A 43,547-nucleotide genomic window follows, 5' to 3' on the forward strand; every position below is an offset into this window, starting at 1 on the left:
CAGACGGCCATATCGCCGACGCGGGCGGCGGGCATGCCGCCGATAATCACATTGGTCGAACCCTGTACAATTGGGCCGCCCACATGGGGCACCGGGCCGGGTTCAACTTTGGGACAGACGTGCATATCGCCCAATCGGGCAGCGGGTTTACTCATGAAACATTCCTTGTCATTTGAAAGGGCAGGATTATACCGGAATTATCAGGCTGCGAGGCCATAACATTTTAATAGTGCGCTCATCGCGCATATTTCTGCCGACTAAACACTCATTTTTCTGCATGATATAGTTTTAACAAATAACCTAATGTATTACTATGACTAATTTTTCTAGAATTTTAAGTAAAGTTTAATAGAGCAATAATGCGCGCGTCGCTCATTTTCATGAATATATGCGCAAAGAACAGCTTAACCAATCAATTAACGACGATATTTAGCCACTTTCAATGACCGGTTATCGCTCTGAAGAGCCATGCGGATAATATTTAAATCATATAACTACAAAACGTTACTTCTCGGTCATTTTAGTTTAAACCGATTTACTCATAAACAGGCTATACGGATCTAGTTCATAATTCCCAAACGGTTCACACTCTTTAAAACCAAATTGGACGTAGAGCTTTTGTGCGGGCAAAAATGCCTCTGCTGTTCCAGTTTCTAAGCTTATTGTTTTGTAACCTCGCAGTGCTGCTTGCTTAATAATATGCGTGAGTAACTTAGCCGCCATGCCTTGGCATAAATAGTTACTTGAGGTACGCATTGATTTAATTTCGCCATGAGTTGTATTGAGCGCTTTTTAATGCACCTACACCCGCTAAATTATTATCAATCCATAAGCTATAAAATGTTATGTTGGGCTGAGTGAGTTTACTCACATCAAGTGCATGTACACTCTCAACAGGTGAGTGCTTTAGCATATCGTTATGATGCGCTTGTAGTAACTTTATAACGTGTGGGTTTGAAAGCTCGCCTGTTCTTATTTCCATTTTCAACTCATTTTTCCGTGTATTAATATTTAATATAAAGCGCTAATAACCTTATATTTAACTCATCATGACTAGAAGCTAAAACGCTACCGACTGATTTCGAGTGTTCTAAGCCCCCTATTCGCATCTCAAACTTTTGATTATCAAAACTATCAATAAAAATATGTACTTCTTTATCCTCATCATAAAATGATGCGAAGTTGTCTGTAATGAGCATATTAAATATCATAGTTTCTTCCTTGTAGATTAAACATAAGATAATGATTACCTAGGACAATTTAAAGTTACAAGGTTTATAACGAAAGGTTGTTATAAATTTTAAAATATTGATAAAAAATATTCTTTCTCGAAACCCCTTTAAGTGAAGAAATAAGAGGAAATAAGAACTCCTTACTATCTAGTATTTCTATTTTCCATTTAGTATCGCCAATAAAATGAAAAGTTAACGTGTTCGAGTTTTGAATATTATAATTTCGAAAAGATCCCGTTGAATACATACTACCAATCGTAGCTGAATCAACAATATCAAGGCGCTCATTCAAGAGATGGATATGAAGCATATCCTCGTAAGGAGTGTCATCAGTCATAAAGACAAGGAATTTACAACCTGCTTTAATACAAAGCTCCAAATAAGTACCATCAACAACTTTATCTGTTTGCGTATTATTTAAAAAGATAAAGCTCTGTTCTGAAGACTTAGGGATTGTCTTAAATACTTGGCTTTCAAGTATGATCATCTTTTTCACCTAGCTATTACTTTTGACAGGCCAATTCTCGCCCACCGTAGGCTATCGTGGTCCACACTAGCCGGTATTTATGCAGAGATCGTTTGGTTTGTACCTTTCACCTCGAACCTCGAACCTCGAATATAAAATTACATCAACTTCCAAACCACAAACGCCATAGCAAAACCAACCAAGTACACCAAGCCTAACCAGGTTAAGCCACGCAAAAGTAGACTGTGTTTAATCGCAGGCTCTGAGCGAACTAGGCTGAAGTTAAGCCATGCAAAAACCGGTGTGGTTACAAACGCAAGCGTCATGGCAAAGGTAAGCATGGGCCCAAGAGCTGATTTAAAAAATAAGATCACCGCCATACCGGCCAATGCTTGTAATATAAGCCACGTATTTAAGCTATGTTTTGATTGCTTAAAACCAAGAAGTTTATGCGATTCGTTAAGTGTGCGGGCGTAACCGTCAAGCACGGTGAGTGTGGTGCCAAACATACACAAAAACGCGATGGCAGATACCAAAGGCCTTGCCCACTCGCCAATAGTCAATGCGTACATATCAATCAGCTGTTTAGCAAAGGCTACACCGCCAAGCTCTATATTACTGCTTTGCCCATATTGCACTAACGCACCTAAACTAAAAAATACCAGCGCAAGCCCGGCGGTTAACCAATAACCTACATTAAAGTCGAATAAGCCTTGGCTTTTAGTCACACTTTGCTGAGCTTGTTTTTCTTTAAGCCACAACGAGCTCAGAGCCGAAATTTCAATAGGCGCTGGCATCCAGCCCATTAAGGCAACCATAAAGCCTAACATGGCAAGTTCATATGGTGAGGGGCCAACATAGTTTACAGGAGCTACAGGGCCGTTATTTATAGCAATAACTAATGCAGTTATGGTTGCTATAGTAAGTAGCCCCATAATAGCTTTTGCAACATTATCGAGTGCTTTAAAGTGCCCTAGTAATAATATAATTAAACACGCAGCCAATATTAACCAGCACAATAAGGTAACGGGAATACTAATCGGTAATGCGTAGTGTAATAAGCTCGCAGTAAGCAACAATACGCCCGCGGTATTTACCACCGCGGCAATAATATTCAATACAATAAAACTGTAAAAATAGCCAGGCCCTTGGTTTTTATACCCTTCGACTAAACTATTTTTAGTAGCGAGTGTGTATTCCATACCAAAACGAAAAAACGGGTACTTTAAAACGTTAACCACCACAATAAGCCAAAATAGCTGCCAGCCAAATAATGCGCCAGCTTGAGTCGATGCAACTAAGTGTGAGCCACCAATGGCAGCGGTAGCCATTAAAATACCTGGGCCGAGCGCTCCTAACCGAGACTTCCATGTGCTTTGTGTGTACTGCATTAACTTCTCAAATTTGGTGTGTTATGTGCTTTTATTATTAATTTTAATCATTAATAAACTGTGTGAATGCATAATTTACCTAATTTACAGACAATAAAAAAGAGCCCTTAGGCTCTTTTTAAAAATAACACATTGTTAGTTATTAATTTAAATCCATCTCTTGGATGATTTCATGTGCTATTTCAGGTGTGGTACTTACAGGCTTTTCATGTAAGTTCGCTTTTATTTGCCCTTTACGATGCTTTAGTGCGGCATCGAGTTTTTTAGCTGCGCTGGAAATGGCTGGGTACATAACCTCGTTTTCCCCTTTAACCGATATACGCGCACCTTCATAATTTGTGCTAATTTCTGCTTGGAACTTATGATGCTCTTTTGAAAGAATAATATCTAGAGATATCAATGATGGAAAATGGCTCGCGACTTTTGAGAACTTTTCGTTAATGTGTTCTTTAATAGAATCAGTAACGTCAACATGGTGACCAGAAAGATTAATTTTCATAGGGTATCCTTTTATTTGTTACCTCATAGTTAGTATTGGGGGCTAAACGAATTAACACAAGAGAAAAAATGAAAATTACGCAATTATTTATTACCCCACCTGATTTAGATCATTCATTTAGCATTAAGTATGCAAAAAGCCGCTTTAAAGCGGCCTTTAGAGGTGTTGAAAATTTAATCAACCAACAAATTAATCGGTGTATGAACAACAATAATCTGCAAAATCACTTACTTTTACATGAAAGCTCACATTAGCATCAACATTAAATGACTCGCCCGCATTAAATGTTTTCCACTGTGTTTCACCAGGTAGTAATACATCCCACTGCCCTGCTAACAACTCCATGCACTCTTTTTGGTTAGTATTAAACTCAAATTCACCGGGTTGCATAAAACCCAAGGTTTTCGCCTCACCGTTACCTAAAAGTACAGTACGGCTTGATACTTTGCCATCAAAATACACATTGGCTTTTTTAACCACACTAACGTTATCGAACTTTGGCATGTTAACTCCTGTTGTTAATTTATAATTTTGTTACCCCCACAGTGCCTGATACATAAAAACCTTGCAAGTTAAGTGCTGTGAAAATTACTCATTTAGAAGCCAAAAGATTAAAAATGAACGACTTTATAGAGAGATATGCTTCGAGCAATGGGCTGCGAGTTTCGAACAGATCTTTTAGTAATTTATGCATAAAGAGGGCGATGAGACGCTTCGCTTTAGAGGCAGTAATCAAACAGCTAAACTAATTTTTTAATTTGGTTTTTGTATTGCCTCATTTTCTTCTCATTCGCTTCTCTGTGTTCAAATAAATTTTTAATAATTTGTGCACAAAGAGGGCGATGAGACGCTATGCTTTAGAGGAAGTGATAAAAGTACAACTCATAAAAAAGCCCGCCCTGTTTTACGCAGGGTGGACTTTTTAACTTTTAAAAGCCATAAAAACGCTTCGATTACGTTAAGCATTCTTAGAATTATCAGTAATTAAATTATCGCGATCGGGGGGTAAATTACTGAGTTTAATTGATTCCATGATTCGCTGCTGTGATTCAAGCGCATGCTTAGCCCATTTTTTATGCTTATCAGAGCGATCAACACGGTGATTAAATTCAACCTCTAAAAATGCATGCTCGCTTAATGGTAAACAATAAAAGTCTTGGCGAGAATGCTTATTACTTTTCTTTATTTGATAAAACACCCATTGGCGATCATTAATAATTACTCCTTTAGCTGCCGGCAGTGGCGGATAACCATAAGATTCAACGCGCCCTAAAATTTCCTTTTTCAGTGCTTCGCCTTCCCATGGGTTTGCTCTTTTATTCGACTCTAGCTTAGTATCATTTTGAAGCTTAGTGTTATAACCATCTGACCCCCAATGATAATTATCATACTCATCAATTACAAAGCGTCTTAATTGCATAGTATCAAGAACATTGATTTTATTGGTTTGTTTAATACGCAGTTGGCAACTAAACATGCCATACTCACTGCTTAGTAAATAACTTACTGGAGGCAAATACATCCAGTTTTCAGTGAGCATATGCACGTATTCATGGTGTAAATAGTTTTTTTTATGCTGGTTAAACCAGCTGGTTGAATTATAAGGAAACGAGACATCAATGGTAGACGGCACTGCTGAGACGTTGCTATCAGGCACATCGAGTGTTATCAGCTTGTCTTCTAGAATAAGACGGTGGTGGATGCAATTTTCAAAATTAGGGCCTCCTACAAAACCACGGTAAAAAGCTTTGGTTAAATTAATCATTCTTAGAATTATCTGCAATCAAATTATCGTGATCTGGGGGTAAATCACTGAGTTTAATTGATTCCATAATTCGCTGTTGTGATTCAAGTGCATGCTTAGCCCATTTTTTATGCTTATCTGAGCGGTCAACACGATGATTAAACTTTACCTCTAAAAAAGCATGCTCACATAATGGCAAACAATAAAAGTCGTGGCGAGAAAGAACATTACCTCTGCACTCTTGGTAAAACACCCACTGGTAATTATTAATAATTACCTCTTTAGCCGCAGGCAATGGCGGCTGACCATAAACTTCAATACGACCTAAAATTTCTTCTTCTAAAGCTTCCCCCTGCCAAGGGTTTGCTCTTTTACTCGACTCTAAGGTAGTACTATTTTTAATTCTAGTGTTTTTTCCATCTGGGGCCCAATGAAAATCATCGTACTCATCAATTACAAAATGTTTTAATTGGCTGATATCAAGCACATTGATTTTATTGGTTTGTTTAATCCTTAGTTGGCAACTGAGCATGCCATACTCACTACTTGGTAAATAACTTATTGGTGGCAAATACATCCAGTTTTCAGTGAGCATATGCACGTATTCATGGTGTAAATAGTTTTTTTTATGTTGGTTAAACCAGCTAGTTGAATTATAGGAAAACGACACATCAATGGTAGATGGTACAGCTGCGACATTGCTATCCGGCACATCGAGAGTGAGTAGCTTATCTTCTAGAATAAGACGATGGTGGATGCAATTTTCAAAACTAGGCCCGCCAATAAAACCACGATAAAACGCCTTAGCTAAATTAATCACTCTTAGAATTATCAGTGATTAAATTATCGTGATCGGGAGGTAAATCACTGAGTTTAATTGATTCCATAATTCGCTGCTGTGATTCGAGCGCATGCTTAGCCCATTTTTTATGCTTATCTGAGCGGTCAACACGATGATTAAACTTTACTTCTAAAAAAGCATGCTCACTTAATGGTAAACAATAAAAATCGTGGCGAGAGAGGCTATTATTTCTTTTTACTTGGTAAAACACCCACTGGCGATTATTAAGTATAACTTCTTTGGCCGCTGGTAGTGGTGGATATCCTCGAGTCTCAATACGTCCTAAAATTTCTTCCTCTAACTCATCAGGCTCAAAAGGGACGGCCATTTTACTTGATTCTAATGTAGTATCTTTTTTAATTTCGGTATTTCTGCCATCAGGTCCCCAATGAAAGTCATCGTACTCATCAATTACAAAATGTTTTAATTGGCTGATATCAAGCACATTGATTTTATTGGTTTGTTTAATCCGTAATTGGCAACTGAGCATGCCATACTCACTACTGGGCAAATAACTAACTGGTGGCAAATACATCCAGTTTTCAGTGAGCATATGCACGTATTCATGATATAAATAATCTTCCTTATGCTGGTTGAACCAGCTGGTTGAATTATACGGAAATGAGATATCAATAGTAGACGGTACAGCTGCGACATTGCTATCTGGCACACCGAGAGTGAGTAGTTTGTCTTCTAAAATAAAGCGATAGTGGATGCAATTTTCAAAATTGGGCCCACCGACAAAGCCACGGTAATAAGCCTTGGCTAATTTAATCATTCTTAGAATTATCAGTAATTAAATTATCGTGATCGGGGGGTAAATTACTGAGTTTAATTGATTCCATGATTCGCTGCTGTGATTCAAGTGCATGTTTAGCCCATTTTTTATGCTTATCTGAGCGGTCAACACGATGATTAAATTCAACCTCTAAAAATGCATGCTCACTTAATGGTAAACAATAAAAATCTTGGCGAGAGCGTCTATTACTTTTTTTTACCTGGTAAAACACCCACTGGCGATTATTAATCACAACCTCTTTAGCGGCAGGTAATGGCGGCTTTCCATAAGATTCAATACGACCTAAAATTTCTTCTTCTAACTCATCTGGCTCAAAGGGGACGGCCATTTTACTTGATTCTAAAGTGGTATCATTTTTAATCTTAGTGTTTTTTCCATCAGGGGCCCAATGGAAGTTATCGTATGATTCAATTACAAAATGCTTGAGTTGCACGGTATCCAGTACATTGATTTCATTAGATTGTTTAATCCTTAGTTGGCAACTAAGCATGCCATACTCACTGCTTGGCAGATAACTTATTGGTGGCAAGTACATCCAATTTTCTGTAAGCATATGCACATATACGTGATGGAAATAATCTTCCTTGTGCTGATTAAACCAACTTTTTGAATTATAGGGAAACGACACGTCAATGGTAGACGGTACAGCAGCAACATTACTGCTAGGCATATCGAGAGTGAGTAGCTTTTCTTCTAGAATAAGACGGTGGTGAATACAGTTGTCGAAGCTGGGCCCGCCAATAAAACCACGGTAAAAAGTCTTGGCTAATTTGATCATAATCGCGCATCCGTTGGCGGTAGAGTTTTAATAAACTTTCTTACTATATCGGCCTTATCGTTATAGCCTAGCAGTTGCAATTGGTCTGCATAGGTTACTAGACCTAAAAATGGCAAAGTGTGTGGGCTTGCACCTGCATCGCCTCCTTTAACAAAACCTCTGAATTTCATCGAACGCACAAAACTACTTGAAGATAAGTCATTACACCCCGCTAGATTAGGCACTAAATCATAAGGGTTATTACGCACAGCAATAATTTTTAGCCCCGTACTTTGGGCAATGCGCTTTAAACGATCGACATTTGAGCCTGAACCATGCACGGCGAGTTGCTGGCCCTTAAGTGGCTTACCATAGTGAATACGATAATGCTCTAATGCAGCGCAAAAAATGATTGCCCCTTGACTGTGAGCTAGCCATTTTACTTGTTTACCTTGCTGATTATTTTGTGCCAGCACGGCTGCTAAATGCTGAGCATTGTGGGATTTAGTGCCCGAGCGTCTGTCAAAGGCGCACTCCACTAAATCCAATTTTGGCCTATCTGTTGGGTTATGAAATAACGTATAAGCCTTTATTCCGTCCCCCTCGTAAGCTCTGTCAAGATGGGTGCCCATTAACCATGTGGCTTTGGTAAGCTCATTTTGCATACCGTTAACCGCCGCATGCTGTGTGTTAATTCGTGTAGTAGGAGTAACATCTTCATCCCACGCTCCTTGTATTTTCCTTATCTCTTTTCTATCCATTGATTTATCGTAGCTATGGTTGCTAAGCCTTTGAACCTCATAAAGCATGGTGCGCTCAGCTGAAAAAACATCTTTAGTTCCTTGTAGCTGCTTATCAAATAATACATCTGTTATTGAGATGAAATTAGACTCCAAACTATAACGTATTAAAAAATGGTAATTACGGAACGGGTACTTTGTTCGCCACAAACGGCGCAGCGGGTTACGGCTATGCTTAATTGAGTTTGTGGCATTAGGGTTCGCGCATATTTGAATGATATCGGCACTGACCATTTTTAAATCATAGTCATTGAGCTGCGATAGCATAGCGAGAGCTTGGCAAGTAAATTTAACTTTATTAAATGGAAAATTAACGGGGAGATTAACACCAAAATCACGACAACTTAGCGCGTCAAGAGGGATTACAGAATGGGCATTAATGGTTTTATTGAGTTTAGACCAAGACATATTTCTTCCTTGTAAATGAGTCTGTGCCTGAAATGATACTGCAAACTAATTTTTAGAGCAAAAATAATTTTATGCTGTATTTGCCTTTATTTGGACATTTTTCGGTCTTAGTAAACATTTAAAATAGCTATTTATAGTAACAACTTGATTGTTTTAATGCTCTCCTAAAGTAGGACCTAAACTGCAGATTGCGGCACAAGTCCCCCCCATAGGGTTACGCTTTGCTCTAACCAACATACAAAAAAGCCCGCCCTGCTATACACAGGGCGGGCTTTTAAAACACTAAAGTAATTAATTAAAACAATGCGTTTGCTTTGTTAACTACATTTTCTACCGTAAAGCCGAAGAACTCAAATAGCTCGTTTGCCGGTGCCGACTCACCAAAGGTGGTCATACCGACTACGGCGCCATTTAGGCCTACATACTTGTACCAGTAATCAGCAATACCCGCTTCAATCGCTACGCGACGTGAAACGCTTGCTGGTAATACGCTTTCTTTGTACTCAGGCGATTGGTCTTCAAACGCATCAGTACATGGCATAGATACAACACGTACCTTTTTACCCTGCCCACGTAGCTCTTTCGCAGAGTCTTGCGCTAGCTGTACTTCAGAACCCGTTGCAATCAAAATAAGCTCTGGATTGCCGTCACAACTTAAGATGTAACCACCCTTTTTAACGTCGCTTAATTGCTGGGCATCACGAGCTTGTTGCTCTAAGCCTTGGCGAGTAAAGATTAATGATGTAGGACCGTCTTTACGTTCAATAGCTTGTTGCCATGCAATTGCCGACTCAACTTGGTCACATGGGCGCCAGTTGTAAAGGTTAGGCGTTAAACGCATGCTGGCAATTTGCTCTACTGGTTGGTGAGTTGGACCATCTTCACCTAAACCAATTGAATCGTGCGTGTATACAAAAATGCTTGGTTGCTTCATTAATGCAGCCATACGAACCGCGTTACGTGCGTATTCCATAAACATTAAGAACGTTGCACCGTAAGGGATAAAGCCTTTATGAAGTGCAATACCATTCATAATTGCCGACATACCAAACTCACGCACACCGTAGTAAACGTAGTTACCACTTGCATCGTCTGCCGTTAAGCCTTTAGAGCCATCCCAAATTGTTAAGTTTGAACCTGCTAAATCGGCAGAGCCACCCATAAACTCAGGTAGTAACGGACCAAACGCGTTTAATGCATTTTGCGACGCTTTACGTGATGCTGGGTTTGCTGGATTTGCTTGCAGCTCTTCAATGTACGCTTGTGATTTTTCAGCCCAGTCAGCTGGTAATTCTGAATGTGTACGGCGTTTGTATTCTGCTGCTAGCTCTGGGTATGCTTTTTCATATGCGGCAAATTTTTCGTCCCAGCTTGCTTCAAGCTGTTGGCCTTTTTCTTTGTTATCCCACTGTGCATAAATATCTTCAGGGATTTCAAATGCATCGCCCGTCCAACCTAAAAACTCGCGAGACGCTTTAATTTCGTCATCACCTAGTGGTGCACCGTGACAATCGTGGCTACCTGATTTATTAGGTGAGCCGTAACCAATAATAGTTTTACAACAAATGAGTGTTGGCTTATCAGTCACGCTTTTAGCTTCTGCAATTGCTGTACTTACTGCATCGCTATCATGGCCATCAACGTCACTAATTACATGCCAGCCGTATGCTTTAAAACGTGCTGGGGTATCATCACTAAACCAACCTTCAACTTCACCGTCGATTGAAATGCCGTTGTCATCCCAAAATGCCACTAATTTGCCTAGGCCTAATGTACCGGCTAGTGAGCATGCTTCATGAGAAATACCTTCCATTAAACAACCATCACCCATAAACGCATACGTGTGGTGATCAACAATGTCGTGGCCTTCACGGTTAAACTGCGCTGCTAATGCTTTTTCAGCAATCGCCATACCTACCGCATTTGTGATCCCTTGACCTAATGGGCCCGTAGTGGTCTCAATTCCTGGCGCGTATCCATATTCTGGATGGCCTGGTGTTTTAGAATGCATTTGGCGGAAGTTTTTAATTTCGTCCAGTGGCAAGTCGTAACCACTTAAATGCAGTAGAGAATAAATTAGCATTGAACCGTGACCATTTGAGAGTATAAATCGATCTCGGTCAGCCCACTCTGGATTTGTTGGGTTATGTTTTAGATAATCGCGCCATAATACTTCTGCGATATCAGCCATGCCCATAGGGGCTCCAGGGTGACCAGATTTGGCCTTTTGTACTGCGTCCATTGACAAGACGCGAATAGCATTTGCAAGTTCTTTGCGAGATGGCATGAATTCTCCTACCTTTATATGTATTTGCGCGGGTATTTATTTATCCCCATTCTTACTTATTGTGGGGGCTGTGTGCAATTAAAAACCCATAAAAATAGGGCATTATGAATATTTTTTAAGAACCATTTACTATTAGATATTTTATTTAGACGTCTAGGCGTAAAAAAACTATGCAAGTTCATTTGTTTTAGATAAAATACGCGCCTTAATTTTTTAGCGCTAATACCGACGTTTGTGAAGCGCAATATTTGTGAGCATAATTACAATGGCAAAACATTTATTTACTTCTGAATCTGTTTCTGAAGGTCATCCGGATAAAATCGCCGATCAAATTTCTGATGCGGTACTTGATGCTATCCTAGAGCAAGACTCTCATGCCCGTGTAGCGTGTGAAACTTACGTTAAAACCGGTATGGTTATGGTTGGTGGTGAAATCACGACTAGCGCATGGGTTGATATCGAAGAAATTACACGTAAAACAGTACGTGAAATTGGTTACACACACTCAGATATGGGCTTTGATGCCGATTCGTGTGCAATTTTAAACACGATTGGTAAACAGTCTCCTGACATTAACCAAGGTGTTGATCGTACAAGCCCTGAAGAGCAAGGCGCTGGCGACCAAGGCTTAATGTTTGGTTACGCATGTAACGAAACTGAAGTATTAATGCCTGCTCCAATTACTTATTCTCACCGTTTAGTACAACGCCAAGCACAAGTACGTAAAAGCGGCGAGCTTAACTGGTTACGTCCAGATGCAAAATCACAGGTTACGTTTGCATACGAAAATGGCAAGCCAGTAGGCATTGATGCCGTTGTACTTTCTACTCAGCACAGCGAAGATGTATCGCAAAGTGATTTAGTAGAAGCGGTAATGGAAACGATTATTAAGCCAGTACTTCCTGCTGAGCTTATTACTAGTGCCACTAAATTCTTTATTAACCCAACTGGCCGTTTTGTAATTGGTGGACCAATGGGTGACTGTGGTTTAACTGGTCGTAAAATCATTGTAGATACTTACGGTGGCATGGCTCGTCACGGTGGTGGTGCTTTCTCTGGTAAAGATCCATCAAAAGTTGACCGCTCAGCGGCTTATGCTGCACGTTATGTTGCTAAAAACATTGTTGCTGCTGGCCTTGCTGACAAGTGTGAACTTCAGGTGTCTTATGCTATTGGTGTTGCAGAGCCAACATCTATCAGTGTTGAAACATTTGGCACAGGTAAATTAGAAGAAGCGCGTTTAATCGAACTTATTCGTGAACACTTTGACTTACGCCCTTACGGCCTAATTCAAATGCTTGATCTTGAGCGCCCTATTTATCTTCCAACAGCGGCTTACGGCCACTTTGGCCGTGATGAATTCCCATGGGAACGCACAGATAAAGCAGACGCACTTCGCGCAGCAGCTGGCCTGTAAGCCACCTAGCTAATATTAAAACGGCCCTTTTTAGGGCCGTTTTGCTATGTGTATTAAGTTAGTCATAAAACAGTCTCGAACTGTTTAACATTTTAGGTATATACTCTGCTTATACAATAAAGCGTGTTAGGGATAAAAAATGGCCGACAATTTTCGTGTTATATTTGTAGGACTTGCAGAAGGCGCAGACAGCCAAGCAGTGACCAATGCACTGACAGAAAAACTAAAAACCTCACCTGAAAAGGTGGCGGCATTTTTTAATGGCAAGCCGCTGTTTGCTCCTAGCAACAAAGAGAAAGCCCTTAAGCAAGCTAAGTTACTTTCAACGCTGGGGATCAAAAGCAAACTTCAGCAAACAGCCCCTACACAAGCTACTTCTCAAAAAGCGCACGACAGCCAGCGAGATCAGCGCTTATTTGATGCCCTAGATTACATTACTAGTAGCTTAATTCGTCTTGAAGAAAAACTTGAGGATCTTGAGCAACGTCTCCCCGAGGTTGAGTTATCACTGCCTGATGAAAATGACGAACCATGGCAAGATGACGATTTAATGCTAGATGAGCCACTCTCTACAACACCCAAAAAACGCAGTAACCTTGTTTTATATTCACTGATTGCCACAGTTGTAATATTACTTATTGTGCTTGCTGTGTATTTAATGTTCCCGAACTTATTCTCTTTTTAATTATGGTTTAGTTATTTAATGAGCAATAATCGCGCACAAATAAGACTCGATATTCGTAAAGCACGGAATAATCTATCAAAAAACCAGCAAGAAATAGCGGCCCACTCGCTTAAAGTGAATTTTATTCAATATATAAAAAGCCAAAAAATAGCTAAAAAAAAACATATCGCCATTTATTTAAGCAATGATGGAGAGCTAGATACATCATTGTTAATTAAAGAATTATGGCTCAAAAAACAGCATGTTTACTTACCTATAATTCACCCTTTCAACGGGGCTAATTTACTATTTCAACGATATGAAAATAACTCACCCATGAGGGCAAACCGCTATGGTATCTTGGAGCCTAAGCTGAACTGCTCTCAAATATGCCCATTGCCAGCGCTTGATTATCTACTTATGCCACTTGTTGCATTTGATAAATTTGGTAATCGCCTTGGAATGGGGGGTGGGTTTTACGATAGAACCTTGGCACGTTTACACGAAGAAAACTGGCAGCAACCACAACTTATTGGCCTAGCACACGAATGCCAACAAGTGGATAAGCTCCCAATTGAATCGTGGGATGTGCCTCTTAAAACTATTATTACACCCAATAAAACCTACTGTTGGTAACAATTAATCTTGTAAACTAACAGTCTATTTTTGACATAAATGAGCACATAGCAATGACACAAGATGAATTAAAAAAAGCAGCTGCATGGGCTGCACTGGAGTTTGTAAAAGAAAACACCATAGTGGGTGTTGGTACAGGCTCAACCGTTAATCATTTTATTGATGCTTTAGGCACAGTAAAAGACACCATTGTTGGTGCAGCATCTAGTTCAGAAGCGTCTACAGCACGTTTAAAAGAACTTGGTATAGAAGTATTTGAGCTAAATGATGTTGATGCTCTGGATGTATACGTTGATGGCGCAGATGAAATTAACGCTCTAAACGAAATGATTAAAGGCGGTGGTGCAGCGCTCACCCGTGAAAAAATAGTAGCGGCAGTGGCTAAACAGTTTGTGTGTATTGTTGATGACACCAAACTAGTCGATACCTTAGGGGATTTCCCACTGCCAGTTGAAGTTATTCCGATGGCGCGCAGCTATGTTGCCCGCGAATTATTAAAACTTGGCGGTGATCCTGTGTATCGCCAAGGTGTTGTAACCGATAACGGCAACGTTATTTTAGATGTACATAATTTAAAAATTACCCATGCTAAACAGCTTGAAACACAAATAAATCAAATTGTTGGCGTAGTCACCAACGGCCTATTTGCAGAGCGCGGTGCTGATAAAGTGATTATCGGCACAAAAAATGGGCCACAAATTAAATAGGATATGGTTATGAGTAAGGTATCGTTAGCAAAAGACAAAATTAAAATTCTCTTGCTTGAAGGTGTTCATCAAAGCGCTGTTGAAACGCTAAAACGTAACGGTTATAGCAATATCGACTACGTTAAAACATCGCTACCTGAGGACGAGCTTATTGAGCGCATTAAAGATGTGCACTTTGTGGGGCTGCGTTCTCGTACTCATATTAATGAATCGGTATTAAATGCAGCTGGAAAACTGGTTGCTATCGGTTGTTTTTGTATTGGTACCAACCAAGTAGATTTAAACGCAGCACGTGAGCGCGGTATTGCAGCATTTAATGCCCCGTTTTCAAATACTCGCTCTGTAGCTGAGCTTGTACTAGGTGAAATACTGCTTTTATTACGTGGTATTCCACAGCGAAATGCCGCTGCGCACCGTGGTGGCTGGTTAAAAACAGCCAATGGTTCGTTTGAAGCGCGCGGTAAAACCTTAGGTATTATTGGCTACGGTCACATTGGTACTCAGTTGGGCATTATGGCTGAAAATATTGGTATGAACGTGGAGTATTACGACATTGAAGACAAACTGTCTTTAGGTAATGCGACACAAGTACATAACTTAACGCAGCTATTGCAACGCGCTGATATTATTAGCTTGCACGTACCTGAAACACCGCAAACTAAAAACCTGATTGGCACGGCTGAATTGGCGGTAATGAAGCAAGGCTCTATTTTAATTAACGCTTCACGTGGTACTGTCGTTGATATTGACGCCCTAGCAGAAGCGCTAACAGAGAAAAAACTCAGCGGCGCAGCAATTGACGTATTCCCAGTTGAACCTAAATCTAACGATGAAGAATTTATCTCGCCACTGCGTGAATTCGACAACGTTATTTTAACGCCGCATATAGGTGGTTCTACTCAAGAAGCACAAGAGAACATTGGTATTGAAGTAGCGGGTAAACTCGCTAAGTACTCAGATAACGGCTCAACTATTACTGCAGTTAACTTCCCTGAAGTATCATTGCCAGAGCTTGCTAATCGCAGCCGCTTGTTACACGTGCATCACAATCGCCCTGGCGTGCTAACGCAAATTAACCAAGCGTTTGCTCAGCACGGTATTAACATTGCCGCACAGTACTTACAAACCGATGAAGCAATTGGTTACGTGGTTATTGATGTAGACACAGATCACTCAGAAGTCGCACTTAAAGAGCTCAGTGCGGTTGAAGGTACAATTAGAGCGCGTATTCTTCACTAACTATCAGCTAAAATAATAAAAGCCGCACTTGAATAATCAAGTACGGCTTTTTTGTTTTAAATTGAATCCTGACGGCTTATAACTTACCGCTGTTATTTGCCTTTAACTTCTAAATTTATAAACTTAACCAGCTCTTCGGGTTGCCCTGCTAACATCATTAGTTGCTGATTCACTTCCATCATAGTTTTACCTTCAGGCAGTTTTGCTGACACACTAAACGAATTTAGTCCTTTAGCAAAATCAGTTAACGCCTTGGCTATTTCTTCGGTCACAGGTGCTTGTTGAAGCTGTTGTTCAAGCATTGTTTGCATTTGCTCTAACGTCATACCTTGCTTTGCCAACTCGCTTTCTAATAAGCCTTTAAGATCACCTTGGTTATTAACAACTAAGCTAACATTACGTGGCTCTAGCTTACTCATTGCTTGCATAATCATTGTTTGCTGTTGTAGCTCTTGCTCATAAGTAAGCGGTGTATTACCTGCAGCTTGCTGAGCTTTGCTTATTTCTAGTGAAGCATCCATAAGCGCTTTAGAATTAGCCAGCCCCATGTCCATATCAATACTAGCAATATCATTAGCTTGCAGCTTAACAACAATATCACTGTTACCTGATTGCTCGTCGTAATCTAATGAAGAGTGTAAATCATAACTGGCTGAGGCAAGTTGTGTATTTGTATCTGCAGGCAGTGTATCGACAAAGCTTTTATCAAATTGGAAGTTTTTTAACGTAAAAGCAGTATGTGGCGATATTTTATCGGTTTCGTAGCCTGTCACTTCAACATGCTCAACCGTGGCAATTTTATCGCCCTCAGGGCTAGTCACTTCAATATTACTAATGGCAACACTGTTTGAAATAACACTCGCCGATAGCTCTGCGTAGTTAAAACTAGCACCGGTTTGTTCGCTGACCAAGGCCAACTGTTTATCAACCTCAGCACGTACCTCTTGTGTTGCAACATAGTTTGCATAGCTCACGCCACCCACACCTGCAGCAATAATCGCGGCTGCAATCACTAATTTTTTCATGTCATTTCCTTATTAAACTCTTTATATAAGTGGCTTTAAGCAAGACTAACATTGAGAACATGCATCGTTAAGCACTTTTTGTTTGCTAGTTAATTAAACTCAGTAGCTCGTGCACTGTTTTAACTGGCGTTATTTTAGCACCCAGCCCTTCCATTGATTTATGGTAGTTACGAAATGGGATAAATATTTCAGTAAACCCATGTTGCGCCGCTTCTTTAACACGGGGTACACCACTGTCGATTGGACGCACATCACCGTTTAAACTTAGCTCCCCCATAATACAGGTGGTTCGAGGTACAACAAACTCGTTCAAACTACTTAAAAGTGCAGTAACAAGCGCTAAATCAATACAGGTTTCTGATTCATCAATTTTTAGACCACCCACAATATTAAAAAACGTATCGTGAAATATTTTAGTTTTAGTGTGTTTACGTAAAATACCAGTGAGCATTTTAATCCGGTTCATATTTAAACCAACACATACTCGCTGTGGAAATTCTGCTTCTGTTTCAGTGGTTAAACATTGAATTTCGAGTAGTAAATTACGATTACCTTTACGAATACAGGTAATCGTCGACCCCGGTGATTCAGTGGTTGAGCCCGATAAGAAAATTTCACTGGGGTTATCCACACTGAGCATACCGCGTTCACACATTTTAAAAATGCCGACAGTATCTATATCACCAAAGCGATTTTTATTAGCGCGCAGGGTGCGCACTTGACCATCGTTGGTATCAATATGTAACAGTGCATCAACTATGTGTACTAAGGTTTGCGGGCCGGCTATTTCATTATTCTTATTTACGTGAGCAATAATAAACATAGTCACGTCGTTTTGCTTACAATATTGAGTTAATGCTTGAGCGGCACTTTTTACCTGAGAAGGTGAACCTGGGCTGCCATTAGCGGTATCGGTGACAACGGCTTGAATAGAGTCGATAACGGCAAACTTAATTTTGTTTTTATCCAGCTCTTCAATAATGGTTTCAACACTGGTTTCTGACAGTAAATAGAGTTCATCTTCGTTGTAATTTAGTTTTAACCGATTAACCCTATTTTTAAACTGCGATAGAGACTCCTCCGCAGTACAGTAAAGTGATGGCATACGCTGAGACATTCTTGCCACTAAATCCGATAGTAGCGTGGTTTTACCCGCCCCCGGATCGCCAGAAATAATATTAACCGAGCCGGTGGTTACACCGCCGCTTAGTACACGGTCAAGCTCGCCAATTTCAGTAAGCTGTTTTTCTGCCTCTGAGGTTGCTACTTCATTAATTTTTTTAGAGCCACCGCCAATACCACCGGCGTAGCCACCGACACTTGCACGAGCTGCTACTTTTTTGCTTTGCCCTGCAGAAGGTTTAAACTCTGCTAATGTGTTCCACGCACCGCAGCGACACTGACCTTGCCAGCGTTGATAGTTCATGCCACATTCTGTACAAACAAACTCTACTTTTGCCGCTTTAGCCATTTAAAACCTTACCTACTATTCTTTATTTTGAAATATTGACTGTTAAGCGCTTATTTTGCCATTGCTGGCTTTACCTTAGCAACAACGCCTTGTGGAATAGCGCATTTAGTATCACACTTACACTATACTGATGTAGTTTCATTTAACCTGCTTTAGGGCATGCTTCTTGCTTTAAAAAGCTAATAAAAACATGCCAATTAATTGGCTCATAACGAATAACAATAAACACAAAGTATAGTTACGCATAATATCGTGGTCGCATTTAACTACTTTTCGATATTAGATTTATTTAATTCTCTAATAAATAATTGCAACAGTATACCTACTTTTTAAATTAGACGGTGATGATTTATAAATGGCTGATGACGTATTGCTTAAGCATGAAGCGCTTGTAAATGAATTAAAACAGTATTTGGGAAATGCTAAGTTTGATCTCATTTTCAAGTCAAAAACCGCCGAGTTAAGCAAACCCGAGCAGTTTTTAATAAAAATGGAAATGTCGCGTTTATCTCAGCCGATAGACCGCTTTATTGATCTGCGAGGCTCAGTAACCGGCCAAGTAAAACCATATGAGCATAACGGTAAACAACACTTTATGGATGACACCGCCATTGAAGTATTCGAAGCAGCAATAAAACAACATAAAGGCTACACCCTTGCCGTGTACGAAGCGGTGATGAATACCGAAAATAATTATCGTGTATTACAGCAAAAATCAACGACCACCCCAGCTAAAATAATTGAACCATTACCCGAACTATCCACCGATGTAATTAAGTTTGCGGCTTATGAAAGTCGTAGCGAAGAGCGAATGAATTACTCAATTAAAATTACTATTGAGTACGATGAGCAAACAAAAATTGAAGCAAGTACTTCTGATATTTCACTCAGTGGCTGTAAAATTAAGTTGGCATCCCGCTATAACTTAAAAAAAGGTCAGCTTATTGTTATGCACTTAGTTGGCCTTGAACAAGATTTTGAGCTTGGGTTAAAAAATGGGATTGAATACGAAGTGGTTGCGATAGAAAACACCTCGGATGAATTTAATCATATTCGCTTAAAACGCACATTTAAAGAAAACAACACCGCGTTTGATCATTTTTTAGAAAGCTTTATCCATGGAAATAAACGCCGCTACAAAGTGAACTTAGATAACACCCTCGATGCAGTTATTTCTAAAGGATACGAGCAATATTACATTCCTAGGGTCAATTCGCTATACGTTTTTATAAGTCAAAAAAACGGTGTTTATTATCCAAGCTTAAGTTTAACTACAGAAAACAGCCTGTTTATTCAGCGTTACTTTACCGATGAGCGCAAAGTATCTTGCCTATACAGTGTGTTAAACCATAAGCGTATTCGTAACTTGGCACTAAAACCTGTTGCTGTAAAAGAGGAATATTTATATACCTTTACCCATGTCTCTGCAGGAAAAATTTACTACTATTCAGCCACTCGTTCAGAGCTTGAGCAACATGCACAATTAAAAGCGTTATTTTTTGGTTTTGGTAGCCGAAGAGACAGTTGGCGCTGCTTTAAATTACAATTGATGCCAAGCCATACTGAAGATGCTTATATTCCTTTATCTTTACCTAACTCTTTGGGTAAGGATATTGAGAAACTTAATAAACCGCCTTCACCACGTGTTGAAGGCGCCATAAAAGACGTAAAATATTTAATGCTACTTACTCAAGTAGGTAATAAGCATGAACAACAGCATTATCAACAGTATGAATTTGATAAAGCCTTGGCCAATAAATTGAAATTGTTTGGCCACAGTAAGCATGCATCACCGCCGGAGCTAAATACCGTGCCGTTAGAGTACGTGAACCTTCGTTCTAATAAGCGTTACCTTTATAAAACCAGCGTCGTTATTAACACCCGTGACTCAGTACTGCATGGCCATACTCGGGACTTTTCAGTCTTTGGTTTACAGCTAGAGTGTAATCAAGAAGTAAACTTTAAAAAAGGCGATATCGTGTCGCTGTCATTCCCTGATTTACAAAAAATCACCAAAAGTTATTCATTAAGTCTTATTCAATATGAAGTGATGGCGGTGAGTAAATCGTTAACCACGATTAATTTAAAAGCACATGTAGAGAAAAAATTGCCTCATACTGGGGTCGATTTTTTTACTCTTTTAATTGACAGCAATAAACAAAAATTAAAAATAGCAGAGGAGTCACCTAAAGTACCTGGGCTTTCTACAGCACTTAGAAATATGGTAACCAAAACACTTTGCCAGTTCCCAATATACTTACATAAATCAATGGCTCACTTTGAAATTGGCGCCATGGGATTTGGTTTATATCCAAGCCCTCTGCATGTTATTTTACAAAATTTTTCACTGCTAAATACTAAAACAGACTTATCAAATATTATTACTAAAGCGCACATTGCTGATGTGATCACCCCGAATATTAAAGAGCGATCTCGCCAAGACTCGCCATTAGAATTTAGTTTGGTGATTAACTTCGATCCTAAAAAAGAAAATATAGCCGATGCAATTACCAGTCAGTGTATTTTAGGCACCGACTGCAGCGAGTTTAAACAGCAAGTAAGTAAAGGGCTGAAGTCTGAGCTGGTTTTTATAATGCGTTTATATATTTCACGTACTGGTCGACTCGATACTGACTACTTAGCAAATGAGCTAAAATACGTTAGCCAATACGCAATTCACAAGGCTAAAGACTTAGAGGATGCCTTGTGGTCAGTATCGGGAGTTGGCGATATTATTGATGTAAGTGACGAAGCCCTTGTACATTTATCGCTCAACCAACAACAGGTTGAGCAAATGTCTAGGCGAAAACTAATTTGGTTAAACCGTTTACGTTAACCCTGTGATGGATTTAGCGGAACCGCCAACATATACAGCAATTGTAATAACGAGCCTTGGCAAATAGCCGCTTGGGCTTGTTCAACTACTTTAGGTTTGCCATGCACAGCAACGCCTAATCCTGCTTGAGCCATCATTTTTAAATCATTTGCGCCATCACCAATGGCAACAGTTTGCGTTTTTTCAAGGCCTAGTTTTTGTTGGAGCGATTCTAAAATAACCGCTTTTTGCTCAGCATCAACAATGCCTCCTAACACCTTACCTGTTAGTTTATCGTCTTTAAATTCCAATACATTGGCATGCACTTCATCTAAATTAATTAACTCTTGTACACGCTCTGCAAACGGCACAAACCCGCCTGATGCAATGGCTAAATACCATTGGTGGTGCTTTAAAATTTGGCACAATGCTTTAATACCCGGCATTAAAGGCAGTGCACTTTTAAGATCATCAATTAAGCTTTTTTCAATCCCTTTTAGCTTGGCAACGCGTTGGTTTAAACTCTCACTAAAATCAAGCTTACCTGCCATTGCCTGCGCGGTTACGTTGGCAACCTCGTCGTATACATTCGCTAAGCGTGCAATTTCATCAATACACTCAATAGTAATGGCCGTTGAATCCATATCCATTACCAATAATCCTGGTTTTTTTAAATCAGGGGGGCTAGTTACTTGCACTAACTGACACGCCAAGGTATTTGCAAAAGTTTGAAGTTCAAGTGGGTTTATTGCGCGCTCTGCACTTTCTATATAAAAACATAATGCCGGAGATAACCCTAAATCTGGCTGGTATTGGCACATTGCTGTCACGTTTTGCTGGTGAATGGCAAAAAATTCAATCATGCTATTAATATGCGCCATACTAAAATCGCCTGCAAATGCGATACTAAAAAGCCCTCGCTCTCTACTTGGAATTGTATTTAAAGGTGCAAATACGCCCTTTTGATAGCTGAACCATTTATTTAAGGTAAGTTGTGATAATGGTTGCTCAGCGCTGTGCTGTGCCATGTTCGCGTTCGACATGGGATCTCCGTTTATATTTCCTGACATTTAGCGCATTGATGATAAGAATATAAGATACAAAATTCGCCATCAGGGTGGATTTAAGGTTATAGTGTAGTTGTAACATCAAATCAAAATGCTGTCAGCAGCATATACGGTGACTATGAAAAATAACCATCTTAAAAATCCACTTACAGCCTCGCAAAAAAAGCGTTTAGTCCGTTTGCTATTGGCCGCTGGCTGCTTTGTATTATTAAGCTGGGTGGGTATAAATAGTAGCTTTCAAAGTCATCAACTGCTTTACGATAATGCCAATAGCGCAGCTAAATCTCTCACTCAGTTTATGGCACTGAATGCTAAAAATCCGCTGATAGAAAAAAACAAATCGCAACTGACCACCTTATGCAACAATATCAGTAAAGATGAATTTGTACTCTCGGCCACTATTTATGACAAACAAGGTGTGGTACTTGCGAGCAGCGATAATTGGCAATCGCATCATGTGTATGGCTTATTACCTGACTCATCGCCGGGTATTAGTAAGTTAAAAACGCCTTTTGTTGAGCAAGTTATTTCAGACGACAACCGCCCTATTGGCTTTGTATCTATTACCTATTTAACCCGTGCTGCAGTATCGGCAAGCCATAATCATTTTCATGATTTAGGTCGCCAAGTGCTACTTATGTTAGTGATTGCCTGTATTTTTACTTGGCAATTAGGCCGAGGATTAAAGCGCTGGCAAGTAAATCGTTATATACAAAAAACGTCTGAGCATGAATCATAAAGCTGCTCAGCTAATTGAAATTTATCGCTATTTGGTTTTAAACCATAAAGCGCATCAAATACGTTAGGAATATGCAGTGGGGTATTTACCTCCCCTTGATAGCCACTTAGCGGCATTGAAGGTGAGTCAGTTTCAAGCACTAAATGCTGCGGCTCAAGCTTTGCTATAACCGCACGTGTTTTAGCTGCACGCTCGTAAGTTATAACCCCACCGACTCCAAGTTTAAAACCCTGCTTTATATAATAGTGCGCTTGTTGAATTGAGCCTGAAAAAGCATGGATCACACCGCCGTTTTTTGGCCTACAACGCTTAAACGATTGCGCTATTAAATCATGGCTTTGCCTGTGATGCACAATCAGCGGTAACTCAAGCTCATTAGCAAGCGCTATTTGATGCTCAAACAGAAAGGTTTGTTTTTCAAGATTTTCGATACTGCGATCTAGCCCGCACTCCCCAATAGCCACCAGCTGAGTTTTGTTTGTTTTAGCAAAGTTATACAGCGATTCTAAGTGCGATTGCTGATGTTGCGCTAAAAAATAAGGATGCAGCCCTGCCGCTATGCTGACTTGTGGGTAGGTTGCTTTAAACTCTAGTAGGTTTTGAGATTGCGCCAAGCTAATACCTGGCACAATAAATTGGCTAACGCCCTTTGCTACACAGGCATTAATAAGTGATTCGCGGTTTGCATCAAACTCACTAAAATCAAGATGGCAATGCGAGTCTATAAACTTCAAAAAACTAGCCCACTACGGATTTAAGCGCGTTATTTGCCAGCTATTATCGGCCTGACGCTGATACATAAAGCGATCATGTAGACGGTGAGCTCCGCCTTGCCAAAACTCGATTTTTTGCGGCACAACACAATATCCGCCCCAAAAATCAGGGAGTGGTATTTCACCTTTGGCAAACTTGTTTTTCATATTGGCAAAGGTTTCCATTAACACTTTGCGCGACGACACCGGGCGGCTTTGTTGCGACGCCCAAGCGGCTAATTGACTTTCTTTTGGACGTGATAAGAAGTACTTAGCCACGGCTGACGTTGGAAGCGGCTGCGCCTCACCATACACAATCACTTGGCGCTCCATGTGGTGCCACGGAAAGTGCAAGGAAATTTTATTATTGCCTTTAAGCTCTTGTGCTTTTCGTGAACCGGTATTAGTAAAAAACACAAAACCGTTATCATCTAAATGCTTTAGCAGCACAATACGCTGTGAAGGCTGACCGGTGTCATCAACCGTAGCGACCACCATTGCTGTAGGGTCGGGCAAGTTACTGGCAACAGCATGCTCAAGCCAGGTTTCAAACTGCTTAAACGGATCATCAAGCAAGTTGTCTTCACTGAGCGCATCTTGCAGGTATTCACGACGAATATCTTCGAGTTTCATATCAAATCCTTCTAAAGAGCTATCAGCTATCAGCTATCAGCTATCAGCTATCAGCTATCAGCTATCAGCTATCAGCTATCAGCTATCAGCTATCAGCTATCAGCTATCAGCTATCAGCTATCAGCTATCAGCTATCAGCTATCAGCTATCAGCTATCAGCTATCAGCTATCAGCTATCAGCTATCAGCTATCAGCTATCAGCTATCAGCTATCAGCTATCAGCTATCAGCTATCAGCTACAAAATTGGTGAACATACCGAACAGTGTCAATATAAATCTAACACCTAAACCTAAAATTATCTGTAAGTCTAGGAGTGCTAGCAAGGCGGTAAAACTATTTATGCATAGGAGCATACGGTTTGTATGTGACTTAGGCTAAATAGTTTTACCAACGCAGCTAAAACGAACTACACAACTCAGATATCTGCAAGTGTAGAAGTGCTGACAAGGCGAAGTGCTTTATTATGCCAAGGAGCATACATATAGTATGTGACTTAGGCTAAAAAAGCACGACAACGCAGTCAAAGCGAACTACACGTAGCAGATTACATTTGCTCCATGACTTCGATACCTAGTAAATCCAATCCTGTTTTCAGCGTATCTGCCACTAAATTACACAACACTAAACGACTATCACGAACACTTGGCTCTACGCCCTCTTTAAGTACTGGGCAAGCTTCATAAAATGTCATGTATAGACTAGCTAGTTCGTATAAGTAACCACATAATACGTGCGGTGTGGCTTCATTGATCATCAGATCAAGGACTTCTTCCAACTGCAATAATTTAAGCGCGAGTGTTTTCTCTTGCGGCTCAATAATACTTACATTGGCTTTTAAGCTTGCAGCATCAACGCCAGACTTACGGAAAATACTGCGAACACGCGTATAAGCATATTGTAAGTAAGGGGCTGTTGCGCCTTCAAAGCTTAGCATGCTGTCCCAGTTGAAGATGTAATCGCTGGTACGATGCTTAGAAAGGTCAGCATATTTAACTGCGCCAATACCCACTTTACGTGCAATTTCACTACGGTCTTCGTCAGATAAATCTGATTCACGCTCAGCGAGTTTAGCTGCTGCGCGAGTAATTGACTCTTCAAGCAAATCAGCTAATTTAACCGTGCCGCCTGTACGGGTTTTAAATGGTTTACCATCAGCGCCCATCATGGTGCCAAATGGACAAAACTCGTAACTAGTTTCATCACGTAATAAACCGGCTTTACGTGCAGTTAACTCTACTTGATTAAAGTGAAGACTCTGGCGCGCATCAACAAAAATTAAAATACGCTCTGCACCCAACTTGTTTGAGCGATAATCACACGCTGCTAAATCTGTGGTTGCATATAAAAAGCCGCCACCTGATTTTTGCACGATAAACGCTGAAGGTTCACCGTCTTTATTTGCAAGCTCATCTAAAAATACCACTTGTGCGCCTTGCGACTCTACTGCGATATTTTTATCTTTTAATAAGCTAATAATATCGTTAAGTTCGCTGTTATAAGCACTTTCAGCCATAATGTCGGCAGGTGTAAGGGTTACGTTTAAACGCTTGTATACTTCTTCAGAGTGTTTCACTGAAGTGGCAATAAATAGTTTCCACAGTTTTTCACAGTGTGCGTCGCCACCTTGCAGTTTAACTACGTAGTTACGCGCTTTATCGGCAAAGCCTTCTTCGTCGTCAAAACGCTTTTTCGCATCGCGGTAAAAGGTTTCTAAATCAGCAAGCGCAACAGTATCTAAATCAACACCTTGGTTAATTTGATCTTCTAAATGCGCAATTAGCATACCAAACTGTGTGCCCCAATCACCCATGTGATTTTGACGAACAACGGTATCGCCTCTAAATTCAAGCGCACGTACTACGGCATCACCAATAATAGTTGAGCGTAAGTGACCTACGTGCATTTCTTTTGCAAGGTTAGGCGATGAGTAATCAACCACTACTTTTTGTGGTTTGGCGTGCTCAGTTACGGCAAGTTTTGCGTGGTTATTAGCAGCTTGTACGCTTTGAGCTAAAAACTCCGGCTTTAAGTGAATATTAATAAAACCAGGGCCAGCAATTTCCGTTTTTTCGGCAATGTCGCTTACATCTAACTGATCAATAATTTTTTGCGCCAATTCACGCGGGTTACTTTTCATTTTTTTAGCTGCGCCCATCGCGCCATTAATTTGGTAATCACCAAACTGTGGGCGAGTGCTTTGGGTGACCGCTGGGTTAGTATCTTCTGGTAGGCCTGCGGCGGTCATAGCGGCAATGGCTTTTTCTACTAAAATAGTACGAATATTCATAATATTATTTACCTTTATAAGCCCGCCAAAGCAGGCTTTGTGTTAATTCTAGAGGCTAAGTGCTAGTTTTCACGCGTGTGATTAAATGTCACTTCAGGGTAACGCTCTGTCGACAAGTTAAGATTTACACGACTCGGCGCGATGTAAGTTAAATTATCGCCACCATCAAGTGCTAAGTTGCTTTCGCACTTACGTTTAAATTCTTCAAACTTTTTAACATCATCACAGCTAACCCAACGGGCTGTATTTACATTCACGCTTTCGTAAATTGCATCAACGTTATATTCAGCTTTTAAACGCGCTACCACCACGTCAAACTGCAACACACCTACCGCACCTACAATTAAGTCATTATTAATTAATGGTCTGAATACTTGTACTGCGCCCTCTTCTGAAAGCTGTACCAGTCCTTTTAATAGCTGTTTTTGTTTTAATGGATCGCGCAGACGAATACGGCGGAATAATTCAGGGGCGAAGTTTGGAATACCGCTGAACTTAATTTTTTCGCCTTGGGTAAAGGTATCACCAATTTGAATCGTACCGTGGTTATGTAAACCAATAATATCACCAGCGTAAGCATCAGCTGCACGCTCACGATCGCCCGCCATAAAGGTTACCGCATCAGAAATACTCACTTGTTTACCTATACGCACATGATTCATTTTCATGCCTTGGCTGTATTTACCCGACACAATACGCATAAAGGCAATACGGTCACGGTGTTTTGGATCCATGTTGGCCTGAATTTTAAATACAAACCCAGTGAAGTTTTCTTCTGTGGCTACAACTTGGCGGTCTTCTGTTTCACGAGGTAAAGGCGTTGGCGCCCATTCAGTCAGTCCATCTAGAACATGATCTACACCAAAGTTACCAAGTGCAGTACCAAAGTATACAGGCGATAACTCACCCGCTAAGAACAGATCTAAATCAAACTCGTGTGATGCACCAATAACCAGCTCTAACTCGTCACGTAACTGGGCTGCAAGTTCATCACCAATCGCTTGGTCAAGCTCTGGGTTATCAAGTCCTTTAATGCTACGCACTTCTTGAATAGTATGGCCTTGGCCTGTTTTGTATAAAATAGTTTCTTCGTTATGGATATGGTAAACACCTTTAAATTCTTTACCACAGCCAATTGGCCACGTAATAGGTGCACAGGCAATATTTAGCTCTGTTTCTACTTCGTCGAGTAGTTCCATTGGGTCGCGAATATCACGGTCACATTTATTCATAAAGGTAATAATCGGCGTGGTGCGCAGACGTGTTACTTCCATTAACTTACGGGTACGTTCTTCTACACCTTTGGCGGCATCTATCACCATTAAACACGAATCTACCGCGGTTAATGTACGGTAAGTATCTTCAGAGAAGTCTTCGTGTCCTGGAGTATCAAGTAAATTAACTAACGCATTGTTATATGGAAATTGCATTACTGAGGTAGTCACAGAAATACCACGCTCTTTTTCCATTTCCATCCAATCAGACTTAGCATGCTGATTAGAGCCACGCCCTTTTACTGTTCCGGCTTTTTGAATTGCTTGTCCGAATAACAATACTTTTTCTGTGATAGTGGTTTTACCCGCATCCGGATGCGAGATGATCGCAAAGGTACGGCGTTTATTAATTTCGCTAAGGAGATTTTGGTCTGCCATTAAAAAGGTTCTTTTAGTTGATATACGGATGTATTTGTATTTTAGTATGCTGAGCTTTCAAGGCTAAAAACAAGCTAACCTAGAAAGCTCAACATACCCCAACAAGAACCCAAATTAGCTCTTGTGACGCTATCCGTTAAGTTAATCGTAATTGAAGACTATTTTCGCTGATCTTGGCTTTATAAACAATCAATGGTTGGTTATTAACGGATCTTTTTTAAGTTTGGTGTTTTCAGCGATTATTAACAATAACGCTATAAATTCCCCACTAACTTAACACCAAGCTTGAGTAATGGTTCTGTAAATCATATTATTGTTCGATTACATGGAGGATTTGATGTTGGGTAATGAAAACCAGTAAGCTAAGTATTCGATTATTATGGTATATAACTCCACTGGTTATACTGCCGTTGTTATTTTTAGGTGGGTTTACGCTCACTAATGTAACTAACTCTACGCAAAAACAAGCTGACTTGATCATGAGTCGCTTTGTAGAGCAACAACAGCAAAAAGTATTCAACTATATAGACTCTTTTCATGCAACGGCTAAGTTACTCTCTGCCTCACCGGTACTAAGTGACTTTTTAGCTAAAGATTTATTTGAAGACGCCAGCTATACCTATCGCCTTGGGGCGTTAATGGATGTATTTGCCAGTTACAGTGAAGCCTACCCTGATATTATTAGTATTAATTTAGTCTCAAAAACCGGTGAAAGTGATGCCTATTACTCCAGTAATTTAACTGTCGCGCCAAAGTCTTATCCGTTTTTTGACCAAGTCATACAAAGCAATTTAAGCCAGCAGCAGTTTATGGTGCAAAAAGAAGACGGCACCACCAACTTATATTTTGTGCAACGCATATACAGCGTTGACTACTATTTAAAACGCCCACAACAACTTGGTTTTATTGTCCTTAAGGTCGAACCTTCGATTTTAAACACCAGTATTTTAGAAGCCCCTTATAACAACACCTTAAATTTACTGCTCGCCAATGATGGTAAAATTTTATTTAGCTCTGATTACAAAATGCGTGGCCACTATGTTAGTGAGTATGAACTTAATAAAATTAATGACCTAGCTGATATTGGCAGCTTATCAACCATTGAGCTTTCGAGCGTTGATAAAATAGAACGATTGATTTTCGCAGCCCAAATGAGTGGCGGCTACTATTATGTGTCGACCATTCCTAAAGCGGTACTGTATCAATCAGGTAAAGCAATTAGTGTCATCACTGGGCTAATTGTAATTATTTCTGTGATCACCCTACCGATCTTAATTTTTATTGTGGTGCGCAATTTACTGCTTAACCCAATTGAATTACTAGGTGAAGCAAGTCACCGAGTAGGTGATGGCGACCTCTCAGTCACACTGCCTGCTTATACTACCGATGAGGTAGGCATACTGTTTAACGACTTTAATCACATGATTAACCAAATTAAGCATTATCAAGAGCAGCTAGAAGAATATAAGCATCACTTAGAAGACAAAGTAGAGAGCCGTACTAAGGCACTTGAATCAATGAATAGTAAGCTTGAAACAGCCATCGCTCAAGCAGAGCAAGCAAACCAGCTTAAGAGTCGTTTTTTAGCCAATATGAGCCATGAAATTCGCACTCCGCTCACTGCTATTATGGGTTTTACCGAGCAACTACTGCATAGCGATAAGAAAACAAACGATAAACATCATTTAGGCACTATTCTTCGTAATTCAAAACATTTATTAGAGCTTATTAATAACATCCTCGATTTATCAAAAATTGAAGCCGAAAAACTCGCTGTTGAGCAAACACCATTAAATGTTGTGCAGCTTATTCATGATGTTGAATCAATCATTAAACCTTTAGCACAAGAGAAACAGCTTTCATTTACAATTAATTATTCGCTACCATTACCACATACCATAAATAGTGACGTTACTCGTTTAAAACAAATACTGATTAATATTGCCAGTAACGCAGTTAAATTTACTGAGCAAGGCCAAGTAACAATTACGGCAAAGTTTCAAGCACCAAAAATTCTTACATTTATAGTTGAAGACACCGGTATAGGCATGTCGGCAAACCAAATAAGTCGATTATTTACGCCATTTGAACAAGCTGATGCCACAACCACACGCCGATTTGGTGGTACAGGATTAGGGCTATGTATTTCAAAAAATTTGGCTCAGCTGCTCGGTGGCGATGTCAGCGTCACCAGTGAAGTGGGTGTGGGTAGTTGTTTTACTATCGATATAGATTGTCATTTAGGTAATGGGCTTAGTAGTAACCTGCTTTTGACTGAACACTCTCAGCTATCACCCGAAAAAGACCCGCAACTTTCTTTTGCAACCAATAACTTTGATGCGCATATTTTAGTGGCAGAAGATAACCCCGATAATCAGTTGCTGATAAAATTACTCCTTCAAACATGGGGGTTAGAGCCTGATATAGCCAATAATGGCGCACAAGCAGTAGAAATGGCACTAGTGAACGACTACCAGCTTATAATCATGGATATGCAAATGCCGGTTATGGGCGGCTTAGAAGCAACTAAAATGCTCAGAGATGCCGCCTACGATGGCCCAATTATCGCCCTAACCGCTAATGTCATGAACCATGATATAGATACTTACCTTGAAGCAGGCTGTAACAAAGCGCTTGGTAAACCCATTGATAAAGACGCACTAGAAAATGTATTAGTCAGCTATTTACACCTTGAACGCGATAATCAAAATAAGTGGGATAGCTTATTAAAAAGTGAGAAATTTCAGCAAATAAATGCTAATTATTTGGCAAGTTTACCTGATTACTTAAAGCAGATAAAAACCCTTTATAACAACCAAGATTGCGAAACACTACGCGCACTTGCCCACAGTATTAAGGGCAGTGCCGGTTGTTTTAACTTTGATGATATTTACCATAGCGCATCAGCGCTTGAGCAAAGTTTAAAAGGCAATGATATGACTCAAAGAGAAAAACGCGTTGTAGAACTCATTACAGCAATAGAACAAGCCATCGCTAATAAGTAATCATTAAAAATTTAAACCCAGTGCCATGCCCATTAAAATCGCATCTTCAAAGCCATTTTTATTTGGCGCATCGCTGGGGTAATAATTTTTACGTACTGACATTTCAATAAAGCCCGCACGCTCATACAAAGCAATCGCCCGCGTATTAGACTCTCTCACTTCTAAAAATAAGTTTTCGGCACTGTGTTGCTCGCCGTACGCTATAAACTGCGTTAATAACTGCTTAGCAAATCCTTGTCCCTGAAAGCTCGGGGCAACACAAATATCCATTAAGGTAAAATCGGGCCCTGCTTTTTCACCAATGTAAAAGCCTATCATTTGCCCGTCATCGAACGCAGCTAAATTGAAATAGCGCCCCTGCAAACACGACTGCATTGTTTTTAACGTCCAAGGGTGTGTATGACAGGCATTTTCAATGGCCATCAGCTCATTGATATTCTCATCGGTAACCGACTTAAAGTGTATCAAGGTGTTCACTCATTAAAGCCCATAACGCACGTTTTTGCGCACAGGTTAGGTTAGAATCAGGCAGGCCTAATTGTTGCTCACTAAACTCAATGGTTGATGATTTAACAATCTTGTTTATTGTTACAGGTGCAAACGCACGCTCAATATCATCTTTTAATGTATCACAGAGTATTAACGATGAAGTCGCTGACAACTCAGCTTGAGCTGGGCGAAAGTGTTGATTAAGTTCAAGCTTTTCTATACCAAAAACAGATGCGTAACGTGAATGCATAACAACTCGATGGATTAGTAAGATGAATAATATAGGAAGTAATCAAAACGATGTAAAGAAGAAATGGCAGGGGCGGAGAGATTCGAACTCCCAACCGTCGGTTTTGGAGACCGCTGTTCTACCAATTGGAACTACGCCCCTGCAATGACGATGAATTATAAAGACCTTTTGACAAAGGTAAAGTAAAAAATCAACTTTTTGGTTTATTTGCTTTTTAAATAAACAAAACGGCGAATTAGCATGCTAATTCGCCGTTAGTTATTACTTAATTATAGCAATGGGAGGATTATTCCCACTCGATAGTGGCAGGTGGTTTTCCTGAAATATCGTAAACAACGCGTGAGATACCGTCGATTTCGTTAATGATACGGTTAGAAACCACACCTAAAAACTCATACGGTAAATGTGACCAACGTGCAGTCATAAAGTCGATGGTTTCAACACAACGAAGTGAAACAACCCAATCGTACTTACGTGCATCACCCATAACCCCTACCGACTTAACCGGTAAGAATACAGTAAACGCTTGGCTTACTTTATGGTAAAGCTCTGCTTTGTGAAGCTCTTCAATGAAAATAGCATCAGCGCGGCGAAGTAAATCACAGTACTCTTTTTTGATTTCGCCAAGTACACGCACACCTAAACCAGGCCCTGGGAATGGGTGACGGTAAAGCATGTCGTACGGTAAACCTAGCTCTAAACCAATTTTACGTACTTCATCCTTAAATAACTCACGTAATGGCTCTACTAAGCCCATTTGCATGTCATCTGGTAAGCCGCCCACATTATGGTGCGATTTAATCACGTGTGCTTTACCAGTCGCTGATGCCGCTGATTCGATTACGTCAGGGTAAATTGTACCTTGGCCTAACCATTTTGCGTTTTTAAGCTTTTTAGCTTGCTCATCAAATACATTAATAAACGTGTGGCCAATAGCTTTACGCTTATCTTCAGGATCTGATTTACCTGCTAAGTCATTTAAAAATTGATCTTCGGCATCTACTTTAACAATGTTTAAACCAAACTTATTGCCAAACATATCCATAACTTGCTGGCCTTCGTTTAAACGAAGTAAACCGTTATCAACAAATACACAGGTTAGGCGCTCACCAATAGCACGGTGAATAAGCATAGCCACAACCGATGAATCTACACCGCCTGATAAGCCTAAAATAACTTCGTCGTCACCTACAGTTTCTTTGATACGCTCAATGGCGTCATCAATGATTTTTGCTGGCGTCCATAATTTTTCACAACCACAAATATCAATAGCAAAACGCTCTAGTAAACGTTGACCTTGATGTGTGTGTGTTACTTCTGGGTGAAATTGTACACCGTAAAAGCGTTTTTCTTCGTTAGACATTGCCGCATGCGGACAAGTAGATGTTTTAGCTGTGGTATTAAAAGTATCTGGAATTTCCATTACTTTATCACCGTGGCTCATCCACACATCTAGTACGCCATTGCCGCCATCAGTAATATGATCTTCAATGGCATCAAATAATGCACAGTTACCCACTTTTTCAACTTGTGCGTAACCAAATTCTTTTTTATCTGAGCTATGTACACGGCCGCCAAGCTGCGTTGCCATAGTTTGCATACCGTAACAAATACCAAGTACTGGAACGCCTGCATTAAATACATACTCAGGAGCACGCGGGCTATTTTCAAGCGTGGTTGATTCTGGGCCACCAGAAAGGATAATACCTTGTGGGTTAAACTCGCGAATTTGCTCTTCGGTTACATCCCAAGCCCAAAGCTCACAATAAACACCAATTTCGCGCACGCGACGGGCGATTAACTGCGTGTATTGTGAACCAAAATCTAAAATGAGGATTCGTGAATCGTGAATGTCTTTGCTCATGAAGTATCTCGTAAAGTCAGGTGCTAAACGCCACCAGCTTAAGCTGTGTGACTATATTAGGGCTAACAAAGGTTAGCCCACTTTTTTCAAGTTGTTAAAGGCTGATTAGCCTAAACGGTAGTTCGGTGCTTCTTTAGTAATTTGCACATCATGAACATGCGACTCACCCATACCAGCAGAAGTTACACGTACAAACTGTGGTTTAGTGTTTAGCTCTTCGATTGTGGCACAACCGGTTAAGCCCATTGCACTGCGAAGACCACCCACTTGTTGGTGAATAATGGTCGCAATTGGCCCTTTATAAGCAACACGACCTTCAATGCCTTCTGGTACTAACTTGTCAGCTTGGTTTGATTTTTGGAAGTAGCGATCCGATGACCCTTCTTTTTGATCCATCGCACCTAGGCTACCCATACCACGGTAAGACTTGTAGTAACGACCTTGATAAAGCTCCACTTCACCTGGTGCTTCTTCAGTACCCGCGAGCATAGAGCCAACCATTACACACGATGCACCGGCAACCAATGCTTTTACAATATCACCAGAAAAACGAATACCGCCATCGGCAATCACTGGAATATCGCGACCTTTAAGGCCTTCAACCGCATCTGAAATGGCTGTTATTTGTGGTACACCACAACCAGTAACAATACGTGTAGTACAAATAGAACCTGGGCCGATACCTACTTTAACAGCATCAACACCGGCATCTGCAAGGGCAATAGCACCTTCGGCAGTTGCCACGTTACCCGCAACAATTTGTAAATCAGGGTAAGCTTGACGAGTCGCTGCAACACGGTCAATAACACCTTGAGAGTGACCATGAGAAGTATCGATTAGTAGTACATCAACACCGGCTTCAACTAATGCAGCAATTCGCTCATCAGTGCCTGCGCCAACGCCTACCGCAGCACCTACACGTAAACGGCCTTGCTCGTCTTTACATGCATCTGGTTTGTCTTGTGCTTTTTGGTAATCTTTTACGGTGATCATGCCTTTAAGTTTAAACGCATCATCAACCACAAGAATCTTCTCAATGCGGTGTTCGTGCATTAAGCTTAAGATATCTTCGCGAGCCGTTCCCTCTTTAACCGTTACTAGGTTTTCTTTTTTCGTCATCACTGTTGAAACCGGCTGTTCAAGCTTAGTTTCAAAGCGCATATCACGACTAGTTACAATACCTACAAGGTTATTTTCGCTATCGGTGACCGGAAAACCTGAGAATCCCTTTTCCTGAGACAGCTCAACGGCATCTGCAATTGTCAGATCGGCCGTTACTGTAACAGGGTATGAAACAATACCGGCTTCATAGGTTTTAACTTTACGAACATTTTTCGCTTGTTCTGCAATGGTCATGTTTTTATGAATAAAACCAAGACCACCTTCCTGCGCGAGGGCAATAGCTAAACGAGCTTCTGTAACAGTATCCATAGATGCTGAAATGAGCGGCAAGTTAAGTTTGATACCACGCGTTAAGCGAGTTGAAATATTTGCCGTATGTGGCAAAACAGTAGAATGACCAGGTACTAAAAGTACGTCATCAAAGGTAAGAGCTTCTTTAGCGATTCTAAGCATTTTGGCAACTTCTCACATGTGGATCTAAGATAAGGAATTGCGGCCAAATTTTAACAGCGTTGTAGGCACTAGTAAATAATATTTTGTATTTATTTATGATAAGCTAGATTTATAAATGTTTTTTGGTAGTTTTTATGTTTTCTAAGCCCTCGCAAACGGTTTATACCGTATCTCGCCTTAATCGTGAAATACGTGCCTTACTTGAACAAGGTTTTGCGTCTTTAATACTCACAGGTGAAATTTCTAACTTTATTGCGCCTGCTTCTGGGCATTGGTATTTTTCGTTAAAAGACGATAAAGCGCAAATTAAAGCCGCCATGTGGCGAGGCAATAATCGCAACCAAAGTTACCGACCAATTAACGGCGCACAAGTAACCGTTAAAGCACGTGTATCTTTGTACGAACCCCGTGGTGACTACCAGCTTATTGTTGAACATATGGAGCCTGCCGGCGAAGGGCAACTTAAGCAAGAGTTTGACGCGCTAAAAATGCGTTTGGCTGCAGAGGGCTTATTTAGCTCCGCTTATAAAAAACCCCTACCCCAAAACATAAATCGCATAGGGGTGATCACCTCACCTACAGGCGCCGCAATTAAAGATATTTTAACAGTACTAAAACGTCGTGCGCCGCAATTAGAAGTCGTTATTTACCCTGCGATGGTGCAAGGCAAAGAAGCGCATGGCCATTTAATAAAGCAAATAGAGCTGGCAAATTTACGTAATGAGGTCGACGTTATTATACTCGGGCGCGGCGGTGGTTCATTAGAGGATTTATGGTGCTTTAACCATGAGCACCTTGCTCGCGCTATTTATCAAAGCGCACTACCCATTGTGAGCGCTGTTGGCCATGAAATAGACACCACGATTAGCGATTACGTTGCTGATGTACGTGCAGCAACTCCTTCTGCAGCCGCAGAGCTCGTAAGCCCCAATACACAAGAGCTACATAATAGGGTTCATCAGTTAATTAGCCGTTTAGCGAATGCATTTAAACACGACATTGCCGATAAACGCGCACTAGCCATACAGTTGCAGCACCGCTTAAATTTATGCCACCCGCGCAATCAGCTAAACCAAAAATCACAACGCTTAGATGAGCTGAGTATTGCACTGCAACAGGCAATGCGTCAGCGTTTATACCAGCAAGAACGCGTGTTAGCTAATTTAACACCCAGACTAATGCGCCAATCACCAGATAAAAAGCTAGCAAATGCAAACTATCAGTTAGCACAACTCCATGCAAGGCTAAACCAAGCGATGCAACATCAGCTGCATCAGGCAAATAACAAGCTTGCCTTACAAGCAAGTCGGCTTGATTCGGTTAGCCCCCTTAATGTATTAGCGCGCGGTTACAGCATAACGAAAACGGCGCAAAATAAAGTGGTTAAATCAGTGGAAGATGTAAAAGTGGGTGATGTGTTGATCACTGAGTTAGTAGATGGCCAGGTTATTTCAAAGGTAGAAGCTTAGCCATATTGCTAAGCGCTAGCCTTGCGTACTAACAGTAAACTCAATACGGGCATCGTTAGATTGAGATGCACTGAGTTTAAATTGCTGCCACCAAGGTTCAAGATGAAGCTTATCGTTTAGCTCGCGCCATAATTTAGCTCCATAATTAACGGCATGTTGGTTAATGGTAAGCTCAAACTTACAAATTGTTTGCTTACACTTTAGCGCTGTAAGCTCAGCGCTATCTGCAAACTCATTAATAATTAAAAAGTCAGTTAACGCGACTTCAAGCTCGTAACTCCATTCGAGGTTATCAGCCTCTTGTTCAAACTGTATTGCGAGCTCATCATCAAGCTCTACACTTTCTGATTGATTTAACTTTAACTGTTGTTGAGACTGCTTAAGCTGGATTGATTTTTTTTCAAGCCGCTGATTAAGCTCAACCACATGTTGTGCTAGCTGAGTTTGTTGATCAGCCGCTTGGGCTTTATTGACCTGCACTAGGCCTTGCAAAGTAGTTGGCTGATTATTGACTTGAGTGTTAGCCGAAGAGATTACAGCTTGTTTGGGCGCTGAGGAAACACGAGTGGAATCTTTAAAAAACAAAAAGTAACCACTTGCTAACGCCACGCCTGAAGAAAAACAGAGCAGCATAGCCACAAGGTTACTTTTATATATCATTTCTAGGTACTCAAAAATTAAAGCATTGCACTGGTGTGCGATTCGTTTTCTGGCTCGGGATATTCTAAAAAGTTTTGGTTCATACTTTCTGCCGGGCACTCACAATCAGGACGACCAATAATTTTTGCAGGTACGCCAACAGCAGTTGTGTGAGGTGGTACAGGGCTTAGTACCACAGAGCCTGCACCAATACGTGCGCCCTCGCCCACTTCAATGTTACCTAGTACTTTAGCGCCTGCACCAATAAGTACGCCCGCTCTGATTTTAGGGTGGCGATCGCCTTGTTCGTTACCCGTACCACCTAATGTAACCGATTGTAATATAGATACATTATCTTCAATTACGGCGGTTTCGCCAATTACAATACCGGTGGCATGGTCAAACATGATGCCTTGGCCTACTTTACAGGCAGGGTGAATATCAACCCCAAACACCTCTGAGGTACGGCTTTGAATAAAGCGTGCAAGCTCTTTACGGTTTTGTTGCCATAAGCAGTTTGCTAAACGGTGTGCTTGTATCGCGTGAAACCCTTTTAAATTTAAAATCACAGTAAGGTAGGTTTCGGCGGCAGGGTCACGATCTTTTACTGCTTTAATATCATGAGCAACATGTGTCAGCATGCGGTCACACTTTACAAAAGCTTGGTCAAACAACTCACGGATTGTAAAAGCAGAAACCACAGCATCAGCTAGCTTGTTAGCAACAATAAAACTCAATGCCGACCCTAAGCACTCATGATTTAAAATACACGAATACACATGGCTCGCTAAAAGGGGTTCACGAGTTACTACTTCATTTGCTTCACTACGAAGCTGTTGCCAAATTTCATGACGCATAATACTGCCTTAAGTTATTACAAAGAGCCTACCGCCAATTCTAACGGATTTAGGCGCCTAGGTGTTAATCCCTTCGTTATTTGTTCTGGTTATTATATATAACTAGTTAAATTTCATTTTTAGACTACTTTTTCAAAGCCATACTATATGACAGCTAGGCAGGTTTGACCATTTGTGCAAAAATAAAATAAGTTAATAAAAATCAACAAATAACAACATATGACAGCTCGTGTGTCATGTGCCAAAATAGCCACTGGCGTACTGCTGACGGCGTAAAAAATAATAATAAACGCTAAATTAGCATCATCAACTCAACAAGGATAACGATGATGAAAAACGACATATTAAATACAAAAAAATTAGGCTATAAATTTTACTTTCAAGATGGCGATAACCAAATAGCCTGTTTTGGAAGCTACTTTACAGGTAAAGAAGAAGTCTATATTAACGATGACTTAGTTAGCAGTAGACGCAGTGTTAATATAAAAAGCTCACACACATTTGATTTTGAAAATTCGCAGTACCAAGTGAAATTTGACATGCTCAATATACTGACAGGACGACTTGAGTGCACTCTATACAAAGATCAAGAAGTGCTTGCCAAGCAAGTTCAAAGTAGTCTTCCTAGCGATCCTAAAAAAGCGGCTTTTTTTATTCTAGGCTGTGCATTAGGTGGTGCAGTATTTGGCTATACCACTGCAACAGTCGTAGAGCTAATTGTAGGAAAACTTTAACATGCAATTAAACCCTACAACGGTAAAGTCGCTTAGGCACACATTCGATTGGACACAACAACAGCTTGCCGATGCCTGCGATGTAAGCTTGCGAACCATTCAACGAGTAGAAAAAGAAGGTGCAGCCTCAAAAGAAACCACCATGGCCTTATGTGCGGTATTTGAAGTACGCCAAGGTGAGCTTATTAAGCTTGATGAAAACAACCAAAATGATGCCAATAACAGCCCATCTAAAAGTTTTATTGCAGGTTTGATTATTAGCTCTGTTATTAGTTTTGCTCTTGGTGCAGCCTCAGTACTATTAATTAGTAACTAATAAAATATAAAAATGCCCCAATGCTTACAGCACAGGGGCTTTTTTTAATACTTAAAAACTTAAGTTATTGAAATACTTTATCCACCTTTACTACTTCAATATTTTTCGCTGGTATTGCCAGTTTATAATCAGCAATTACCTTATCTTCAGCCACTAACTCGGCAGGCTTATCGGTGTTATACACCATAGGCGAGGTTTGCATAGTTGCTAAACGTTTTTGCATATCTTCACCATCACCGGTAACAAACACATAGTGAATATTCTCAGTTTGTAGGTTATCTTTAATCACGCGATTTACATCGTCAACAGTCAATGTTTTCAGTTTGTTTGTGACGTAGTTTACAAAACTATCGGTGTTATAAAACTTGCTATCTAGCGCATAACCTAACTGGCGATTTTGACTAGCAACCATTTGTGGCACAAAGTTAATTAAAAAGTTACGTGTGGCTTCAAAATCAGCCTCAGTCATGCCATTTTTAATTAGCTTATCTAGTTCAAATAATGCGGTACGGGTAGCAAAATGCGCATCGTTGTTTGAGCGCAGTGGACGTAGCCACACCTGGAATATTTGCTCCGAGCGCCCTAAGTTTGCATCAGGTTTAGTTTGAAACATACCACGAGGAAAGTATTCAATGTAGGCGTAATCACCATAGTTCATACCACGGGTTTGACGAATACGTTCGTACAAGTAACTGTTAGAACTACGATGCTCACCAAAGTACGAGCGCACTAACCACAATGCGGTCCAGTCGTCGCTGCTACGAATGGTATCAATAGGGAACCCGAACGATACAGCCGTTGATTGCGCTGACTTTTCAACAATCGTTGCATGATGACCTTTAAGCTCTGGCGCATCAGGGATTGTTAAGCGGCTTTGTTCGCCTTTTGGAAGTGTCGCCAAGTCAGATAACATTTGTGTTTTGAGTTTTTCAGGCACAGCACCAATTAAACCCACAGTAAGTTTAGCTTGTGTAAGTTCAGCATTATAAAACGCTTTAACATCATCAAGAGTAAGCGCTTCTAAATCTGATAAGTCACCGTAGTTATAGCTTTCATAAGGGTGCCCTTTATAAAGCACACTGTAGAGCACTTCTTTACCCAACTCTTCATCATTAGAAGCTTTTAAGCCCGATTTAATGCCATCGATCATTTCTTTTTTCAGACGCTTAAAGTCATCTTCTCTAAAGCCTGGGTTTAGCAGCTGCTCACTCACTAAGGCATACCACTGAGCTGCATTATCTTTATGAATACGCCCTTGGAACGACAGCATTTCTTTATCTATTTGATAACCAAAACTACCCGCCAGTGGGTACATTGCCTTTTTAATATCTTTGTAACTCATTGAGGTTGAGCCACCTTGCGCCAGCATTGCGGCAGTTAAAGCCGCTACGCCTTTTTTACCCTGCGGATCGGCAGCGGCACCGGTATTAAATAATAAGTTAATATCGATTAACGGCGAGCTATTGGTTTTATCAAGCACCTTAAAGATAGGCTTACTCGGTACTTGCTGATATTTTGCTACCAACGCATTTAAGTCGCTTTCTTGTTCAAAACCAGGGGCTTTATCAAGTGCCGACATAGTAATTGTGGTGCGCGCATTATCAACAAAATACTTATTTGCAACGGCTCTAATATCTTCGCTAGTGATATTGTCTGCCGATTTATACAGCTGATTAATCACCTCAGGATCGCGCTCAAAATGCATATAGCTGGCAAGTGTAGAGGCAATTGCTTGCGATGAATCTAAACCATTTATAAAACTGTATTTAAGGTTAGACTTTAAATCGCTGAGTTTTTGGCTATCAACCAATTCGGTACGCGCTTTGGCATACGTACGGTTTATAGCATCACGCACTGTGGCTAAATCATCGGCATTTTCAACTTTTACAAATACATGCAGTAACCCTGGATCTTTAGTTTCTGGGTTATAAGTAAACATTTGACTCGCGATTTGCTTTTCTACTACCAGTTCTTGGTAAATATCTGAATTGCTCGAAAAATAAAGCTGCGACAGTAAATCTAATGCGGCTCTGTCTTTTTTCTGAGGCTCCCATGCAGCCCCTTTATACGACACAAGTAACCAATGGCCAGGTAATCCCTCGTTTTGCTCATGCACATATTTTGGCGCTTGCTGAGTTGGCTCTTTTGGAATATCAGCAACATAGTCGCCTTTTTGCCAATTACCCCAATGCTTTTTAACCATCGCCATGGTCTCTTTTGGATCAACATCACCAACAATCACAAGCGATACATATTCAGGCTTATAAAACTTAGCAAAAAACTCTTTACCGTAGGCCATTTGATCTGGCATGGCTTCAATATCTTCAAAAAAGCCCATTGTAGTGTGTTTATAGGTATGTTTTTCGAACGCTTCTTGGCGTACCGCACTTAATAATTTACGAATTGGACTGGCGTTATTTTTTAAGTACTCGCCTTTAACCGTTAGCGCTTCGGTTCTAAATTGTTCTTCGGTGTAGCTTAAGTTTTGAAAAATATCAGCTTCAATCTCAAGTACTTTATCAAGATGTTGCTTTGAAAAATTTAAGTGGTAGTTAGTGTAATCGTTAGTTGTGTAGGCGCGGTTATCAACCCCTGAATTTTTTAAAATATCTGAATACACATCTTGCGGAAACTTTTCAGACCCTTTAAACATCATGTGTTCAAAAAAGTGAGCAAAACCAGTTTTACCTGCTTCCACTTCATTACGCGAACCAACAGACACAGGTATTTGTAGCGATACTACATCAGGGTAATCGGTTTTAACTACCATAACGCGCAAGCCGTTATCTAGCTCTTCTATTAGGTAATCTTGTGAAAAAACACGCTCATCTGCTTTATTAACTTGTTCTTGTTGAGCTGCTGTTTGCGTGTTTTGACTTTGCTGCATAGCACAACCTGTTAAGGCCAGCGATACCGCTAGGCTAGTTGCCAATAATTTAAATTTCATTGTTATCCCTTTTTAAATTGAGCAATTTTTAAAACATTTACCAAACTAAGTATGCCGTAAAGTAATTAAATATAAGAGCCCTAAGCCTATTAATTATGTAAACAACTGTGTCAGTTATTAACTATGAAAATAATTCACGTTAGTTGAGAAACTTTCAACAAATAAATCTATCTAGACGTCTAAATGGCTGCTATATTAAATCCATCATCACAAATTAAGCTGGAATGAGGATTATGGCTTTATCACTTCAAGAAAAAATACAGGACACCAACCAAGGTGTTTACCTAATTGGCACAACACCGCCAAAAATTGGGACTGATAAAGCGCAATTAAAAGTCATTGCCGAAAAATTATTAGGCCGTTTACACGAAATTGAATATGACGGTGTGATTATTTATGACATTCAAGATGAAAGCAGTCGTACAGAGCAAGCGCGTCCATTTGCATTTAAGCAAACAGTTGATCCGCGCGAGTACAGTCAACTCTTACGAGGCTTATCTGATCTTGATGTAATTACTTATAAAAGTGTAGCTCAGCGCGGTGTGAGTGAGTTTAAAGCGTGGTTAGATGAAACTAAAAATGACTACGATTTAAAAAACGTGGTGTTAGTGGGCAGCCCATCATCAGCCGGTGATATAAAGCTGAGCTTACCGAATGCCTATAAAACACTGGCAGAGCAGTCTGAAGACTTCTTTTTAGGTGGTGTAACCATTGCTGAGCGCCATGCCAATAAGCGTAACGAGCACCAACGCTTAATAGAAAAAACAGCACAAGGGTGCCAGTTTTTTATCTCTCAAGCCGTTTACAACGCACAAGCAACTATAGATTTAATAACCAGTTATGCGCGCACATGCAAAGCACAAGGCCTGACACCTAATCGAATTATATTAACCTTTACGCCTTGTGGTGGTGAAAAAACCTTAGAGTTTATGCAGTGGCTAGGCATCTCAGTGCCAGAGGCAACTAAATGGCGCATGCTTGATTCGGAAAATACACTAAGCGAATCAGTGCGTATTTGTCGCGAAAACCTCGACTCAATTTTAAAAAGCTGTGCTCACTTAGGTGTGCCACTG

Annotated in this window: 38 protein-coding genes, 1 tRNA gene and 1 pseudogene; 12 read left to right on the forward strand and 28 right to left on the reverse strand. The window is 40.4% G+C overall.

Annotated features, from left to right (window positions below):
• From L641_RS22945 to tkt, 13 genes and pseudogenes are all read right to left on the reverse strand, one after another.
• Positions 1 to 155: PAAR domain-containing protein (locus tag L641_RS22945; RefSeq protein WP_173399876.1), on the reverse strand; the 155-nt coding region annotated here is incomplete at its 3' end.
• A 370-nt stretch (positions 156 to 525) separates the two neighbouring features.
• Positions 526 to 982 (reverse strand): annotated as a pseudogene (locus L641_RS22345) (GNAT family N-acetyltransferase).
• A 22-nt stretch (positions 983 to 1,004) separates the two neighbouring features.
• Positions 1,005 to 1,211, reverse strand: coding sequence for a hypothetical protein (locus L641_RS0112685; protein WP_024602082.1), 207 nt, complete (start codon positions 1,209 to 1,211; stop codon positions 1,005 to 1,007).
• Positions 1,212 to 1,275: 64 nt separating this feature from the next.
• Entirely contained in the window at positions 1,276 to 1,719 is a 444-nt protein-coding gene (locus L641_RS0112690) for a hypothetical protein (RefSeq protein WP_024602083.1), read from the reverse strand.
• A 137-nt stretch (positions 1,720 to 1,856) separates the two neighbouring features.
• Positions 1,857 to 3,089 (reverse strand): divalent metal cation transporter, encoded by a 1,233-nt coding sequence (locus L641_RS0112695; RefSeq protein ID WP_024602084.1) that lies wholly within the window; start codon positions 3,087 to 3,089, stop codon positions 1,857 to 1,859.
• Between the two features lie 142 nt (positions 3,090 to 3,231).
• Positions 3,232 to 3,588, reverse strand: a complete 357-nt coding sequence (gene raiA / locus L641_RS0112700; protein ID WP_013465684.1) for a ribosome-associated translation inhibitor RaiA — start codon at positions 3,586 to 3,588, stop codon at positions 3,232 to 3,234.
• A gap of 189 nt (positions 3,589 to 3,777) precedes the next feature.
• Positions 3,778 to 4,092: a pyrimidine/purine nucleoside phosphorylase gene (locus L641_RS0112705; RefSeq protein WP_024602085.1), complete on the reverse strand. Its 315-nt coding sequence runs from the start codon at positions 4,090 to 4,092 to the stop codon at positions 3,778 to 3,780.
• A 454-nt stretch (positions 4,093 to 4,546) separates the two neighbouring features.
• Positions 4,547 to 5,353: a hypothetical protein gene (locus L641_RS0112710; RefSeq protein ID WP_024602086.1), complete on the reverse strand. Its 807-nt coding sequence runs from the start codon at positions 5,351 to 5,353 to the stop codon at positions 4,547 to 4,549.
• Positions 5,346 to 6,152, reverse strand: a complete 807-nt coding sequence (locus tag L641_RS0112715; protein WP_024602087.1) for a hypothetical protein — start codon at positions 6,150 to 6,152, stop codon at positions 5,346 to 5,348. The genes L641_RS0112710 and L641_RS0112715 overlap by 8 nt, the downstream gene beginning before the upstream one ends.
• The gene (locus L641_RS0112720) at positions 6,145 to 6,951 is read right to left on the reverse strand and encodes a hypothetical protein (RefSeq protein ID WP_024602088.1); all 807 of its coding nucleotides are present in this window, start codon (positions 6,949 to 6,951) and stop codon (positions 6,145 to 6,147) included. Before L641_RS0112720 ends, L641_RS0112715 begins: the two co-directional genes overlap by 8 nt.
• Entirely contained in the window at positions 6,944 to 7,750 is an 807-nt protein-coding gene (locus L641_RS0112725; protein WP_024602089.1) for a hypothetical protein, read from the reverse strand. Before L641_RS0112725 ends, L641_RS0112720 begins: the two co-directional genes overlap by 8 nt.
• Positions 7,747 to 8,937, reverse strand: coding sequence for a hypothetical protein (locus tag L641_RS0112730; protein WP_024602090.1), 1,191 nt, complete (start codon positions 8,935 to 8,937; stop codon positions 7,747 to 7,749). Before L641_RS0112730 ends, L641_RS0112725 begins: the two co-directional genes overlap by 4 nt.
• Before the next feature lie 295 nt (positions 8,938 to 9,232).
• The gene (gene tkt / locus L641_RS0112735; protein ID WP_024602091.1) at positions 9,233 to 11,224 is read right to left on the reverse strand and encodes a transketolase; all 1,992 of its coding nucleotides are present in this window, start codon (positions 11,222 to 11,224) and stop codon (positions 9,233 to 9,235) included.
• Positions 11,225 to 11,489: 265 nt separating this feature from the next.
• On the opposite strand from tkt, the gene metK reads away from it, so the two are divergent.
• From metK to serA, 5 genes are all read left to right on the forward strand, one after another.
• Positions 11,490 to 12,641, forward strand: coding sequence for a methionine adenosyltransferase (metK, locus tag L641_RS0112740; protein ID WP_010387726.1), 1,152 nt, complete (start codon positions 11,490 to 11,492; stop codon positions 12,639 to 12,641).
• A gap of 139 nt (positions 12,642 to 12,780) precedes the next feature.
• Complete coding sequence (locus L641_RS0112745; protein WP_013465688.1) at positions 12,781 to 13,326, forward strand: hypothetical protein; 546 nt, start codon at positions 12,781 to 12,783, stop codon at positions 13,324 to 13,326.
• An 18-nt stretch (positions 13,327 to 13,344) separates the two neighbouring features.
• Positions 13,345 to 13,941, forward strand: a complete 597-nt coding sequence (locus L641_RS0112750) for a 5-formyltetrahydrofolate cyclo-ligase (protein ID WP_024602092.1) — start codon at positions 13,345 to 13,347, stop codon at positions 13,939 to 13,941.
• Between the two features lie 53 nt (positions 13,942 to 13,994).
• Positions 13,995 to 14,648 (forward strand): ribose-5-phosphate isomerase RpiA, encoded by a 654-nt coding sequence (rpiA, locus tag L641_RS0112755; protein ID WP_024602093.1) that lies wholly within the window; start codon positions 13,995 to 13,997, stop codon positions 14,646 to 14,648.
• A gap of 9 nt (positions 14,649 to 14,657) precedes the next feature.
• Positions 14,658 to 15,887: a phosphoglycerate dehydrogenase gene (gene serA, locus L641_RS0112760; protein ID WP_024602094.1), complete on the forward strand. Its 1,230-nt coding sequence runs from the start codon at positions 14,658 to 14,660 to the stop codon at positions 15,885 to 15,887.
• A gap of 92 nt (positions 15,888 to 15,979) precedes the next feature.
• Here serA and L641_RS0112765 read toward each other — a convergent pair whose 3' ends face one another.
• Together L641_RS0112765 and radA are read right to left on the reverse strand one after the other, a co-directional pair.
• Complete coding sequence (locus L641_RS0112765; RefSeq protein WP_024602095.1) at positions 15,980 to 16,912, reverse strand: hypothetical protein; 933 nt, start codon at positions 16,910 to 16,912, stop codon at positions 15,980 to 15,982.
• Between the two features lie 85 nt (positions 16,913 to 16,997).
• Positions 16,998 to 18,383 carry a DNA repair protein RadA gene (gene radA / locus L641_RS0112770; RefSeq protein WP_013465693.1) on the reverse strand — a complete coding sequence of 462 codons (1,386 nt, stop codon included), beginning with the start codon at positions 18,381 to 18,383 and terminating at the stop codon, positions 16,998 to 17,000.
• Positions 18,384 to 18,738: 355 nt separating this feature from the next.
• Here radA and L641_RS0112780 point away from each other — a divergent pair, with 355 nt between their 5' ends.
• The gene (locus L641_RS0112780; protein WP_024602096.1) at positions 18,739 to 21,219 is read left to right on the forward strand and encodes a PilZ domain-containing protein; all 2,481 of its coding nucleotides are present in this window, start codon (positions 18,739 to 18,741) and stop codon (positions 21,217 to 21,219) included.
• On the opposite strand, the gene serB is transcribed toward L641_RS0112780, so the two are convergent.
• Positions 21,216 to 22,241, reverse strand: coding sequence for a phosphoserine phosphatase SerB (gene serB / locus L641_RS0112785; RefSeq protein ID WP_024602097.1), 1,026 nt, complete (start codon positions 22,239 to 22,241; stop codon positions 21,216 to 21,218). The genes L641_RS0112780 and serB overlap by 4 nt on opposite strands.
• 142 nt (positions 22,242 to 22,383) lie before the next feature.
• Here serB and L641_RS0112790 point away from each other — a divergent pair, with 142 nt between their 5' ends.
• Entirely contained in the window at positions 22,384 to 23,004 is a 621-nt protein-coding gene (locus tag L641_RS0112790; protein WP_024602098.1) for an AhpA/YtjB family protein, read from the forward strand.
• Here the strand turns inward: L641_RS0112790 and L641_RS0112795 are convergent.
• The 4 genes from L641_RS0112795 to prfC all read right to left on the reverse strand — a co-directional run bounded on the left by L641_RS0112795 (position 22,971) and on the right by prfC (position 28,329).
• Positions 22,971 to 23,738: a TatD family hydrolase gene (locus tag L641_RS0112795; RefSeq protein ID WP_024602099.1), complete on the reverse strand. Its 768-nt coding sequence runs from the start codon at positions 23,736 to 23,738 to the stop codon at positions 22,971 to 22,973. The genes L641_RS0112790 and L641_RS0112795 overlap by 34 nt on opposite strands.
• 12 nt (positions 23,739 to 23,750) lie before the next feature.
• Positions 23,751 to 24,389, reverse strand: a complete 639-nt coding sequence (pdxH, locus tag L641_RS0112800) for a pyridoxamine 5'-phosphate oxidase (protein WP_024602100.1) — start codon at positions 24,387 to 24,389, stop codon at positions 23,751 to 23,753.
• 545 nt (positions 24,390 to 24,934) lie between these two features.
• Positions 24,935 to 26,677, reverse strand: coding sequence for an arginine--tRNA ligase (gene argS / locus L641_RS0112805; protein WP_024602101.1), 1,743 nt, complete (start codon positions 26,675 to 26,677; stop codon positions 24,935 to 24,937).
• Positions 26,678 to 26,739: 62 nt separating this feature from the next.
• Positions 26,740 to 28,329 (reverse strand): peptide chain release factor 3, encoded by a 1,590-nt coding sequence (gene prfC / locus L641_RS0112810; RefSeq protein WP_024602102.1) that lies wholly within the window; start codon positions 28,327 to 28,329, stop codon positions 26,740 to 26,742.
• 347 nt (positions 28,330 to 28,676) lie between these two features.
• Here prfC and L641_RS0112815 point away from each other — a divergent pair, with 347 nt between their 5' ends.
• Positions 28,677 to 31,334, forward strand: a complete 2,658-nt coding sequence (locus L641_RS0112815; protein ID WP_024602103.1) for an ATP-binding protein — start codon at positions 28,677 to 28,679, stop codon at positions 31,332 to 31,334.
• 3 nt (positions 31,335 to 31,337) lie between these two features.
• Here the strand turns inward: L641_RS0112815 and rimI are convergent, their stop codons facing one another.
• From rimI to guaB, 5 genes are all read right to left on the reverse strand, one after another.
• Positions 31,338 to 31,802 carry a ribosomal protein S18-alanine N-acetyltransferase gene (gene rimI, locus L641_RS0112820; protein ID WP_024602104.1) on the reverse strand — a complete coding sequence of 155 codons (465 nt, stop codon included), beginning with the start codon at positions 31,800 to 31,802 and terminating at the stop codon, positions 31,338 to 31,340.
• Entirely contained in the window at positions 31,789 to 32,073 is a 285-nt protein-coding gene (locus L641_RS0112825; RefSeq protein ID WP_024602105.1) for a hypothetical protein, read from the reverse strand. The genes rimI and L641_RS0112825 overlap by 14 nt, the downstream gene beginning before the upstream one ends.
• Positions 32,074 to 32,137: 64 nt before the next feature.
• Positions 32,138 to 32,214, reverse strand: a tRNA-Trp gene (locus tag L641_RS0112830).
• 145 nt (positions 32,215 to 32,359) lie between these two features.
• A complete protein-coding gene (guaA, locus tag L641_RS0112835; RefSeq protein WP_024602106.1) occupies positions 32,360 to 33,937 on the reverse strand; it encodes a glutamine-hydrolyzing GMP synthase in 1,578 nt (525 codons plus the stop codon).
• A gap of 105 nt (positions 33,938 to 34,042) precedes the next feature.
• Positions 34,043 to 35,512 carry an IMP dehydrogenase gene (guaB, locus tag L641_RS0112840; protein WP_008110278.1) on the reverse strand — a complete coding sequence of 490 codons (1,470 nt, stop codon included), beginning with the start codon at positions 35,510 to 35,512 and terminating at the stop codon, positions 34,043 to 34,045.
• Between the two features lie 134 nt (positions 35,513 to 35,646).
• Here guaB and xseA point away from each other — a divergent pair, with 134 nt between their 5' ends.
• The gene (xseA, locus tag L641_RS0112845) at positions 35,647 to 36,981 is read left to right on the forward strand and encodes an exodeoxyribonuclease VII large subunit (RefSeq protein WP_024602107.1); all 1,335 of its coding nucleotides are present in this window, start codon (positions 35,647 to 35,649) and stop codon (positions 36,979 to 36,981) included.
• 15 nt (positions 36,982 to 36,996) lie between these two features.
• On the opposite strand, the gene L641_RS0112850 is transcribed toward xseA, so the two are convergent.
• Both L641_RS0112850 and cysE read right to left on the reverse strand, forming a co-directional pair.
• Positions 36,997 to 37,641, reverse strand: a complete 645-nt coding sequence (locus tag L641_RS0112850; RefSeq protein WP_024602108.1) for a hypothetical protein — start codon at positions 37,639 to 37,641, stop codon at positions 36,997 to 36,999.
• A 17-nt stretch (positions 37,642 to 37,658) separates the two neighbouring features.
• Positions 37,659 to 38,477 (reverse strand): serine O-acetyltransferase, encoded by an 819-nt coding sequence (gene cysE, locus L641_RS0112855; RefSeq protein ID WP_010387694.1) that lies wholly within the window; start codon positions 38,475 to 38,477, stop codon positions 37,659 to 37,661.
• A 326-nt stretch (positions 38,478 to 38,803) separates the two neighbouring features.
• Here cysE and L641_RS0112860 point away from each other — a divergent pair, with 326 nt between their 5' ends.
• Positions 38,804 to 39,211, forward strand: coding sequence for a hypothetical protein (locus L641_RS0112860; protein ID WP_013465705.1), 408 nt, complete (start codon positions 38,804 to 38,806; stop codon positions 39,209 to 39,211).
• A gap of 1 nt (position 39,212) precedes the next feature.
• Complete coding sequence (locus L641_RS0112865; RefSeq protein ID WP_024602110.1) at positions 39,213 to 39,527, forward strand: helix-turn-helix transcriptional regulator; 315 nt, start codon at positions 39,213 to 39,215, stop codon at positions 39,525 to 39,527.
• Positions 39,528 to 39,591: 64 nt separating this feature from the next.
• Here the strand turns inward: L641_RS0112865 and L641_RS0112870 are convergent, their stop codons facing one another.
• Positions 39,592 to 42,474, reverse strand: a complete 2,883-nt coding sequence (locus L641_RS0112870; protein ID WP_024602111.1) for a pitrilysin family protein — start codon at positions 42,472 to 42,474, stop codon at positions 39,592 to 39,594.
• 233 nt (positions 42,475 to 42,707) lie between these two features.
• Here L641_RS0112870 and L641_RS0112875 point away from each other — a divergent pair.
• The coding region (locus L641_RS0112875) for a hypothetical protein (RefSeq protein WP_024602112.1) at positions 42,708 to 43,547 on the forward strand (840 nt) is incomplete at its 3' end.

The sequence above is a fragment of the Pseudoalteromonas sp. TB41 genome (assembly GCF_000497975.1).
Taxonomy (GTDB): domain Bacteria; phylum Pseudomonadota; class Gammaproteobacteria; order Enterobacterales; family Alteromonadaceae; genus Pseudoalteromonas; species Pseudoalteromonas tetraodonis.

Coding starts and splice junctions, on each gene's coding strand:
- L641_RS0112705 (WP_024602085.1), bottom strand. CDS start 4,092: ATGCCAAAGTTCGATAACGTTAGTGTGGTTAAAAAAGCCAATGTGTAT.
- guaA (WP_024602106.1), bottom strand. CDS start 33,937: ATGAGCAAAGACATTCACGATTCACGAATCCTCATTTTAGATTTTGGT.
- L641_RS0112745 (WP_013465688.1), top strand. CDS start 12,781: ATGGCCGACAATTTTCGTGTTATATTTGTAGGACTTGCAGAAGGCGCA.
- L641_RS0112730 (WP_024602090.1), bottom strand. CDS start 8,937: ATGTCTTGGTCTAAACTCAATAAAACCATTAATGCCCATTCTGTAATC.
- L641_RS0112690 (WP_024602083.1), bottom strand. CDS start 1,719: ATGATCATACTTGAAAGCCAAGTATTTAAGACAATCCCTAAGTCTTCA.
- raiA (WP_013465684.1), bottom strand. CDS start 3,588: ATGAAAATTAATCTTTCTGGTCACCATGTTGACGTTACTGATTCTATT.
- L641_RS0112850 (WP_024602108.1), bottom strand. CDS start 37,641: ATGATATATAAAAGTAACCTTGTGGCTATGCTGCTCTGTTTTTCTTCA.
- L641_RS0112815 (WP_024602103.1), top strand. CDS start 28,677: ATGAAAACCAGTAAGCTAAGTATTCGATTATTATGGTATATAACTCCA.
- prfC (WP_024602102.1), bottom strand. CDS start 28,329: ATGGCAGACCAAAATCTCCTTAGCGAAATTAATAAACGCCGTACCTTT.
- L641_RS0112685 (WP_024602082.1), bottom strand. CDS start 1,211: ATGATATTTAATATGCTCATTACAGACAACTTCGCATCATTTTATGAT.
- L641_RS0112750 (WP_024602092.1), top strand. CDS start 13,345: ATGAGCAATAATCGCGCACAAATAAGACTCGATATTCGTAAAGCACGG.
- L641_RS0112765 (WP_024602095.1), bottom strand. CDS start 16,912: ATGAAAAAATTAGTGATTGCAGCCGCGATTATTGCTGCAGGTGTGGGT.
- radA (WP_013465693.1), bottom strand. CDS start 18,383: ATGGCTAAAGCGGCAAAAGTAGAGTTTGTTTGTACAGAATGTGGCATG.
- L641_RS0112720 (WP_024602088.1), bottom strand. CDS start 6,951: ATGATTAAATTAGCCAAGGCTTATTACCGTGGCTTTGTCGGTGGGCCC.
- L641_RS0112710 (WP_024602086.1), bottom strand. CDS start 5,353: ATGATTAATTTAACCAAAGCTTTTTACCGTGGTTTTGTAGGAGGCCCT.
- serA (WP_024602094.1), top strand. CDS start 14,658: ATGAGTAAGGTATCGTTAGCAAAAGACAAAATTAAAATTCTCTTGCTT.
- cysE (WP_010387694.1), bottom strand. CDS start 38,477: ATGCGTCATGAAATTTGGCAACAGCTTCGTAGTGAAGCAAATGAAGTA.
- metK (WP_010387726.1), top strand. CDS start 11,490: ATGGCAAAACATTTATTTACTTCTGAATCTGTTTCTGAAGGTCATCCG.
- L641_RS0112870 (WP_024602111.1), bottom strand. CDS start 42,474: ATGAAATTTAAATTATTGGCAACTAGCCTAGCGGTATCGCTGGCCTTA.
- L641_RS0112825 (WP_024602105.1), bottom strand. CDS start 32,073: ATGCATTCACGTTACGCATCTGTTTTTGGTATAGAAAAGCTTGAACTT.
- L641_RS0112790 (WP_024602098.1), top strand. CDS start 22,384: ATGAAAAATAACCATCTTAAAAATCCACTTACAGCCTCGCAAAAAAAG.
- serB (WP_024602097.1), bottom strand. CDS start 22,241: ATGTCGAACGCGAACATGGCACAGCACAGCGCTGAGCAACCATTATCA.
- L641_RS0112860 (WP_013465705.1), top strand. CDS start 38,804: ATGATGAAAAACGACATATTAAATACAAAAAAATTAGGCTATAAATTT.
- L641_RS0112780 (WP_024602096.1), top strand. CDS start 18,739: ATGGCTGATGACGTATTGCTTAAGCATGAAGCGCTTGTAAATGAATTA.
- rpiA (WP_024602093.1), top strand. CDS start 13,995: ATGACACAAGATGAATTAAAAAAAGCAGCTGCATGGGCTGCACTGGAG.
- argS (WP_024602101.1), bottom strand. CDS start 26,677: ATGAATATTCGTACTATTTTAGTAGAAAAAGCCATTGCCGCTATGACC.
- guaB (WP_008110278.1), bottom strand. CDS start 35,512: ATGCTTAGAATCGCTAAAGAAGCTCTTACCTTTGATGACGTACTTTTA.
- xseA (WP_024602107.1), top strand. CDS start 35,647: ATGTTTTCTAAGCCCTCGCAAACGGTTTATACCGTATCTCGCCTTAAT.
- L641_RS0112865 (WP_024602110.1), top strand. CDS start 39,213: ATGCAATTAAACCCTACAACGGTAAAGTCGCTTAGGCACACATTCGAT.
- tkt (WP_024602091.1), bottom strand. CDS start 11,224: ATGCCATCTCGCAAAGAACTTGCAAATGCTATTCGCGTCTTGTCAATG.
- L641_RS0112695 (WP_024602084.1), bottom strand. CDS start 3,089: ATGCAGTACACACAAAGCACATGGAAGTCTCGGTTAGGAGCGCTCGGC.
- pdxH (WP_024602100.1), bottom strand. CDS start 24,389: ATGAAACTCGAAGATATTCGTCGTGAATACCTGCAAGATGCGCTCAGT.
- L641_RS0112725 (WP_024602089.1), bottom strand. CDS start 7,750: ATGATCAAATTAGCCAAGACTTTTTACCGTGGTTTTATTGGCGGGCCC.